Source organism: Nitratireductor sp. OM-1 (genome assembly GCF_003296175.1).
Lineage (GTDB): Bacteria > Pseudomonadota > Alphaproteobacteria > Rhizobiales > Rhizobiaceae > Nitratireductor > Nitratireductor aquimarinus.
Map to the genome: position 1 here is coordinate 462,501 of NZ_CP029208.1, position 56,067 is coordinate 518,567.

Here is a 56,067-nt window from a genome sequence, read left to right on the forward strand (position 1 = left end):
GCCGCATTGACGAACTGCTTCAGGAAAACGACGAGACCCCGCTTTCCGTTGCTGCATCGGGCAGCTGAGTCATTTGCTGTCAGGCAGGATTGCCTGACAGCCAGCTTCACAGGAATCAAAAAGTTGCGAGCGGCCTGCCATTTCCCTGAAACGGCAGACCGGCAATATCCATCGGGCAGTGCCGGATGGTTGCGGAAAGCTTAATCCACGAACTCCACCGAAACGCCGCGCTTCACGCGCTTGGCCAGTTCCTCTGCATCCCAGTTGGTCAACCGGATGCAGCCATGGGAGGCCGTCTTGCCAATCTTCGAGGGATTGGGCGTTCCATGAATGCCGTAGGTCGGCTTTGACAGCGCGATCCAGACCGTTCCGACGGGGCCATTGGGGCCAGGCGGGATGGTCAGAACCTTGTCATTGTTGCCCTGTTTGAAATTGACCTTCGGATTGTAGGTGTATTCGGGGTTGAGCGCGATGCGCGTGACCGTATGTGTGCCGCTCGGCGACGGCGTGCTCGCCGAACCGATGGTGGCCGGATAGGCGGCGACCAGCTTTCCGTCGGCGCTGTAACCGCGCACCTGGCGCGCGCCCTTGTCGGCAACGATCCGCACGACTTCGGTTTTCTTCGGCTTGCCGGTGTTGATCACCTTGATGACCGTACCGGGCCGGTTGAAATTCGCATCCGGATTGAGCGCAACGAGATATTTCTCGTCCATATGGAAGCGCTCGGCCAGCGCCTCGACGACCGAGGTGTAGGACAGTGCGCCAAGCGCAGCCTTCTGGCTGTAATCGGCCGGAACCGACGCGATATAGGGACCGGCCACATCCTCGGCGGTGATGGTGTATTCCTTGAAGGCCGGGCCGCCGGTGCGTTCCAGTTCCGCCTTCACCCATTCATTGTCATAGGTTCTGAGCGTCTGGCCGGTGATATCGCGATAGGCGCGGATCGCCTTGTTCACATTGTCGCCGGTCCGGCCATCGATGACCCCCGGAGATGCCCCCGCGCGGTCGAGCAGAACCTGAAAGCGCGTGACATCCTCGCTCACGCCGCGCGGCAGAACGACAGCCGCATCTCCCGGCAGGGTCGGCGTGCCGGATGCGTTGCCCGTTCCCGGTTCAAAGCGCGGCTCTTCGCCGGGGATGCCGGCCATGCTGTCATGGGAATTCGGGGGCTGCAGAGGTGCGCGGTCGATGGAACCGCGCCCGTAATTCGGCGCTTCCGGATAGATGTTGCGGTCGTTGTAGCGCGGCGCTTCACCATAGGAGCGGTCGTAATAGGGATCGGGCTGGCGTTCGACGGGAGCGCGGTTCGCCCTGCCCCGGTCGCGACGGTAACGGTCGACATCGCGCGGGTCGGAGAAGTCATAAACATCCCCGTCGAACTCGCGCGGACGCGCCGGACGGCGCGCAGGGCGCTGGTTGCCGCGCGCGGCAGGCCTGATCTCCACCACCTCGCCGGTATAGGCGTCGACGATGATTTCGCGACCATATTGATCGATATAGACGTCAAAGTCGTAATTCTGGGCGAGTTGTACCGGCGCCTGGGTCGCTGTCTCGGCCGTCATGCCCCAGCCAGCAGTCTGATCATTGCCCCGCTGCAACACGAAACCGTTTCGCCGGTCTTCGCTCTCCGGCATGGCGGCCATGGCTGCCGTCGGCCCCATGGCCAGACATAATGCGGTCAGCAATTGCAGTTTCACGTCTTTAGCCCCTCGTCTGGTCCCACACGGATAGGCTGATCACCCGCCAGCGATTCGCCCATTTGACGAACTATTTACCATAGGAGATGAACCGGACGTGAAAATGGCCAGTCTTTGAACTTTTCGCGTCGCCAATCAGGTGGCGCAGAGGCCCAGTTCGCGCTGCAGCCTGCGCGTCAGACCCGATGCGACGATCCGGTGGCTTTCGGCCAGATAGTCCTCAAGGGCGGCGTCATCCATGCTTTCTGCGCTCTGGCGCTGGATCCACTTCATGCCGCGCGAAGCGAGATAGGGGGCGGGCCGCAGGCCCGGCTGCTCCTTCAATATGTCGAAGGCCATCTCGGAGCATTTGAAAGAGACGGCAACATCTCCGCCGTCAGCCGCGCTGCCGATGGCGAAAACCTTGCCGCCCACCTTCCAGACATGCGCACCACCCCATTGAACAACGTGGGTGGCGTGTGGAAGGGCGGAACAAACTGCGTTGTAGTGATCGAGCTGCATCCGCCCTCCCCTCGTGTTTTGGAATCAGGCCGCTTTTTCGGCCTGATCTGCATTCGTTGCCCGGCTCGGCCGGAAGTTCAGCCTGTCAGAGCCGGCCGTGATCTTGACCGTGGAGTTGTCAAAGATCTCACCCTGGAGGATCTTCTCCGCCAGCGGGTCCTGCAACTCCTTCTGCATCACCCGTTTCAGCGGGCGCGCGCCATAGGCCGGGTCGTAACCCTTCTCGGCCAGCCACTCGACCGCATCCTTATCGAGGTCGAGCGTGATCTTGCGATCGGCAAGCAGACGCTCAAGCCGCTGAAGCTGGATTTCGACGATCTTGCCCATGTCCTGCCGGCGCAGCCGGTGGAACAGGATAACCTCGTCGATCCGGTTCAGGAACTCGGGCCGGAACGATGCTTTCACGACATCCATCACCTCGGTGCGAACTTTGTCGACATCCTCGTTCTCGCCAAGGTTCACGAGATACTCGGCGCCCAGGTTCGACGTCATGATGATCAGCGTGTTGCGGAAGTCGACCGTGCGGCCCTGACCGTCCGTCAGGCGTCCGTCATCGAGAACCTGAAGGAGCACGTTGAACACGTCCGGATGCGCCTTCTCGACCTCGTCGAACAGGATAACCTGATAGGGCCGGCGGCGAACCGCTTCGGTCAGAACACCACCTTCTTCATAGCCGACATAGCCGGGAGGCGCGCCGATGAGCCGGGCCACGGAGTGCTTCTCCATGAATTCCGACATGTCGATGCGCACCATCGCCTGCTCATCATCGAACAGGAAGCTGGCGAGCGCCTTGGTCAGCTCCGTCTTGCCGACGCCCGTCGGGCCGAGGAACATGAAGGAACCAATCGGCCGGTTGGGGTCCTGAAGACCGGCGCGCGCACGGCGCACGGCCTTGGAGACGGACTGAACCGCCTCGCCCTGGCCGACGACCCGTTTGGCGATCTCGTCCTCCATGCGCAGCAGCTTCTCACGCTCGCCTTCCAGCATCTTGTCGACCGGAATGCCGGTCCAGCGCGAGACGATATGGGCCACGTGATCCGGTTTGACGGTCTCTTCGACCATGCCGGAAGCGCTTTCCTCTTCGCTCTGGGCCTCTGCTTCGGCCAGCTTTTTCTCAAGCTCGGGGATCTGGCCATAGGCCAGTTCGCCGGCGCGCTGGAACTCACCCTTGCGCTGGGCAATGGCCAGTTCGTTGCGGGCTTCATCAAGCTGCTTCTTCAGATCGGCGGCCAGGCCGAGCTTGTCCTTCTCGGCAGCCCAACGGCTGGTGAGGCGCGCCGATTCTTCCTCGAGATCGGTCAGTTCTTTCTCGAGCTTGACCAGACGGTCTCTGGAAGCCTCGTCCTTCTCGGCCTTCAGCGCCTCGCGCTCGATCTTGAGCTGCATGACGCGGCGGTCGATCTCGTCCAGCTCCTCGGGCTTTGAGTCCACCTGCATGCGCAGGCGCGAGGATGCCTCGTCCACCAGATCGATGGCCTTGTCGGGCAGGAAGCGGTCGGTGATGTACCGGTTGGAGAGCGTCGCAGCGGCCACCAGCGCCGAGTCGGAGACCCGCACCTTGTGATGCTGCTCATACTTCTCCTTCAGACCGCGCAGGATCGAAACCGTGTCCTCGACGGTCGGCTCGCTGACGAAAACCGGCTGGAAACGACGCGCCAGAGCGGCGTCCTTCTCCACGTGCTTGCGGTATTCATCAAGCGTCGTCGCGCCAACGCAGTGCAGTTCGCCACGGGCCAGAGCCGGCTTCAGAAGGTTGGACGCGTCCATCGCGCCATCCGCCTTGCCCGCGCCCACCAGCGTGTGCATCTCATCGATGAACAGGATGATGTTGCCGTTGGCAGCCGTCACTTCGGACAGCACCGCCTTCAGACGCTCCTCGAACTCGCCGCGATATTTCGCGCCGGCGATCAGAGAGCCCATGTCGAGCGCCATGAGCTGCTTGTCTTTCAGCGATTCAGGCACGTCGCCATTGACGATGCGCAGGGCAAGGCCCTCGGCGATGGCCGTCTTGCCGACGCCGGGCTCGCCGATCAGAACCGGGTTGTTCTTGGTGCGGCGCGACAGGACCTGGATCGTGCGGCGAATCTCGTCGTCACGCCCGATCACGGGGTCGAGCTTGCCGGCACGCGCATCGGCCGTCAGGTCGCGCGCATATTTCTTGAGCGCATCGTAACCCTGCTCGGCGCTGGCCGAGTCAGCCGTGCGGCCCTTGCGGATATCGTTGATGGCCTGATTGAGCGCGGTCGGCGTTACGCCGGCCTTGGACAGGATGTCGGCGGTCTTGGCCGACTTCTCGACCGCAAGCGCGGTGAGCAGTCGCTCCACGGTGACGAAGCTGTCGCCAGCCTTCTTGGCCAGTTCCTCGGCGGTCGAGAAGACCTTGGCCAACGGCTGCGCCATGTAAAGCTGGCCATTGCCGCCTTCCACCTGCGGCATTGCCTTGAGCGCGGCCTCGACACCGAGGCGCACATCCTTGGCACGCCCGCCGGCGCGCTCGATCAGGGAAGCAGCCAGGCCTTCCTCATCGTCAACAAGCACCTTGAGCAGGTGCTCGGGCGTGAACTGCTGATGATTGCTGCTGAGCGCCTGGGTCTGGGCGGACTGAATGAAACCGCGGACGCGCTCGGAATATTTGTCAAAGTTCATAAGTGTCTCCATTTCCCTGCCAGCCTGCTTTGCAGCGCTGACAACGACCAATGCGACGGGCTCCCATAAACCGTGATGAAATCAGATTATCACGGTCTCGTGTGGCAAGCCCAACTGTTTGGGATATGGGAACATATCCCTATAGGAACAAGATGGGGACATACGAAAAACGGCGGGGAAACCCCGCCGTTCAAAATGCTCTGGAATGTCAGGCCGTTCAGCCCTGCGCGGCAACCTCTTCGGCCGCTGCAACGGGGGCTGCGGCTTCACTGCCTTCGCCACCCTCGGCGTCATCGGTCTTGCGGGCGCGCGTCCGGCGCGGACGCTTGACCGGCTTTTCGCCTTCCTCACCCTCGGGCGTCGCTGCCTCGTCCTGCGTCTTTGCTGCGGCAGGCTTGCGGGTGCGGCGGACAGGTTTCGGCTTTTCTTCCTCTGCGCCCGGCTCGGCAGCTTCGGCCTCATGGCCGTTTGCACCTTCGCCGCCGTTCAGCGCGAGTTCTGCGGGAACACCCTTGATTTCCGGCTGCGGGCCGGAACCATCGTCCACGCGCTTCTGGCGCTGCGGCTTCTGGTTGCCATTGCTCGCTTCGGCAACATCCTGCTCGTCATCACCATCAGCATCGTCGCGGTTGTCACGCGCCTGCTGCTGTTGCTGCTGCGCCTGGGCGGCAGCGATGATGCGGTTGTAATGCTCGGCATGCTGCAGATAGTTTTCGGCCATCACACGATCACCGGAGCTCTGCGCGTCGCGCGCCAGCGTGGTGTATTTGTCCGCCACCTGTTGCGCGGTTCCACGGATCTTCACGTCCGGACCGTTGCTCTCATAGCTGCGCGCCAGCGGATTGGGACCCTTGCGGTTGTTGTTTCCGCGGCCGCGCATGCGCCTGTTCTGCTGTTGTGGCCTCATTCGACTCTCTTGGTTTTCGAGACTGCTTGTTCGAGACAGGTTGTGTGAAACAATACTCTTTTCAGATCGCGGACGATGGCGGGAAGCCAGCAGTCTCACATCTCCCCTTGGCCTATGTCACACCGCTTGTCGCGGGCGCCAATGCCATACTGTTCCGCTTCTTGTCAGTTGCCGGACAAACCCCATAATGAAGCAGAGGCGCTAAAACGCCCTTAATGACAGCGGTCCTGGGAACCGAATCGATAACGGTGCTGTCTGCTTCGTCCTATCCGGTGTCCGGAACCTAGCGGCATTCTTTTGCGATGCCAAGTTTTTTTTCAAGTTTGTTCACGTGCTGTTTCGGCGACAAAAACAAGCACCCGGTCATGCCCGGCAAGATCGCGGCCCGCCTTGTGAAGGCGGAATCCCTGATCGACGAACAGCCCGGTAACGCTTTCCTTCTGGTCATATCCGATCTCGACGGCGACCATGCCGCCTGTCGCCAGATGGGCGCCGCTTTGCGCCGCCAGCAAACGATAGGCATCAAGACCATCGTCCCCGGCAACCAGCGCCCTGCGCGGATCGTGATCACGAACCTCGACTGCAAGCGCACGCCAGATCTCTTCTCGAATATAGGGCGGGTTGGAGACAATGAAATCGAAACGTCCGTCGATTTTCTCAAACCAGTCAGACTGACAGGTCTCAAACCGGCCACCGTAACCATTCATATCGGCATTGATGCGCGCCGTTGCAAGCGCATCGGCCGAAATATCGACACCGACCGCATGGGCCGCAGGCAACACGCTCAACAGCGCGAGAGCTATTGCCCCGGTGCCGGTTCCAAGATCGATGATCCGCCACGGGCGATCTTCACCGCCAAGACGACGCGCTTCCGCCACGACCATGTCGACCAGCGTTTCGGTGTCCGGCCGTGGCTCCAGCGTTTCCGGTGAAAGCCTGAGGTCCAGCCCGTAGAATTCACGATGGCCGATAATGCGGTGTACGGGCCGGCCTGCAATGCGCTGCGTGACGGCCTCTTCCACGGCCATGCGCTCAGTATCGGAAACAGGCCGCTCAGGTCTCGACATGGCGTCGAGCCGCGTCGTCTGCGTGAAATGTTCAACGAGAAGCCGCGCGTCGAGCGCCCCTTCTGCAATGCCCGCCTGTTTCAGCCGGTCCTGCGCCCGGGAAAGCAGGGCGCCGAGGGTCTTCGCCTCAGCCATCCGCCCCGGTTTCCGAAAGCAGTTTTGCCTGATGATCGGAGATCAGCGCGTCGATAATCTCGTCCAGATCGCCTTCGATCACGCGGTCCAGCTTGTAAAGCGTGAGGTTGATCCGGTGATCGGTCACACGCCCCTGCGGGAAATTGTAGGTGCGGATGCGTTCCGAACGGTCGCCGGAACCGACCTGCAGACGACGCGCCTCGGAGCGTTCGTCCGCGGCCTTCATGCGCTGCATGTCGAACAGGCGCGCCCGCAGGATCTGCATGGCGCGCGCACGGTTCTGGTGCTGGGACTTTTCGGCCTGCAAGACCACGATGCCCGTTGGAATATGCGTGATTCGCACCGCCGAATCGGTGGTGTTGACGTGCTGGCCACCCGCACCCGAAGCGCGCATCGTGTCGATGCGGATGTCTTCATTGCGAATTTCGACGTCGACGTCCTCGGCCTCGGGCAGAACGGCAACCGTGGCGGCGGAAGTATGAATGCGCCCCTGCGCCTCCGTAGCCGGCACGCGCTGAACGCGATGCACGCCCGATTCGAATTTCAGCCGCGAGAACACGCCGCGCCCGGAAACGGTGGCGATGATTTCCTTGTAGCCGCCGGCCTCGCCCTCGCTTGTCGACGCGACCTCGACACGCCAGCCCCGTTCGGATGCATAGCGCTCATACATGCGAAACAGGTCGCCGGCGAACAGGGCCGCCTCGTCGCCGCCGGTGCCGGCGCGAATTTCGAGGATGGCATTCTTCTCGTCCGCTTCGTCCTTGGGCAGAAGCAGGATCTGCATTTCCTCGCCCAGCGTCTCGATGCGGCTCTCCACCTCTTCGAGGTCGGCCTCGGCCAGCTCGCGCATTTCCGTGTCGGTCGCCGGGTCGTCCAGCATGGACTTCAAATCTTCCAGCTCACCTTCGACCTGACGCAGTTCGCGGATCTTGGCCGCCACTTCCTGCAATTCGGAGTATTCGGAAGCAAGCTTCACATAGACGTCCGGCTCCGGGCCAGCCGCCATCTGCGCTTCGATAAGCTCGAAACGTTTGAGAACCTGATCCATACGGTCGCGCGGCAAGTCGGTCATCGACGGGAAAGCCTGTCAGTTCTAGAGGGCAATATTGTGCTTCTGGGCGAAGTCGCGAAGCAGCGCGCGAATATCGGTGGATGCGCTATGGTTGGCAAGTGCCTCATCCATAACAACCGAAAGATCCGACAGCGGAAGCTCGCACAGCATGGCCTTGACCGGGCCGATGGCCGCCGGCGCCATGGAAATGGAGCGGAAGCCGATGCCGAGCAGCGCCATGGCGGAAATCGGCCGCCCCGCCAGCTCTCCGCACAGCGTGACCGGCGTTCCATACTGGTCGCCGGCGCGCACGATCTGGCGCAGAATGCGCAGGAACGGCACGCTCAGCGGATCGAAACGGTCGGCAATGCGGGTGTTGCCCCGGTCTGTCGCAGTGACGAACTGGAACAGATCGTTCGAACCGACGGAGACGAAATCCACGGCCTGCATCAGCTCTTCAAGCTGCCAGAGGAGTGCGGGCACTTCGATCATCGCGCCAAGTTTCAGGCGCGTGGGCAGGAGATAGCCAAAGCGCGACAGATGCCGCACCTCGCGGTCGATGATCTCGCGCGCCTGCCGCACCTCGCTCACCTCGGTGACCATCGGGAGCATCATGCGCAGTTCGCGACCGCCGGCGGCCTTCAAAAGCGCGCGGATCTGCGTGCGCAGCAGGCCCGGGCGGTCGAGCGTCAGGCGAATCGCCCGCCAGCCAAGCGCCGGGTTTTCCTCGTGCTGCGCGCCCTTGAAGTAGGGCAACACCTTGTCGCCGCCGATATCGATGGTGCGGAACGTAACCGGCTTGCCGTCGGCGGCGTCGAGCACTTCGCTATAAAGCCGCTCCTGCGCCTCGACGCGCGGGAAGGCGGCTGCGACCATGAACTGGAGCTCGGTGCGGAACAGGCCGATGCCCGCCGCACCCGACTGCGCCAGCTGCGGCAGATCGACGGCCAGACCTGCATTCATCATGAGATCGACGGGAACACCGTCCCTGGTCTCGGTCGGGCGGTCGCGCAGTTCCTGATAGAGTTTCTGCCGGCGGGCGCGGAAGCGCACCTTCTCGGCATAGGCTTCCTCGACATCGGCCTGCGGGCGCAGATGCACCTGGCCGTCCTCGCCATCGACGATGATCGCGTCGCCATTCTCCGACATGGAGACGGCGCCCTTCACCTGCCCCACCGTCGGCAGACCGATGGCCCGCGCCACGATGACGATATGGCTTGTCGGCGCTCCCTCTTCCAGAACCAGACCGCGCAGTTTCTGGCGCGGATAGTCCAGAAGCTCGGCAGCGCCCATGGAACGGGCGACGATGATCGCATCCTTGGGCAGAATTTCCGCCAGCGCATCCGGCCCGCGGCCCATCAGCTGGCGCAGAAGCCGGTTGGCGAGATCGTCGAAATCGCTCATCCGCTCGCGCAGATAGGGGTCCGTCATGTGCATCATGCGCGCGCGCATGTCGCTCTGCACCTTCTCGACCGCCGCTTCAGCCGTCAGACCGTTGTTGATCGCTTCCTGCAGGCGGCGCACCCAGCCCCGGTCATTGGCGAACATGCGATAGGCTTCGAGCACCGCGCGATGTTCGCCCTCAAACGCCACATCGCGGCGCGAGAGCATGTCGTCGATGGAAAGGCGCAGCGAATCGAGCGCCGTTTCAAGGCGCACCAGCTCCTCGTCGCTATCCTCGTTGAACAGCGCCGTCACCACGATGCGCGGCTCATGAAGGATCACATGGCCAAGCCCGACGCCCTCGTTGAAGGGCAGGCCCGTCATGCTGACGGGGCGGCTCAGATCAAGCTCGATGCCAGGACGGGTCAGCCGCGCCAGATCGCCGGTGGCGATCATCTCGGCGATGACCATGGCCACCGTTTCCAGCGCCTCGACCTCATCCTCGCGGTAATGGCGCATGGTGCGGTTCTGAACGACCAGAACGCCGAGCGTGCGACCGGCCCGCAGCACCGGCACGCCGAGGAAGGAATGATAAATCTCTTCGCCCGTCTCCGGCAGATAGGCAAAAGCGGGGTGTTTTTGGGCGTCGGAGAGATTGAGCGGGCGGGCGCTGGCGGCAATCGTGCCGACGAGGCCCTGCCCCAGACGAAGCTGCGCCAGATGCACCGCATCCGGGTTCAGACCCTCGGTGGCGTAAAGCTCCAGCATGGAATCGGCGCGCAGCACATAGAGCGAGCAAACCTCGGCCACCATGTTCTGGGCGATTTCACGAACGATCTTGTCGAGACGCTTCTGCGGGTCAAGCGCATCGGCCATCAGCTCGCGCAAACGCCTTAACAGCACTCTTGGACCGCCGGCAGTATCTCGCATCGAACCCCTCTCCATTGGCCTATGCTAGCCGCATGAGAGAGCAGAGCAAAAGCCAGATTTCGGGTTATTGTTTGTCTACTGCTTATCGAGACCGTAGACAGAATGCAAAGTGCGAACCGCCAATTCGGCATAGGGGCCGTCGATCAGGATCGAAATCTTGATCTCTGAAGTGGTGATCGCGCGGATGTTGATCCCCTTCTCGGCCAGGGCCTTGAAGGCGATTGCGGCAACGCCGGCATGGCTTCGCATGCCAATGCCGATGACCGAAACCTTGACCAGTCCGGCTTCAGACTGGATGGCGTCGAAGCCGATCGTGTCACGCACATTCTCCAGCACCGTGACGGCCTTTTGCAGGTCGCCGGACGGCACGGTGAAGGTCATGTCCGTGCGCGAACCATCTTCGGAGATGTTCTGCACGATCATGTCGACATTGATGTTGGCCTCGGCCAGCGGACCGAAAATGCCTGCGGACACGCCCGGACGGTCGGAGACGCGACGAAGCGATATCTGCGCCTCGTCCTTGGCGTAGGCGATGCCGGTGACGACTTGCTGTTCCACGATTTCATCCTCATCGCAAATGAGCGTACCGGGCGGGTTTTCGAAATTCCCCATGCCCGGCGCATCCGGATCTTCGAAAGACGATCTTACGAAGGTTCTGACCTTGTGCACCATCGCCAGTTCGACGGAGCGCACCTGCAGCACCTTGGCGCCAAGCGACGCCATTTCGAGCATTTCCTCGAACGAGATCTTCGGCAGGCGGCGCGCCTTGGGCTCAATGCGCGGGTCGGTCGTGTAGACGCCGTCGACATCGGTGTAGATGTCGCAACGGTCGGCCTTCACCGCAGCGGCCACGGCGACCGCGCTGGTGTCGGAACCGCCGCGCCCCAGCGTGGCGATGCGATTGTCAGGGCCTATGCCCTGGAAGCCGGCGACAACGGCCACCTGGCCCATGCCCATGCGGCGCACCATCTCGCTGCCGTCGATATCGACGATGCGGGCGGCGGCGTGAGCGTTGTCGGTGCGGATCGGGATCTGCCAGCCCTGCCAGGAGCGCGCATCGACGCCCATGGACTGTAGCGCGATGGCCAGAAGCCCGCTGGTGATCTGCTCACCGGAGGCGACGATGGCGTCGTATTCGCGCGCGTCATAGAAGGGCGATTCAGCACCCGTGGCCTTCGGCATGGACTGCGCCCAGCCGACCAGTTCATTGGTCTTGCCGGCCATGGCCGAAACCACGACGGCGACCTCATGCCCCGCATCGGCCTCACGTTTGACGTGACGCGCCACATTATGGATGCGTTCGATATCGGCGACGGAGGTTCCGCCGAACTTCATCACGATGCGCGCCATGGGAACGGAGTGCCTTTGCTCGGAAATTCCTGCTGCCCGGACGGGCAGCGCCAACATTACGCAGCAACGGCAACCCGCCCTGCGCCGCGGTCTCCATACCCAAAAGATCGCTTATCTGCAAGCAATGTGACGGTGAATGGAACCCGGTCGTTGCGCCGGGCAGGTTTTGCCCCTGAGACAATTCCCGCCTTGACAATCAGGCCCGTCAGCCCGACTTCATGGGCCAAGGTTCCAAGCAACACCCAGTGAGGGGTTTTCCATGTCCGAAGCGCGGCAAACGACCATCGACACGCGTGAAATCGAGCATTTTTCCGCACTGGCGGCGGAATGGTGGAATCCCGCCGGAAAAATGGGCGTTCTGCACAAGTTCAACCCGGTGCGCCTTGCCTATATCCGCGACCATGTGGCCGCGCATTTCGGTCGCGAGCCCCATGAAGCCAAACCTTTTGCCGGCCTGCGCATGCTCGACATCGGCTGCGGCGGCGGCCTTCTGTGCGAACCCATGTCGCGGCTTGGCGCGCAGGTGGTTGGCGCGGACGCTTCGGAAACCAACATCGAAGTGGCCAAGATCCACGCGGCGCAGGGCAAGCTCGACATCGACTATCGCGCCACCACGGCAGAGGCGCTTGCCGACGCCGGCGAGACATTCGACATCATCCTCAACATGGAAGTGATCGAGCATGTCGCCGATGTGGACCTGTTCCTTTCCAAATGCGGCGCAATGCTGAAACCCGGCGGCCTGATGTTCGTGGCAACGATCAACCGCACGCTCAAGGCGTGGGGCCTGGCGATCATCGGCGCGGAATATGTGCTTGGATGGCTGCCGCGCGGCACGCACCAGTATGAAAAGCTCGTGCGCCCGAGCGAACTGGAAGAGGGCCTCGCCTCGGCGGGCATCCGGATCATCGATCGCAGCGGCGTCGTCTACAATCCGCTCGGCGACCGCTGGCAGCGCTCACGCGACATGGATGTCAACTACATGGTGGCGGCCACGAAGCCGGCTGCCTGAGCCTTCAGGGAAAACGCCGGCGAGCGCGGCTCTTGCGATCAGAATGCAGTCAGGCGCTCGCGCCTGACCGCCCGATTTTCTGGCCGGTCTCATTTCTGGCCGGTCTCAGTTCTGCTCGTCGGGAAACACCGGCAGGGGCAGGAACTCGACGCCTTCATCGACCAGCGCCTTGGCCTCGTCGGTCGTCGCCTCGCCATAGATGCCGCGCGCTTCGGTCTCGCCGAAATGGATTTTTCGCGCTTCCTCGGCGAATTTGTCGCCGACATAGTCCGCATTCTCGCGCACCTTTTTGGAAAGCTCCTTGAGCTGCGCCAGCGCCTGTTTCTGCTTCTCCCCCATGGCCAGTGCGATCTGGTCACGCTTCTTGCCGGTCGAGACCGCCGGCGCCATCAGGGCCTTTTCAACCTTGGTCGAGCCGCATTGCGGGCAGGAAACGAGATCGCGCTTCTTCTGCTCGTCAAAGTCCGCATTGTTGCGGAACCACGCCTCGAAAGCGTGGTCGTGCTCGCAGATCAGGTTGAAACTGATCATGAAGCTTTCCTCTCCGCCGCCCCGCCGCCGGAAACGCGTGCAACAGAGAAATCGCGCGCGTTCTTGAGGTTCGGAATCTTGCCGCGAGCGGCAGCGACCGCATCAAGGTCGAGTTCGGCCATGGCGATGCCCGGCTCGTTTCCATCGACCTCGGCCAGCACACGGCCCCACGGATCGACGATCAGCGAATGACCATAGGTCTCACGCCCGTCCTCGTGCAGGCCGCCCTGACCGGCAGCGATCATGAATGCGCCATTCTCGATGGCGCGGGCGCGCAGAAGAACATGCCAGTGCGCTTCGCCCGTCTGCCGGGTGAAGGCGGCCGGTGCTGTCAGCACCTGTGCCTCGGCAAGCGCCTGCGCACGGAAAAGCTGCGGGAAGCGCATGTCATAGCAGATGGCGAAGCCCAGACGGCCAAACGGCAGATCGGCAACAACTGCCCGCTCGCCGGCGGCATAGGTGGCCGATTCGCGCCAGCTTTCGCCATTGTCGAGATCGACGTCGAACATGTGCAGCTTGTCATAGGTGGTCACAAGCGCGCCACCGGGCGCGAACAGAAAGGCGCGGTTCGCCACCCGTCCGTCATCGAGCGCAACGGCCGTGGACCCTAAGTGAACAAAGATCGAAAGCTCATCGGCCAGCGCACGGGCGCGGTCGATGACCAGCGCGCCGCGCTCTCCGGTGATGCGCTCGAGCAGGTCTTCGCGGCTGCGCACCATCACGCCGGTCATTTCCGGGCTCTGAACATACTGCGCGCCCTTGCCCGCAGCCTCACGCACCAGCGCTTCAAAAGCGTCGGCATTGGCTTCCGGCTCGGTGCCGGAACGCATCTGCAGGGCAGCGGCGATCAGTTTGCTCATGCCGGGATCTCCTTCAACATCGCATCCAGTTTGCCTTCGCGCTCGAGAGCGTGAAGCTCATCGCAACCGCCCACATGGACGTCGCCAATGAAAATCTGCGGAAAGGTCGAGCGGCCATTGGCCCGCTGGATCATCTCCTGGCGCAGCTCGTTGGAAAAGCTTGCATCGTGTTCCGTGTAGGAAACGCCCTTGCCGTCGAGCAGGCGCTTGGCGGCGCTGCAGAAGCCGCACATCATCCGTGTGTAGATCGTTACGTCAGACATTTTCGGTCCCATGCTTTGTCGGGGTTTATATAGGCTCTTGGAGGTCCGCCCGAAAGTCCCCCGGCAAAACGCGCGCAAATGTCAGAACATCCACCTCGCGCGCGCCGGCACGCTTGAGAACCCGTGAGGCGGCGGCAACCGTCGCGCCGGTGGTGTATACATCGTCCACCAGAACGACGCGCCGCGCCCTGATCGCCGGGCGGTGGGCGTCCGGCACGACAAATGCGCCGCGCACATTGGCCTCGCGCTCGCTCGCCCGCAGTCCCACCTGCTGGCGCGTGCGCCGCGTCCGCACCAGAGCCTCCGGCATGTAATCAACGCAAGCCAGACGCGCCACAGCCCGCGCAAGCTCCGCCGATTGGTTGAAGCGCCTTGAAAAGAAACGGCTGCGATGCAGCGGAACCGGCACCACCAGATCCGCCTCGGGCAGGATTTCTCCGCCGGCCCGAAGCATCCAGCGCGCCATCCACGGCGCGAGATCGGTGCGGTCGCGGAATTTCAGCCCCTGAACCAGCCGCCGGGCGACGCCGCCATAGGCGACCGCCGAGCGCGCCCGCGCAAAGGGCGGCGGCGATGCAATCGCCTCCGCAGAGAGCATGCTGTCGCCAAGGTCCAGAGAGAAAGGCGTGCCCATGACCGGACACCATGGCCGCTCCAGAAAGCGCAGCCGCACCCAGCAGGAAGCGCAGAGCGTTCCGGGTTCCGTGACAAGGCTGGAACAGCCGAGACACACCGGCGGGAAGAGGATGCGCTGCATCCACCCGCTCATCACCCCGGTCAATCGCAATACGCCCTCCACGAAACGCCCCTCCCCCAAAAGGCATTGCCTCTTTGCCAGCATAGTCTTTTTGTGCGATGGCGCATCCAGAAACAAAGGATGACGCATGGAACAGCTCTTCGACGCCGATCTGGCCCTTCTGCACAAGAAGCGCGCCCTGAAGCAGGGCGATCCGGGAGCCCGCTTTCTGATGCAGCGGGCCGCTGCCGATCTGGAAGAGCGGCTGGCCACCGTCGAGCGGCGCTTTGAAAACGCCGCAGCGCTCTTCTGCCTCACCTCCGACGCGGCCATGGCCATGCGCGAAAGCGGCAAGGTCGACCAGGTGACCCGCATCGAGGCCGACGCCGCCCTTCTTGGCGATGACGGCATCGTCGCGGCAACGGAAACCCTGCCTTCCGAACCCGGCAGCCACGATCTCATCGTTTCGCTTCTCAGCCTGCATGAGGCAAATGACGTTCCGGGCATGCTCGCCCAGATCCGCCGTGCGCTGAAGCCCGACGGCCTGTTTCTCGGCGCGATGGCCGGCGCCGGCACGCTTCAGGAACTCAGGGAAGCCCTGCTTGCCGCAGAGACCGAGATTTCAGAGGGTGCTGCCCCGCGCGTGAGCCCCTTTGCCGATGTGCGCGATGTGGGCGGACTGCTCCAGCGTGCGGGTTTTGCGCTGCCGGTCACCGATCTCGAGAACCTGACCGTGCGTTACGACACCATGTTCGACCTGATGCGGGATCTGCGCTTCATGGGCGCGACCAGCGCGCTTGTCGCGCGCTCGCGCAAACCGGCCACGCGCGCACTCTTCATGCGCGCCGCACAGATCTATGCCGAGCGCTTCTCCGATCCGGACGGGCGTATCAGGGCAAGTTTCAACATTATCTGGATGTCTGGCTGGGCCCCGCACGAATCCCAGCAAAAGCCGCTCGCACCGGGCAGCGCGAAGATGTCACTGAAAGAGGCTTTGGAGAAAAACAGGGGCGAATAGGCCCCTTAAGGCAATGGCTATGGCAATGACTGCGGCTTCCCTACTGGTTGGCCGTGGTCACTTTGCTCGCGACGTCCCCATAGCTGGCTTTGAGCTGCTGTCCCGTCTGCGCCGCACCGACCACGATCGCCAGAGCGATCAGGCCTGCAATTAACGCATATTCGATTGCGGTCGCGCCGCACCGATCCTTGAGAAAATGCCTGCCCATTTGCCCGGCTCCCCCTGTCTGGAAGGCAATTCTGGGCGAAAAGCCTTAAGAAAAGCTGAGAGCCGATTAACGAGATCAGCAGTCGCCGCTGCGTCGTCCATCCTGATGGATGATGCATGTGGCGTTGCGCGAGGGCTGCAAAACACTGCGCCGGATCGTGTAACTGCGGTCCTGCCGCTTCGTGGAAGACGTGGTGATGGGGTCGATCCCGAACGGCGCGCCAACCTGCGCGATCTTGGAGCGGGTGCTTTTTTCAACAACCGGCGTCAGAAACAGCGCGAGCGCGACAGCTGCGGTTCCAAAAAGCAGGGCGATCCTGAGTGCCCCGATGCCCACATTGCCGGCCCGCGTGGACCAGCCCGCGCGTTCCGTATCCCCAAATTCGCCAGAAACCATACCAACCTCTCGCCAGATGGTTAAACCCTGCCGCGAAAACGGCCCGTCCCCGCAATCAACTTGTCACTGTTGCGTAAACGAAGGATTAACTCTGTTCGAGCGGCCCGGCTTTGTGCCGACAGGCGCTTTACAGCAGGTCGATGAGGTGCGGGATAAGCGGCGCATCGGCCGGCGGCATGGGGTAATCGCGCATGTCGCGCGGGCGCACCCATTTGAGTTCCTGCCCTTCCTGCGGACGCGGCGTGCCCCAGAAGCGGCGGCAGACATAGAGCGGCATCAGCAGGTGAAAATCATCATAGGTGTGGCTGGCGAAAGTCAGCGGCGCAAGGCACGCCGTCTTCGTCTCGACGGCGATTTCCTCGACAAGCTCGCGCACAATGGTGTTTTCCGGCGTCTCGCCGTTCTCCACCTTGCCCCCGGGAAACTCCCAGAGCCCCGCCAGCGCCTTGCCTTCGGGGCGTTTGGCGAGCAGCACCCGCCCATCCGCATCAACCAGCGCACAGGCTGCGACCAGCAGGATCGGCTTGGCCGGCTGGGAAAGATCGTTCATTCGGCGTGCTCCGTGCCGACCGCTTCCTGCGGCTGGCGGTAATGATAGGAATAGATTTCGCGGAAGCCCATCGCCTTGTAGAGGCCTACGGCGACCTCGTTATCGGCCTCCACCTGCAGCCAGGCCCGCTCCGCCCCGTGTGACTGGGCCCATTTGAGCGCAGACAGGAGAACACGGCGGCCATAGCCCTTGCCGCGCCATGAAGGGCGCGTCGCGATTTCAAAGAGCCCCGCCAGATCGCTGTCATGCACGCAGATGGCGGTCGCCACCGGCTCTTCGCCCTCTTCGAGGACGAACAGGCCGGTTTCCGGGCGAATCGCGCCAATGACACGCGAAAGACCCGCGCGGTGCAGCTCCTCATAGCCATGCACCTTGAGCGTGGCATTGACGAAGCGTCGCCGGTCCTTGAGCGGTATCTGGTCCATCGCCTCGGTCAGATCCGCCTCGCGCAAATCGAGCGCCATGACAAGCGAACGGCCAAGCGTCGACCAGCCCTGCTCGTCGAGATAGGTGGAGATTTCAGGCGCGGCGAGCGGCGACAGCCGGAAGGTGAGCGGCCGCCCATAGGCCTTGAACTGCTCGGCAGCGCGCGCGATGCGCTCTTCAAGGTTTCGATGATCGCCCGGATCAAGCGGATTGATGGAATTCAGGCGCTTTGCAGGGTGACCGGCGGTCAGCCGCAGCACCCAGGTGCCGTCATAGGCCACCGTTTCGGCAGGCCAAGCGCGCAACCCCGCCGCCTCAAAGCGGCGGATGATGGCGAAATCCTGTTTTACGTCCTGCCTCACTTGGCCTGGCACACCCTAGCTCCGATAGTCGCCATTGATGGCGACATATTCCTTGGTCAGGTCGCAGGTCCAAACCGTGGCCTTGCCGCGCCCGAGTCCGAGATCCACGCGCAGCGTGATCTCATCCTTCTTCATATAGGCGGAGGTTTCTTCTTCGGAATAGGCCGGATCGCGTTCCCCCTCATGGGCAACGCGAATATCGCCGAACCAGATCGACAGAAGATCGCGCTCGGCCGGCTCGCCCGCCTTGCCGACAGCCATGACGACGCGGCCCCAGTTTGCGTCTTCGCCGGCAACCGCCGTCTTCACCAGCGGCGAATTGGCGATGGACATCGCAATCTTTTTTGCCGAACGGGAAGACTTTGCGCCCGTCACCGTGATTTCGAGCTGTTTGCGCGCGCCTTCGCCATCGCGGACGATCTGCAGCGCGAGATTCTTGAGGATGCGGTTGAGCGCCCGGCGGAAGCCTGCGAGCCGGGGATCCTTCAGATCGTTGATCGGCGTGACACCGCGCTTTGCGGCAGCGCCCGTTGCAAACATCATCAGCGTGTCGCTGGTGGAGGTGTCGCTGTCGACCGTCACCGCGTTGAAGGTCTTGCCGGTTCCACGCGACAGAAGATCCTGCAGAACGGGCGCGGCAATCGGCGCATCCGTCGCCACGAAGGAAAGCATGGTGGCCATGTCGGGCGCGATCATGCCCGCGCCCTTGGCAATGCCGTTGATGACCACATCATGTTCGCCAAGGCGCACGGTCGCCGTCGCCACCTTGGGATAGGTGTCGGTGGTCATGATGGCTCTGGCGGCCTCAAGCCAGCCGCCCGGCGCTGCCTTTGCGGCCATGCCTTCCAGAAAACCGGTAATGCGCTCCGCCGGCAGCGGCTCGCCGATCACACCGGTGGACGCCATGAAAACCGTGCTCTTGTCCGCCTTGACCGCAGCCGCGGCAGCTTCGCCCACGGCAGAAGTGGTCGCGCGTCCCTTCTTGCCGGTGAACGCGTTGGCGTTTCCGGAATTCACGACGAGAATGCGCGCCTCGCCGCCGGCCAGATTTTCGCGGCAGAGTTCCACCGGAGCCGATGGGCACTTGGATTGGGTGAAAACGCCGGCAGCCGTGGTGCCCTCATCGAACACCATGGTCAGGAGATCGGTTCGCCCCTTGTATTTCACACCGGCTTCAGCGGTTGCGATGCGCACACCGTCAATGGCGGGCATATCGGGATAGGTCTTGGGAGCAAGAGGAGAGACTGCAACAGACATGGGGCAAACTTACTCGGGTTGGAAGCTTTGGATTCCTGCCGGTCTGCCCGAGTTTTTTTTCCGACGCAAGCTGAAACAGCTCGGATACCCGGCGGCGCGTCAGCCGACCCACAGTGCACACAGCACCGTCTGACAAAACAAAAACGGCGGACGCCAGGCGCCCGCCGTTTCCAATTGAACCTGCGCTTCAGCGCTTATTCGCTTTTGGTCTCTTCGCCTTCACCGGCTGCTTCAGCCCCGGAAGCGGCTTCTTCCTGCTGCTTCTCGGCTGCGTCGATGAATTCCTTGAGAGCCGGGTCCTTGACGTCGACTTCAGCGGTGTCACGCAGCGCCGAAACCTGTTCGACATAGCGCTCACGCACCAGAAGGGAGCGTACGCGATCCTTCACGGCGTCGAATGCCGGCGGCTGCTTGGCGCGCTTGTCTTCAACCTTGATCACATGGAAACCGAACTGGGTTTCGACGGGCTCCTTGGAGAATTCGCCCGGATTGATGGCAAATGCAGCCTTTTCGAATTCGGGCACCATCTGGCCGGAAGCGAAATAGCCGAGGTCGCCGCCATTGGCTGCCGCACCGTCAGTGGATTTCTCCTTGGCGATCTCTTCAAAATTGCCGCCCTCTTCGAGCTGCTTGATGATCGCTTCGGCTTCTTCCTTGGTCTTCACCAGAATGTGACGGGCGCGCACCTCGTTGACGGCAGGCGCATCAGCGATCTGCTTGTCGTAGCTGGCGCGGACATCTTCCTCGGTCACGGCGTCGTTGACGATCTTCTCGATGAAGGCCGCATGAAGCGCCTGATTGCGCAGGAATGCCAGGCGCTTTTCAAAGGCTTCACCCTCGGCAAGGCCCTTTTCTTCGGCCTCGGAGGCCAGCAGGCGGATCTCGATCAGCGCCGAAAGAAGTGCTGCGCGGCGCTGCGGATCGGGCAGATTACCGAACTGCGCGCCATACTCCGCGCTGGCGATAGCCAAATCGCCCTCCGTAATCTCCATGCCATTCACAGTGGCGACGACATCGGCATCGGCAGCATGAGCAGGCATGAAGCCTACAGCGGCCAGCGTCAGACCGGCCCCAACCTGAATGGCCAGGAAACGGCGAAACGATTTCAGCATGAAACTCTCCGTTGGTGATTCCGTTTTAGCCCAAACCGCTTATCAATATGGCGGAATTTTGCGCAAGAGCGCATGTTTAACGCGGCGTTGACATCACTCTTGGCCCCTCTTATCTGTCCTGATGTCCTGCGTCCAGAACGCATTTCAGGACACGAATTGTTATATAATTGCTCTCGCTCGGCGCGAGCAGGGTGTTTACCCCGCTCTTGAATGCCGTCTGTCAGAAAGTGAAAGGACCACTGGATGGTCAGTCTCGGCGGTCTCGCCCGCAAAGTTTTCGGCTCCTCGAACGATCGTCGCGTGAAGGGTTTCCGCCCGCGCGTCGCCGCGATCAACGCGCTTGAAGACGAAATGAAGGCGCTGTCCGACGAGGCATTGCGCGGAAAAACAGAAGAGTTCCGCAAGGAGCTCGCGAACGGAAAGTCGCTCGACGACATTCTCGTTCCCGCCTTCGCCGTGGCGCGCGAGGCATCCCGCCGCGCGCTGGGCATGCGCCCCTTTGACGTGCAGCTGATCGGCGGCATGGTTCTTCACGAAGGCTCCATCGCCGAGATGAAGACGGGTGAAGGCAAGACGCTGGTTGCGACGCTTCCCGTTTACCTCAACGCCTTGTCCGGCAAGGGCGTGCACGTGGTCACGGTCAATGACTACCTGGCCAAGCGCGACTCCGAGTGGATGGCCCGCCTCTACGGCTTCCTCGGTCTTTCGACCGGCGTCATCGTGCATGGCATGTCGGATGACGAGCGCCGCGCGGCCTATGCCTGCGACGTGACCTACGCCACCAACAACGAGCTCGGCTTCGACTATCTGCGCGACAACATGAAGTATGAGCGCGACCAGATGGTCCAGCGCGGACACTTCTACGCCATCGTCGATGAGGTGGACTCCATCCTGATCGATGAGGCGCGCACGCCGCTCATCATTTCCGGCCCGCTGGACGACCGCTCCGAGCTTTACAACAAGATCGACACCTTCATTCCGCATCTCGTGGAAGACGATTACGAAATCGACGAGAAGCAGCGCACCGCGACCTTCACGGAAGAAGGCACGGAGAAGATGGAGAACATGCTCCGCGAAGCGGATCTGTTCAAAGGCGATTCGCTTTACGACATCGAGAATGTCGCCATCGTGCACCACCTGAACAATGCGCTGAAGGCGCACAAACTGTTCCAGCGCGACAAGGATTATATCGTCCGCAATGGCGAAATCGTCATCATTGACGAATTCACCGGCCGCATGATGCCGGGCCGCCGCTTCTCGGAAGGCCTGCACCAGTCGCTTGAGGCCAAGGAGCACGTGGCGATCCAGCCGGAGAACCAGACGCTCGCCTCGATCACCTTCCAGAATTACTTCCGCATGTACGACAAGCTGGGCGGCATGACCGGTACGGCTTCGACGGAAGCGGAAGAATTCGGCAACATTTACGGGCTCGAAGTCATCGAGATCCCGACCAACCTGCCGATCCAGCGTCTTGATGAGGACGACGAGGTCTACCGGACCGTCGAAGAGAAGTTCAAGGCGATTGTCCGCGAGATCAAGGAAGCCGCCGCCAAGGGGCAGCCGATCCTGGTCGGCACGACGTCCATCGAGAAATCGGAATTCCTGGCCGAGCGTCTTCGTCAGGAAGGCTTGCAGGGCTTTGAGGTCCTGAACGCGCGCCATCACGAGCGCGAGGCCTTCATCGTGGCGCAGGCCGGCAAGCCGGGCGCTGTCACCATCGCCACCAACATGGCCGGTCGCGGCACCGACATTCAGCTCGGCGGCAACCCGGAAATGCGGATTGCCGAAGAGCTTGGCGACATGGAAGCCGGCCCCGAGCGCGATGCGAAGGAACAGGCCATCCGCGAGGACGTGAAGCGCCTCAAGGAGCAGGCGCTGGCCGCCGGCGGTCTTTTCGTTCTGGCCACCGAGCGCCATGAAAGCCGCCGCATCGACAACCAGCTCCGTGGCCGTTCCGGCCGTCAGGGCGATCCGGGCCGCTCCAAGTTCTATCTGTCGCTCCAGGACGACCTGATGCGCATCTTCGGTTCCGACCGAATGGACAGCATGCTGCAAAAGCTCGGCCTCAAGGAAGACGAGGCCATCGTCCATCCCTGGATCAACAAGGCGCTTGAAAAGGCGCAGAAAAAGGTCGAGGCGCGCAACTTCGACATCCGCAAGAACCTGCTCAAGTTCGACGACGTGATGAACGACCAGCGCAAGGTGGTCTTCGAGCAGCGCATTGAGCTGATGGACGGTGAGAACCTCTCCGAGACCGTCGCCGAGATGCGTCAGGACACGGTCGACGATCTGGTCGCGCGCCACATCCCCGAAAAGGCCTATGCCGAGCAGTGGCAGACCAGGGAACTGCGCGAAGCGGTGCAGAATTCGCTGAACCTGGACCTTCCCATCGAGGAATGGGCGCAGGAAGAAGGCATCGCCGAAGACGATATCCGCGAGCGCATCAGCGAGGCCGCCGAGGCTGCCGCCAAGGACCGCGCCGAGCGTTTCGGCCCCGACATCATGAACTATGTCGAGAAGTCGATCCTGCTGCAGACGCTCGATCATCTGTGGCGCGAGCATCTGGTAAATCTCGACCATCTGCGCTCCGTCGTCGGCTTCCGCGGCTACGCCCAGCGCGATCCGCTGAACGAGTACAAGACCGAGGCATTCGAGCTCTTCCAGTCGATGCTCAGCAATCTGCGCCAGGTGGTGACGTCGCAGCTCATGCGCGTCGAGCTGGTGCGCGAGGCCGCCGACGCACCGCCGCCGGAAGCACCGGAAATGCAGGCGCATCATATCGACGGTTCGACGGGCGAAGACGAGTTCGCGGACGGCGAGACGATGACGCTCGCCCGCGCCGAAGGCAGCGTGGTCGCCGCAGAGGACCGCGACCCGAACGACCCCGCAACCTGGGGCAAGGTCGGCCGCAACGAAGCCTGCCCCTGCGGCTCGGGCAAGAAATACAAGCACTGCCACGGCGCTTTCGCCTAAGCTGTCCGGCGCTCGCGCGTCTCTCAACAGATAACGAAAAGGCCGGGTTTTCATCCGGCCTTTTTCTTTGCCGGAACAAAGAAGCGACCGCCCGGCCCGCCCTTTCTTTTTCTTAAGCAGTTTGCGCTAAACCGCAGGTCGAGTGACTTGAGAGGAGTGGGGCGGGTGCGCTTTTCAGCGACGGGGACCGGTGAACGCTTGCTGCCGGAGCAGCTGGCCGCGCGCGCGCGTCCCTGGCTTGCGAAGCTCGACACCCTCATTTCTGCACGCGATGCGCGTGGCGAGGCCGGTCGCAACGCACTGCTTGCCTTCGCGATCCGCATCGTCAACGCAGTCATCGCGTTTTTCAGCCAGGTCTTTCTGGCCCGCTGGATGGGCAGTTTCGAATACGGCATCTATGTGCTGGTCTGGGTGACGATGATCATCCTCGGCAACATTTCGTGCCTCGGCTTTCACACGGCGATCATCCGTTTCATTCCCGAATACCGCACCAAGGGTGCTTTTGCGGAGCTGCGCGGCGTCAACATTGCCGGCCGGTTCTTCGTGCTGGGCACCTCGACACTGTTCATGCTCGCGGGCCTGGCGGGCCTGCGCTTTCTGGAACCCTATATCGAATCCTATTACGTGGTTCCGTTCTATCTGGGGCTCATCTGCCTGCCCATGCTGGCGCTGAGCGACCTTCTGCAGGGCGTCTCGCGGGCAAATGCATGGGTGGTCTGGGCCCTGCTTCCCGCCTATTTCATCCGCCCCATACTGATCCTGCTCTTCATGGCGGGAGCGGTTCTTTCCGGCTACGCGCCCGACGCAAAGACGGCCATCATCACGGCCATTCTGGCCACCTATGCCACCACGCTCCTGCAATTCGTCAGCATCACGACGCGGGTGAAGCGCAGCACGCCACCCGGCAAACCCCGCTTCCTGATGAAGCACTGGGTCGGCATTTCGCTGCCGATCTTTCTGGTCGAGAGCTTCTATTTCCTGCTCACCAATGCCGACGTGCTGATGGTCGGTCGCTACATGACGCCCACGGATGTGGCCATCTACTTCGCCACCGTGAAAACGCTGGCGCTGGTGCATTTCGTCTATTTCGCGGTGAAGGCCAGCGTTGCGCAGCGCTATTCGGCCTACATGCATGGCGGCGACAGGGAAGGCCTTGCAGCCTTCGCGGCGGAGACGGTCACCTGGACCTTCTGGCCGTCGCTGGCCATGGGCGTTGTCGTGCTCATCATCGGCAGGCCCATGCTCATGCTGTTCGGCAGCGGCTTCACGGCCGGCTATCCGCTTCTCTTCCTTCTGGTTTCCTGCGTGGTTGCCCGCGCGGCCGTGGGGCCTGCGGAGAGCCTTCTCACCATGAGCGGCTACCAGAAAGTGTGCGCCGGCATCTACGCCATCACGCTCGGCATCAATATCGGGCTCAACATGGTTCTGATCCCGATCTACGGCCTGTGGGGCGCAGCCATCGCCACCGGGCTCGCCATTCTGTTCGAAGCAGCATCCCTCTCATTCACCGCCTGGCGGAAGCTTGGAATCCGCATGCTGGTGTTCCTCCCGCGCGCCAGAAAGGAGGCTTCCTCTTGAGCATCCCCCCTCTCCTCGAAGAATCGAGCAGCGGCGCATCGGGCGCGGCAAGCGATCACCTGACCGATATCGCGCAGAAAACCGACACCAGACATCTGGCGCTGCTTGCAGCCGAGCAGAGCGAACGCAAGCTCGCCATCTATCCGGCGTCCGCCGGCTTCGAGCTGGTGGACGAGCTCGACTATCTGGCCGCGCGTTCCATCGAGACCAACATCTTCTTCAATCCGCGTTTTCTGGCGCCGGCCATGCCGCGCCTTGAAGACCGCGAAGTGCGGCTTGCGGTCATCCGCGACGGCACGGAGGAGCGGAGCCGCCTGCGGCTTCTCGTTCCCTTCACCATCGAGCGCCCGCTTCTGCCTTTCAGCGTTCCGGTTCTGCGCACCTGGTCGAACCCGTTTGGCCCTCTGGGCACGCCACTGGTCGACTATGACGATCCGGCCGGCGTGATCGAGGATTTCTTCGCCATGCTGGCGCGGCCCCATCTCGACCACCCGAAAGTGTTCGTTCTGCCGGATGTGGGACTGGACGGCGCATTTGCGGCGATCCTGCGCACGGTGGTGGATGCCCGGAACCTGCCCTTCCAGATCACCAACCGCATCGAGCGCCCGACGCTCGAAAGCGCGCTTGATGGCGACACCTATCTGCGCGATTCGCTGCGCGCCCATCACTATCGCGAGTTCCGCCGCCTCAAGCGCCGGCTGGGCGAAATGGGCAAGCTGGACTACAGGATCGCCCGCCACCCCGACGAGGTGCGTCACGGCATCGAAGCGTTTCTGACGCTTGAGGCTTCGGGCTGGAAGGGCCGCGAACGCTCGGCCATGGCCATCGACCGCTACCGCGCCGCCTTCGCCCGCGAAGCCGTGCACCGGCTGTGCGAGCGCGACATGTGCCGCATTCACATGCTGACGCTCGATGATGCGGTGATCGCGTGCCTCATCGTGTTCATCGAAAACGGCACCGCCTACACGTGGAAGACGGCCTATGACGAGGGCTTCGCCGCCTATTCGCCCGGCACGCTTCTCATGATCGAGGTCACCAAGACGCATCTGGACGATCCCAACATCATCATGACGGATTCCTGCGCGGTGCCGGATCATCCCGTGATGAGCCGCCTGTGGAGCGAGCGGAGGCCGCTCGGCACCATGGTTGTGGGGCTCACGCCCGATTCGGACCGGCATGTCCGCAAGGCGGCGGCGCAGCTCAGCCTGACACGGCGTGTGCGAAACCGGCTCCGGATTGCCCGAAACCGCCTGCGCAGCGCGCTCGGGTAAAGCTTCCACGTTCGGGAACAAACCCGGGCCGTCCGTCGTTCGCCTATAACGTGCAAGCCTGATATATTGGCGCAACATCGGAGGCTGGCCATGCGTTTGAAGACTTTCCGCCGCGACCATGTTTCGAAGCCCATCTTCAACTGGGCGCGAAAGATCATGCCGCCGATTTCGGAAACGGAACGCGAGGCGATCGACGCAGGCACGGTCTGGTGGGATGGCGAGCTGTTCACCGGCGATCCCGACTGGGAGCAGCTTGTGGCAATGCCGCCGGCGCGTCTTTCGGACGAGGAACAGGCCTTCATGGACGGGCCGGTGCGCGAACTCTGCGCCATGGTCGACGACTGGACGCTGAACTGGCGTGACCGCGACCTGTCGCCCGCCGTCTGGGACTTCATGCGCAGGAACAAATTCTTCGGCATGATCATCCCGAAGGAATTCGGCGGGCTCGGCTTTTCCAACACCGCGCATTCGGAAGTGGTGCGCACGCTCTCTTCCGCCAGCATCGTGGCGGGCGTCACGGTGATGGTGCCCAATTCGCTCGGCCCCGGCGAACTGCTCATGCATTTCGGCACAGAGGCGCAGCGCAAATACTGGCTGCCGCGGCTGGCCGACGGCCGCGAAGTGCCCTGTTTCGGCCTCACCTCGCCCCATGCGGGCTCCGACGCCGCCGCCATGACTGACACGGGCGTGGTGGAATACGGCACGTGGAAGGGCAAGAAGGTGCTCGGCCTGCGTCTCAACTTCCACAAGCGCTACATCACGCTTGGCCCCATCGCCACGGTGATGGGCCTCGCCTTCAAGATGCACGACCCGGAAAACCATCTTGGCCGGGGCGAGGATCTGGGCATCACCGTCGCCCTTTTGCCCACCGACACGAAGGGCGTGCGCCACGGCGACCGGCACATTCCGCAATACACCTTCTTCCAGAACGGACCGCTCTACGGCGAGGACGTGTTCGTGCCGCTTGATCACATTCTCGGCGGCGAGGAACAGATCGGCCAGGGCTGGACCATGCTGATGACGGCGCTCGCCGCCGGTCGCAGCATTTCGCTTCCCTCTCAGTCGGCCGCATCCGCCGCCATGTGCGCGCGCGCCACCGGGGCCTATGCGCGGGTGCGCACGCAGTTCAACGTGCCCATCGGCATGTTCGAGGGCATTCAGGAGCCGCTCGCCGAACTGTGCGGCAACGCTTATCTGATCGATGCCGCGCGGCGCGTCACGCTGGCGGCGCTGGATGAAGGGCACAAGCCCTCGGTCGTCTCGGCAATCATGAAATACCACGCCACCGAGCGCATGCGCCGCTCCGTGGAGCACGCCATGGACATTCATGGCGGCAAGGCCGTCATCGACGGGCCGAACAACTATATGGGCGCGATGTATCGCGCCGTTCCCGTCGGCATCACGGTCGAAGGCGCGAACATCCTCACCCGCAATCTGATGATCTACGGACAGGGTGCAATCCGCTCCCACCCTTATATGCTGGAAGAGCTTCTGGCGCTTTCAAGCGACAACAGGGAAGAAGGGCTCGATCATTTCGACGACACGTTCTGGAAGCATGTCGGCCACGCCCTCAAGACTGCGGGACGCGCTTTCGTTCGCGGCTGGAGCGGCGGCTTCCTCGGGCCCGCGCCCGAAAGTGCGGCGATGCCGCATCACTGGAAGAAGCTGTCGCGCTATTCGGCGGCCTTCGCCCTGCTCTCGGATTTCGCCCTGCTGACGCTTGGCGGCTCCCTCAAGCGCAGGGAGATGATCTCCGCGCGGCTGGGCGACATTCTGGCCGAACTCTACCTCCTCGGTGCAGTGCTCAAACGCTATGAGAGCGAGGGGCGGTTTGCCGAAGACAAGCCCATCGTCGACTATCTGATGCTTGAGGGCGAAGCACGCCTCGGCGTTGCCTTCCGTGGCGTTCTGGACAATCTGCCGGCACGGCCCGCCGCCTGGCTGGTGCGCCTGATCGCCTTCCCCCTTGGCGTGCCCAAACCGGCGCCGTCCGACAGGCTTTCCTCGCAGCTTGCCGAAATTCTCATGAAACCGTCAGAGCAGCGGGACCGGCTGACGCCGGATCTCTATCTGGGTCAGGGGCATGACCACCATCCGCTGAAGGATCTGGAACGCGCCTTCCGGCTCGTCATCGACGCAGCGCCCATCGAGAAGAAGATGCGCGCCAGCAAGGTCAGCGACCCGCAGGAAGCACACGACATGGACCTCATCACCGATGGCGAGTTCACGCAGCTTCGCGAAGCGCAGGAGGCGGTCGCGCGGGTGATCGCGGTGGATGCCTTTCCGATGGAAGACATCTCCGCCACCGCAGACCAACATAAAAAGAAGAAGCCTGCCGCGCGGCGAAAGACACCGCGGCGACAGGCTGCCGAATAGCGCCGGTCAGAGCCGGCAAAAGCAGTCAGGTTATACACCTGACCGCGATTATTCTAGCGCGTCGGCACCGGCGTTTCGCCGCGATAATCGTAGAAGCCGCGACCGGTCTTGCGGCCAAGCCAGCCTGCCTCGACATATTTCACGAGAAGCGGACATGGGCGGTACTTGGAGTCTGCTAAGCCCTCATAGAGCACCTGCATGATCGACAGGCAGGTGTCGAGGCCGATGAAGTCGGCAAGCTGCAGCGGGCCCATCGGATGGTTCGCGCCAAGCTTCATGGCGGTGTCGATGGCCTCGACCGTGCCGACGCCCTCGTAAAGCGTGTAGATCGCCTCGTTGATCATCGGCAGCAGGATGCGGTTGACGATGAAGGCCGGGAAGTCTTCGGCAACCGTGATGGTCTTATCAAGGCTGTCGACGAAACCGCGCGCCTTCTCGAACGTGTCATCTTCCGTGGCGATGCCACGCACCAGCTCGACCAGCTTCATCACCGGAACCGGGTTCATGAAGTGAATGCCGATGAAGCGCTCGGGGCGATCCGTCTGTGCCGCAAGGCGCGTGATCGAGATGGACGAGGTGTTGGTTGCGACGATGGCCTCGGGGTTCAGGACCGGGCAGAGCTGGGCGAAGATCTTGCGCTTGACCGTCTCATCCTCGGTGGCCGCCTCGATGACCAGATCCATGTCAGCCAGCGCTTCCATGGTGGTCGCGGGCGCGATGCGGGCCAGCGCATCCTGGCGCACCTTGTCTTCCAGCTTGCCCGAAGAGACCTGGCGCGCCATGTTGCCGGAGATGGTTGCGATGCCGGCCTCGATCCGCTCCGAGGAAAGGTCGTAGAGTTTCACGTCAAAACCTGCCAGCGCCGCCACATGGGCAATGCCGCTGCCCATCTGACCCGCACCGATCACACCCACTTTTTCAATCTTTCCAGTCATGTCGAAAACCCCGTGAAGTGCGGTCCGCACCCTTCGTCGCTGTTGTTGCAGTGCAAACTAGATGGGCCGCGCAATGGCGTCTACCCCCGCTTACAAAATCCTTGGCCAGCTCTGCCGCGAACGGTGGCGCTGGCGGAGCCGTGAACGCCGCATAAAAAAAGCCCCGCTCGAAAGCGGGGCTGTTGCCTGAGATTCCGGTGTTCTGATTATTGGCTTAAAGCGCCTTTTCGAGCTCCGGCAGCACGTCGAAAAGGTCTGCAACCAGGCCGTAATCGGCGACCTGGAAGATCGGGGCTTCCTCGTCCTTGTTGATCGCGACGATCACCTTGGAGTCCTTCATGCCCGCCAGGTGCTGAATCGCGCCGGAAATGCCGCAGGCAATGTAGAGTTCGGGTGCAACGACCTTGCCGGTCTGGCCCACCTGCCAGTCGTTCGGGGCATAACCCGCATCGACGGCAGCGCGCGAAGCGCCAACGGCAGCGCCCAGCTTGTCGGCCACCGGCAGGATGACCTCGTTGAACTTCTCTTCCGAACCGAGCGCGCGGCCACCGGAAATGATGACCCGTGCCGACGTCAGTTCGGGACGGTCGCTCTCGGCGATGCGGTTTTCAACGAAGCTCGACAGATCGGAAGCGGCAGGCGCGTCGATGGTCTCGACAGCGGCCGAACCACCCTCGGCGGCAGCATGGAAAGTGGCCGTGCGAACGGTGATGACGCGCTTGTCGTCGGTCGATTCGACCGTCTGGATCGCGTTGCCGGCGTAGATCGGACGCTTGAAGGTCTTGGCGTCGACCACTTCGACGATGTCGGACACCTGCATCACGTCGAGCAGCGCTGCAACGCGCGGCATGACGTTCTTGCCGGTGGTGGTGGCGGGCGCGACGAAGGTGTCGTAATCGCCAGCCAGCGAGACGACCAGATCGGCCAGCGGCTCGGCGAGACGCTCGGCAAGCGCGTCGCTCTCGGCAAGCAGAACCTTGCGCACGCCGGCAAGCTTCGCTGCGGCATCGGCAGCAGCCTTTGCGCCCTTGCCGGCAACCAGCACATCAACGTCGGAGCCGATCTGGCTCGCGGCGGACAGCGCCTTGGCGGTCTGGTCGGAAAGGGTTTCGTTGTCGTGTTCGGCAACCAGAAGAATAGCCATCTTTTTTCCCTTCCCCTTAAAGCACGCCGGCTTCGTTCTTGAGCTTGTCGACCAGTTCGGCGACGGAGCCCACCTTGATGCCTGCCTTGCGGCCAGCCGGTTCCTCGGTTTTCAGCACGTTGAGACGCGCCTTGACCTCGACCCCGTAGTCACCCGGCGTCTTGGCGTCGAGCGGCTTCTTCTTGGCCTTCATGATGTTGGGCAGAGACGCGTAGCGCGGCTCGTTCAGGCGCAGATCCGTGGTCACGATGGCCGGCAGCTTGAGCTCGACCACCTGAAGACCACCATCCACCTCACGGGTGACCTTGGCCTTGCCGTCAGCAAGCTCCACATCCGATGCGAACGTGCCCTGGCTCCAGCCGAGCAGTGCTGCAAGCATCTGGCCGGTCTGGTTGGAATCATCGTCGATGGCCTGCTTGCCGAGGATCACGATCTCCGGCTTTTCTTCATCGGCCACGCCCTTGAGGATCTTGGCGACGTCGAGCGGCTCGACCGCATCGTCGGTCTTCACCAGGATTGCGCGGTCAGCGCCCATGGCGAGCGCGGTGCGCAGCGTTTCCTGGGCCTTGTCCGGGCCAATCGAAACGGCGACGATTTCTTCGACCTTGCCGGCTTCCTTCATGCGGATCGCTTCTTCGACCGCGATTTCACAGAACGGGTTCATCGCCATCTTGACGTTCGTCAGCTCGACACCCGAGCCATCCGCCTTCACGCGGGGCTTCACATTGGCGTCGATGACCCGCTTTACCGGAACAAGGACTTTCATGCGCATTCACCTTCCATGGTGGACTTCGGTTCTGATGCTGAATAACAGCAGGGTTCTGATGCTGAATAACAGCAGACGGATTAGCCGGTTAGCCGAATGCCGACATGTGCGGGGAAATTCAGAACACGCCTCCTCCCCCCTTCATGCGGCTCGCCGCCGGAGTTGGCGGGACCGTAGAGAGGCCTAACGTTCACGTCAATATGTCGAAACGCCCTATTGTCGTCCCCAGCGGGGCTGCCCGCTTTCAAGCGGCCGCGCCATGTCGGGTTTCTCCAGCTCCACCGCCCGCGGTTTTTCAATGCTGCGGTCGAACAGCGGCACATCCCGGCGCTTGAGGATAAACACCAGTACGGCGCCCGCCAGAATGCCGCCGGCATGGGCCGCCCAGGAGATCTGGTTTTCCGTGTCGATCACCAGCATCAGGAACTGAAAGCCGATCCACAGCGCCAGAAGAACGAAAGCCGGAATGCGCAACGGAATGCGGGCAAAAGCCAGCACCCATACTTTCACCCGGGGATGCAGGATCAGATAGGCGGCGACAATGCCGGCAATCGAGCCAGAAGCGCCGATCAGCGGCGCATTGGAAGCCGGCGCAATGAAGCCATGCATATAAGCGCCGGCCACGCCGCAGAGCACATAGAAGACCAGAAAGCGGAAATGGCCGAGCGCATCTTCCACATTGTCGCCGAACACCCACAAAAACAGCATGTTGCCGCCCAGATGCATCAGGTCGCCATGCAGGAAAGTGTAGGTGATGTAGGTCAGCGGTTCCGGCACGAGATCAAGCTCGGGCGGAAGCACGGCGAGATCGTAGGCGACGGAGGGAATGTAACCCAGGCCAATCGCGGCGGCGAAAGCGAAATCAGTGCCGCCGACCGTCGTTATCAGATAGGCGATCACGTTGACCGCAATGATGGTCAGCGTGACATATTGCCGGTTGATATGCCGCAGGCTGTTTGCGTCGTGCAGCGGTATGAACATCGGAGCCCTCTTCGCGGGCCCCGATCCCGGCCCGACTTTCGTCAGCGATTTTGCCCAGGCACCCATAGCACGTCGAGCGCGCCATTGTCATTGACGGCCCGGGAGGCGACGAAGAGGAAATCCGACACGCGGTTGATGTAGCGCATGGCCTCGTCACTCACGATTTCGCCCTCAATGGTTCTGAGTTCCACCATGAGGCGCTCGGCCCGCCGCGAGACCGTGCGGGCAAGATGAAGCGCCGCCGCCGCCGGTTTGCCTCCGGGCAGAACGAAGGAGCGCAGCGGCGCAAGCTCGGCATTCAGCGCATCGATATCCGCCTCCAGCCGGTCCACCTGGCTCTGGACGATGCGCAGGGGCTCATATTCCAGCACCTCGCCCGTGTCGGGCGTCGCAAGATCTGCACCCAGGTCGAAAAGATCGTTCTGGATGCGCACAAGCATCGCGTCGATTGCCGGCGCGGTCTCGGCCAGATGAATGCGGGCCATGCCGATGCAGGCATTGGCCTCGTCCACCGTGCCGTAGGAGGCGACCCGCAAATCGCTCTTCAGGCGGCGCTCGCGCGAGCCAAGCCCCGTCGTCCCGTCATCGCCCGTGCGGGTGTAGATCTTGTTCAGCTTGACCATGAAGCGCCTCAGCCGCCCTTCGAGCGCGCGTAATAGAGCGCGAGAACGACGAAGACGATGGCGATTGCCTGAAGGATGACGCGCGCCTGCATCAGCTTGTTGGACGTGTTGGCGGACCCGCCGCGCATCATGTTCATGAGGCCGCGAATGAGGACGATCACGACCGCCATCATCACGAGGATGGAGAGGATATTGAAGAGTGTTTCCATGGCGGTTTTCTTCTCGGATTCAACCCTGATTCGACAGGAAGCTGTAGAGCATGCGCGCAGGCAGGAGACGTTTCAATGCGACACCGATGCGCGCCGGTGTGGTTACCACATAGTGCGGCTTCGGGCGTGGGGAAAGAAGCGCGTGGGCGAGCTGAACATAGACGGCATCCGGCTCAAGCTTGAAGCGTGATTTCACGCCGCCCTGCCGCAACCGCGCCAGCTGCGCCTCATAGGCCTCGCGGTGAACGGAGTTTTCATGGTCGATGAAACGCTCGAACCATGGCAGGCCATTGCTGGCCATTTTCGAGGCAATCGGCCCCGGCTCGATCAGCGAAACATGAATGCCCGATCCTTCCAGTTCCGCCCGCTGGCAGAGCATCAGCCCTTCCAGCGCATGTTTGGACGCGGCATAGGCCCCGCGAAACCTGATCGGCACGAGACCGAGGATCGACGAGCAGTGGACGATGCGGCCATGCCCCTGCCGGCGCATGACGGGTACGATGCGCCGGGTGAGATCGTGCCAGCCGAAGACATTCACCTCGAACTGATGACGCAGCGCCTCCACCGGCAGATCCTCGACCGCGCCGGCCTGCGCATAAGCGCCATTGTTGAAAAGCGCATCAAGCGTGCCGCCGGTGCGTTGCAGCACCTCTTCGACAAGGGCGGCAATTGATTCGGGCTCGGCGTAATCCAGATAAAGCGGCTCGATCCCCTGCGCCTCCAGCGTCGCGCGATCCTCCGGGCGGCGCACCGTTGCGAAGACCCGCCAGCCATCTTTTTGCAGGGCACTGGCGCACCAGGCCCCGATGCCCGATGATGCTCCGGTGATCAGAATTGTCCGGCCCTGGCCCATGAAATTCCCGTCTGCACTTGTTTATAAGTGCCTCGGTTTCACATATTGACCGGTGCGAAACAATAAAAAGCAGTCTTGGAATCGAACTGAAAGGAACAGCCGTGCGCGGACTGAACGCCACAAGACGCATCCTCGGCGATGCGCTCGGCCACTTCAACACCGATGACGGCTGGGCAATGGCCAGTCACGTGGCGATCTCTGCGCTGATGGCGCTGTTTCCGTTCCTGATCTTCGCAACGGCTCTCGCCAGCTTTCTGGGAGCCGACGCCTTTTCGCAGCAGGCGGTGGACCTTATCTTCGACACATGGCCCAAAGAGGTTGCAGAGCCGATCGCGCAGGAAGTGCACAATGTGCTTGGCGTGCGCCGCAGCGACGTCCTGACCTTCGGTGTCGTGCTTGCGGGCGTTTTCGCGTCCAATGGCGTGGAGGCGCTGCGCCTCTCGCTCAACCGCGCCTACCGGGTCAGCGAACAGCGTTCGATCTTTCGGCTGCGCGCGCAGAGCCTGATCTTCGTGCTGGTGGCGACCATCGGCTTTCTGGCGATCAGCCTGCTTCTCGTCATCGCGCCCGTGGCGCTGAACATCGCCGAAAGCAATTTCGAGTGGATCGCGCCTTATGTGGGCACCATCACATTCTGGCGCTACGTCATCGCGCTGACGGTTCTCATCCTGGCGCTGATCACCGTGCATCTGTGGCTGCCGGCGGGGCGTCGCAGCCTTCTGGATGTGTTGCCGGGCATTGCCTTCACCCTGCTCGGCTCCTTCGTCGGCTCGAGCGTCTTCGCGGCCTATCTCGGCCGTTTCAGCAGCTATGCCAGCACCTATGCCGGCCTCGCCTCGATCATGATCGCGGTGGTGTTCCTCTACATCATCTCGGCGATGTTCATTCTCGGCGGTGAGCTGAACGCCTCGATCAAGCGCTATCGCGAGGCGCGCATCGTGGCCGGAGCCGACTGACGCGGGCCGCGCCGCGTCGCCAGCGCCACCCCGAATGTGGTGATGGCCATGCCGACAAGCTGGATCGGGCTCAGCGTTTCGTCAAACAGCACCCACGCCATCAGGGCGGTCACGCCCGGCACGAGATAGAAGAGCGAGGCCACGCGGGCCACTTCCCCTTCGCGGATGAGGATCATCAGAAGGAAGATCGCGCCCAGCGACAGGACGAAGACCAGCCAGACCATGGCGAACACCAGTTCGCCGTTCAGCACGAAATCCCCGGTCTCAAACAGCATGGCGATCAGGAAGGCCACCGCCCAGCCGCCGACATATTGCCAGAGCGTCACCGTGACCAGATCGGCCGTCGCCACGAAACACTTCTGCCACACCGTGCCCACGCTCATGGCGATCACCGCGACGATGGCCGCGCCGAGCGTTGCAACCGTGACGCCGTCCGTGGCCGAGCCGAATTTCGGCGACAGCACGGTGGCGACGCCGACAAGCCCGACCACAAGGCCGAGCCAGTGCTTGCGCGTCACCGTCTCGCCAAGGAAAAGACCGGCGATCACGGCGGTCAGCATGGGCTGGAGCCCGACGATCAGGCCGGCAAAGCCCGCCGGAAGCCCCTGACGGACAGCCCAGAACACGCCTCCCAGATAAACACCATGCATCAGCACGCCGGCGATTGCCGCGTGCATGGCGTTCAACGGGCCAATCGCCTTCGCTTTCACCAGAGGGATGATCAGAAGCAGGACGCCGAAGGTGATGGCAAAGCGCACCCACAGAAAGGTGAAGGGCTCGGCCCAGGGCATGGCGTAACGCGCGCCGATGAAGCCCGTCGCCCAGAGGAGGACGAAGAGGGCCGGGATGGCCCGCGTAAGGTCTTGCATCGGTCTCTTGTCCCTGCGTCTGGAGCATCGGAAGGCCGGATTGCCCTTTGTTCGTCCCCATGGACGCACGGCAATCCATTGGCTGGCGGTCTGAGCGCGGCTTTATCAGCCACGCACCCCGCAAGGAAAGCGAAACATTTCCATCATACGATCAAGAAAGATGATCTGTTGCGCCACCGGGGGGATGCGCGAATGCTGATGAAACTGGACATGAGCTGGCTGTTGTTCGCGCTCGTTGCCGTGACAATGATCTCCTATATCCTCTCGCTCGGCCTCAGCGCCGCGCTGGGCGATGATGGATTCGGCACACTCGGCAACGCCACGATCATCACGCTCGCCTTCTTCGGCACCATTTATGTTTTCAACGAACGTGGCACGCGCTTCGGGAGCCTGCTCGACGCGGCGTTGGCGGGCCTCGGCGGCGCGTTTGGCGCGCTGCTCCTCCTCGTCATCATCAAGGCCATCATCAAAAGGATCGGCTAGAACCTCGGCCCGAAAAATGGAATCCGGTTTTCGGGTTGTTCCGATGCTCCAGGAATAGCTTGAAGCACCCTTTGTGCGTCGGTGCAGACCAACAGCGATCCAGGGTCAGGATACCGGAAAGCCGATCATGCGCCTGATGTCCTCCGGCGTTGCGCCGCTTGCCCTGAGGGCGTCGAGGCTCGTGTCACCCCGGCTCTTGGAAAGCTTGCGACCATCATCATCGAGGATCAGATCGTGATGGTGGTACTGCGGGACCGGCAGGCCCAGAAGCTCCTGAAGCAAGCGATGAACTGCCGTCGCGTAAAACAGGTCACGCCCACGCACCACATGGTTGACGCCCTGAAGCGCATCATCGACGACGACTGACAGGTGATAGCTTGCGGGGATTTCTTTACGCGCAATCACCACGTCACCCCAGGCTTCTGGATCGGCGGCAACGCTTCCCGTCTCGCCCTTCGGTCCCTGCCCTGTCTCGTCCCAGAAAAGCGGTTTGCCCACATGCGCAATCGCCGCACGCATGTCGAGACGCCACGCGAAGGCCGCCCCCTCGGCAATGCGCGCTTCGCGCTCTTCCGGCGTGAGGTACCTGTCGTCGCCCGGATAAACCGGCGCACCATCCGGATCACGCGGCCATGACGCGCCATCAGCCTCGTAACAGGCAATGCTCGCCCGCACCTCGCCCCGGCTCATGAAGGCGGGATAGACAAGATCCGCATCGACAAGCTGTTCCAGAGCCGCACGATAATCGTCGAAATGCTCCGACTGACGGCGCACCGGCTGCTCCCAGTTAAGCCCCAGCCAGGCCAGATCATGCAGCACACCACGCTCCAGCTCGGGCGTGCAGCGCGTCACGTCGATGTCTTCCATGCGCAGGAGAAACCGGCCATCGGCCTCGCGCGCCATCTGATGGTTCAAAAGCGCGGAATAGGCGTGGCCAAGATGAAGCTGGCCGTTCGGGCTCGGCGCGAACCGGAAAACCGGGCGTGTCATGGGTAAATCGTGAATCGGGTTGCGGTCGGCATTCGTCGATTGCTACGGCTTTCTTTCGTGCTCGGCAAGAAGAGGACACAGCGCCGCCATGCACCGCATAGACACGGATGCACACATTCTGGAGGCGCTGGACGCGCTTGTCAGGATCGATCCCCGCCTTGAAGCCGTGCGCGCGCGGGCGGGCGAGGTTCCGCTCCGGCGCACCGCACCCGGATTTGCGAGCCTCGTTTCCATCATCGTGTCCCAGCAGGTTTCCCGCGCCAGCGCCGACGCCATTGAAGGGCGGCTTGTCAGGCTGGTGAATCCGCTGACACCGGACGCAGTGCTTTCGGGCGGCGAAGAACCGCTGATCGCTGCCGGCCTCTCACGCGCCAAGCAGCGCACCGTTCTGGCGCTCTCCTGCGCGATCCGGGATGACGGGCTCGACCTTGAGGCGCTGTGTGCGCTTGACGCCGATCAGGCCATCGCCCGGCTCACCGCGCTGCCCGGCATCGGCCCATGGACCGCGCAGGTCTATCTGCTTGTCGCCGCCGGTCACCCGGATGTTTTTCCGGCCGGCGATGTCGCGCTTCAGGCTGCCGTTGCCGATGCCCTGGCCCTGTCCGAGCGCCCCAATCCCCGCGATCTGGCCTTGCTGGCCGAATCATGGACGCCGCTTCGCGCCGTCGCCGCACGCCTGTTCTGGGCCTATTATCGGGAGAGAAAAGGGCACGAAGCCGCTCCTTTGCCCTGATCGACGCAAAAAACAGCGAAAAACCAGCTGTTTGAAATGTCATAAAGCAAAATATGCGCTTCACAATCCTGTCACGGCGGGCTTACAGTATTTGCATCGATCGACTTGGTCAGTTGAAGGAGCTTCAAAGACGTGACGATCGCGGCCTCGCCAGACAGCATGCCTGCTCTGGTGCTGAATGCGGACTACAGACCGCTCAGTTATTATCCTTTGTCACTGTGGTCGTGGCAGGATGCCATCAAGGCAGTCTTCCTCGACCGGGTGAACATCGTTGCCGAGTACGACCAGCAGGTTTCCTCGCCATCCTTCGCGATGAAGCTGCCGAGCGTGATCTGCCTGAAAACCTATGTAAAGCCGTCGCGCTATCCAGCCTTCACACGTTTCAACGTGTTCCTGCGCGACCGCTTCCGGTGCCAGTATTGCGGCACCCATGAAGACCTCACCTTCGATCATGTCGTTCCCCGCCGCCTTGGCGGTGTCACATCCTGGGAAAACGTGGTCGCGGCCTGCTCGCCCTGCAATCTGAAGAAGGGCGGCGTCATGCCTTCACGGGCAAAGATGTGGCCGCAGCAAAAACCCTACCGCCCCACCGTTCAGGATCTGCACAACAACGGGCGGCTCTTCCCACCCAACTATCTGCACGAAAGCTGGATGGATTACCTTTACTGGGATGTTGAACTGCAGCCCTAGCCTGTTCGCTAGCGGCTTTCCTACCGCTTGAAGGCGGCGCGAAGGGCGATGACCGCCCAGAGTGCGCTTGCCAGAACGTTCCAGCCAGCAAATGACAGGCCGAGGAAACGACCGGCCGCCTCGCTACAGGACGGCGGGATCACGGCGTTGAGCTGATCGAGCAGATTGCCGCCGAAATCCTGGTTTGCGGCACCGGCTCCGCAATCGGCAGGGCCTTCCCACCAGCCCCATTCCACACCGGAATGATACGCACCGAGCCCCATGCCGTAGAGCATGAGCGCGCCACCGGCCAGAAGCAGGCCGCGCGTGACAATGGCGGGCGCTTTCAACCATGACGCCAGCAGCGCCAGAAGCATCAACGGCGCGCCAATGTAATAGGGCGTGCGCTGTTCGAGGCACAGCATGCAGGGAATGTAGCCGCCAATGTGCTCGAAGCCGAGGGCAATGCCGACGGTCGCCGCCATGCCAACGGCCAGCAGCGCAGCGCTCAATTTCTGGGTAGCGCCGGTGGGAGCGGTAAGGGACATGGAAGGCCTCTAGAAAATGTAGCGGATGGCGACAAAACCACCGACCAGCAAAACCATGAAAAGGGTGAAAAGAAGGCCAAGATTCTTTTCGATGAAGACGCGGATCGGCGGGCCGAACTTGTAGAGCAGCCACGACACCAGAAAGAAGCGCAGGCCGCGGCCGATGATCGACACCACCACGAAGGTAACGAGGTTGAGCCCCGTCGCGCCCGAAAAGATGGTGAGCACCTTGTAGGGGAACGGCGTTACCGCCGCGAAGAGCACACCCCAGCCGCCCCAGGTGTTGTACCAGCCGGCCACCTGATCGAAGGCATCTTCCTTGCCGTAGAAGGCGAGAATCGGCTGCCCGACCGCTTCGTAGAGAAACGCGCCGATGAAATAGCCCAGAAGCGCGCCGAGAACGGAGCTGACGGTGCAGATGAGCGCGTAGCGCAGCCATTTGGCGCGCTCCGATAACACCATCGGAATCAGCAGCACATCCGGCGGGATGGGAAACACGGAGCTTTCGATGAAAGACACGGAGGCCAGCGCTTTTTCGGCATGCCGTGTGGCTGCCAGCGACATGGTCCAGTCGTAGAGTTTGCGAAGCATGGATGGCCCTCGATGAGGCGCTTTGTCTAGCCGCTGCGGCGGCCATGTGCAACGCTGGCGACAAAAGACGCGAAACGCGGGGCGTTTTGTCTCGCAAAGTGTTGACGGAGCCCCGCTTCCCCGTATAGTCCGCTGCCTGTCCGGCCGTTCGCGGCGGGCCCCTGTGGCGGAATTGGTAGACGCGCTCGACTCAAAATCGAGTTCCGCAAGGAGTGCTGGTTCGAGTCCGGCCAGGGGCACCATTTCCCCAAGGGACACTGGTTCCTTAGAGGGACACTGGCTCCCGAGAGCATCAAGGCGACGGACAGGGGAGGACATGTCACGACGATGCTTGAACGGCGCGAAAGCTACAAAGCGCTTTATGACGGGTTCCGCTGGAACATCCCGCAGACGTTCAATATCGGTACAGCCATCTCCAATGACTGGGCGAAACGCGCGCCCGAACGCATCGCCCTTTTCGAATACAGGCCCGGCGAGACACCCGCCACGCTGACCTACGGCATGTTTGCCGCGCACTCCGATGCGCTGGCCGCAGGCCTTGCACGAGCCGGCATCAGGCGTGGCGACCGGGTTGCTCTGCTCCTGCCGCAATCCTTCGAGACCGCGATTGCGCATGCTGCGATCTACAAGCTTGGCGCAATCGCCGTGCCGCTCGCCCTCCTCTTCGGGGCCGAAGCGCTCGAATACCGGCTGTTCACGTCGGGCGCTGCGGCGGTGATCACCAATGATACCGGGCTCTCCAAGATTGCGCGCATCCGGGACAGGCTCCCCGCACTGAGGCTTTCGGTCTGTGTGGACGGGGCAAGTGGCGACACGCAGGATTTTCACCGCATCATCGCCGAGAATGCCGGCCCCTTCGAAGCGGCCGCCACGGGGCCGGACGATCCGGCCATGATGATTTTCACATCCGGCACCACCGGACCGCCCAAGGGCGCGCTGCACGGGCACCGGGTCTTGCTGGGGCACCTGCCGGGCGTTCAGTTCCACCATGAATTCCTGCCGCAGGAAGGCGATCTCCTGTGGACCCCGGCCGACTGGGCGTGGGCGGGCGGTCTGCTCAACGTGCTCCTGCCCGGCCTTTATCTCGGCACACCCGTCGTCGCGGGCCGGTTTGAGAAATTCGACCCCGAAACGGCGCTTGGCCTTATGGAGAAGATGAAGGTGCGCAACGCCTTCATCCCGCCCACGGCGCTGCGCATGCTGAAAGCCGTTCCCGATATCCGGAAGCGTTTCGACCTTTCCCTGCGCACCATCGGCTCCGGCGGCGAAGCGCTCGGGCGCGAAACATTCGAGTGGGCGCGCAATGCGCTTGGTCTGGAGATCAACGAGTTCTACGGACAGACCGAATGCAACCTCGTCCTTTCGTCCTGCCATGCGCTCAATGTGGGGCGGCCCGGCGCGATCGGCCTGCCGGTTCCCGGACACCGGGTTGCCGTCATCGACAGGGAGGGTCGCCCCCTGCCCGCCCATGAGGCTGGCGACATCGCCATTCTGAGGCCCGACCCGGTGATGTTTCTGGGTTACTGGGAGAACGAAGCCGCGACCGCCGAAAAATTCATCGGCGACTGGATGACGACCGGCGATCAGGGCGTTTGCGATGAAGACGGGTACATCCATTTCGTCGGACGCGACGATGACGTCATCACCTCGGCCGGCTATCGCATCGGGCCAACGGAGATCGAGGATTGCCTGACGGGCCATCCCGACGTGGCGCTCGCCGCCGCCGTGGGCAAACCCGATCCCGTGCGCACCGAAATCGTGAAGGCCTATATCGTCCTGCGCGAGGGAGCCGACCCCAGCGACGCGCTTGCCGAGGACATTCGATTATGGGTGCGTGAACGCCTTTCAGCCCACGAATATCCGCGCGAAATCGCTTTCGTGGAATCCATGCCCCTCACGACGACCGGCAAGGTCATACGGCGCATTTTCCGCGAGCGCGCGCGAAACGAACGTACAGAAGATTAAAGGCTTTCGGGATCAGGCCGCATAGCGGCGAAGCTTGTGCGCAGCCAGGAAGTCGGGAATTTCGGAGGCAGGGATCGGCTTGCTGAACAGATTGCCCTGCGCTTCATCGCAACCCATGGCGCGAATGATGCGCAACTGCTCTTCCATCTCGACACCTTCCACCACCGTGGTCATGCCCAGCGTGAAGGCCAGGTTCACGATGGTCTGAACAATCGCCGCCTGATCCGCGCTCTTGGTGATTTCCTTGATGAAAAGGCGGTCGATCTTCACCTTGTCGAAGGCGAATTTCTGCAGATAGCTGAGCGATGAATAGCCGGTGCCGAAATCGTCGAGCGAGATGCGGGTGCCCAGCTTGCGCAGCCGACGCAGATCCGTGTGCAGCTTGCGGCTGTCTTCCAGAAGCAGCGTTTCGGTGATCTCGAGTTCGAGGCGGTTTGCCGGCGTGTCGGTCTCGGAGAGAACACGCGCGACCGTCTCCACGATGTCATCCCGCTTGAACTGCATCGGCGAGAGGTTCGCTGCGATGCTGATATTGTCCGGCAACGACTTCATCTCAAGGCAGACGCGGCGCAGCACCCATTCGCCAATGGGCACGATCGCGCCCGTTTCCTCGGCAATGCGGATAAACTCGTCCGGCGAGATCGGTCCGTGCACCGGGTGTGTCCAGCGCAGCAGCGCCTCGAAAGTGGTGACCCGGTTGGTTCCAAGCCCGATGATCGGCTGGAAGACGAGATGGAACTGCTCGTCCAGATTGGCCGCGCGCAACTCCGCTTCCAGCGAGCGACGGCGCTGCAGGCGCTTGTTCATGCCGGCCTCATAGAAGCGGAACACACCGCGTCCATCGCCCTTGGCCTGATAGAGCGCTACGTCCGCCTGCATGAGAAGGTCACCGCCCTGTTCGTCGGCTTCGGCAATGGCGATGCCGACGCTTGCGCCGGTAAGCACCTGATGCCCCTCGATGATATAGGGTTCGTCCAGCGCCTCGATCAGCCGCTTGGCCAGGCTGCTCGCCTGCTCCGGCTTTTCGACATTGCCCTGAACAACCACAAATTCGTCGCCGCCAAGACGCGCCACCGCATCCGTCTCGCGCACCGTGTTGCGAATGCGCCCGGCAACAGCGCGCAGAAGGGCGTCGCCAACCGGGTGGCCGAGCGTGTCGTTGATGCTTTTGAAATTGTCGAGGTCGACACACATCACCGCCGTGGCGAGCCCCCGGTCGCTGCTGGAGGCAAGAATGTCCTCCAGCTGCTCACGCATCAAAATGCGATTGGGAAGATCGGTCAGCGTGTCGTGGCGGGCCATATAGGCAACCTGCGCCTGCGCCTTGTGCCGCTCGGTTATGTCTTCATAAGTCGCAACCCAGCCGCCGCCGCGCATCGGCTGGTGGGAAATCAGAATGGTGCGCCCATCGCGCAGTTCCTGTATCAGCGTATCGGACCGATCCTCTTCGATCAGCTTGCATTGCATCTGAGAGAGCTGTTCGGCCTCATATTCCGCGCAGGCGCCGGTCTCGACCATGTGCTGGATCAGCATGTCGAGCGACGTGCCCAGCCGGAGCTGCTCCTGGCTCAGACCGTAGATGTTCTCCATCTTCTGATTGCTGACGATCAGCTTGCCCTCTGCATCGAACATGCAAAGGCCGTGGGACATGTTGTTCAGCGCCGTGTTGAAGAGCAGGTTCTGGGTAATCAACTCTTCATTGGCGCGACGTGCGGCGGCAGCGCTTTCGCTGAGCTCCGCGCTCGTTCGCAACAGATCCTCATTGGTCGCTTTCAGCCGCTGCTGCACACTGATCTGCAGCCGGTGCTGCCATCGCAGCATAGCGATGAAGATGAAGCCCGACACGACGAGCGAAAGCGCAAGGGATGAGAATATCCAGTGCAGTGTGAGAAGCTGCCTCTGATCCTCCGCCTGCGCCGTCGCTCCATATTCATTCGCCTTGGAAGCGAGCGCGACCATCTTGCGTTCAAGCGGCGCTGTCAGGTCGAGCGCCTGCTGGGCCACTTCCGGATCGTCGATTTCGCCGATAAATCCGCCGATTTCGTCCAGCGCGCTTGCCAGTTCGTCGACCGTTTCCCGGTTTTCCGGCAATGCAGTGACGAAGTTCATGAACTCGCCCTGCTCGAACAGGCTCAGCCTGCTGAGCAGGATCTGGTAGCGCAGCTCCACATCCTGCTTGGTAACCTGCGGCGGATCAATGAGCGCCGCCGTCAGGGTCCGCCTGAAGCGCAGGAGCTCGTTCATGCCCTGGCTGGCGCTATAGGCGATGTTGTAGCGGAATATCTGCGTCAGTGCTTCCTGACGCTGGAACACCAGAACAGAAATATAAAGCGCCGCAACGGCCAATGCGATCATGCCGATGGAAAGAACCACCTGCACTACACGAGAGGCCGTGCGACGCTTCATATGTATTGTTTCCGGTCCCGCCATGAACAGAGCTTGTCAGACGCCTAGCGAACGGTAAAGCGTCGAATCTGCCAGACGGAACGAGAGTAGTATTTCTGCGTGTTCAGTTCAGGTGAGGAATCGTAAGGATAGATGATGAAGAGCGGCCCCTTGTCGCTGACCGGCATGTACTCTCCGTCGCGCTTGTAGGCGAGGATCGTGCCATGCGCGGCAAAATCGGCAATCGGCACCGGCGCCTGATAGTCGTTCAGCGCCGTGACAACCACTTCCTTGCCATCTGCCTGAACGAGCTTCATCAGCTCGGTCATCAGCGCCCCTTCGAACTCGACCTCATTGTCGAACCAGGGTGTGCTCGTCTTGATCTTTGCGGATTTCAGCTTCTCGAGCATGGCGATATCGAAATCGGCGACGCCTTCCCCATTGGTCGCACCGATATTGCCGTCAATCGTCAGGATGACATTGCCCTCGGGCTTTGGCAGTTCGGCATTCTGCGCAGCGGCCGGAGCCACAAACGAGAAAAGCAGCACCGCCAGTGCCGCAAACCAGCCTCCGCGGTTATTTTTATTGGTCATTCTTGAGCCTCTTTGCTGGCGTAAATTAAAACGCAGCCAAGGATAATGCCGGCTAACCAAACAACAGGTTAACGGCACGCCTCTTTTGGCACACTCGTCCCGGTAGATTGACAGGCATCAAAGCGGGTGCCAAACCTTTAAGCCAAAAGGATTATACAACAGATCGTCCGATCGACCTACGGCAGGCGTCGCTCAGCCTTGAGGAAAGGTAAAGCTTCCTCCGGAAGAAACGATCGTGAGTCCGAAAATCCATTTAAAGTCAGGGGATTAGGAAGTGGAAACGTACAAGGAATTTACATTCGAGGCCGCGCACAAGCTGGAGCCTTATTCCGGTCTGCACGGGCATTCCTTCAAGGTCTCCGTCCATCTCGTCGGCGAACCTGACCCGGTTTATGGCTGGGCGGCTAATCTCTATGAAGTCGAACAACAGATAGCCGTCGTCCACAAGACCCTCGACCACACCTATCTGAACGAGATCGACGGCCTGTCGGTCCCTTCGCTCGAAAATCTTGCCAAATGGATTTTCGACAAGCTTTCGGAGACAACGCTCACGGTTGATCGTGTTGAGGTCAAGCGTGGCCCTGACGGGCAGGCCGAAGGCTGCGTCTACAGCCCGCGCGCGGCTGCCTGAAAAGGCTTTCCGCTGCCGGAGCGATTTCGGGGAGCATGAAGCTCCCCGACAGGATCACTTCTGGTTCGCAACCACCGCGTCGATCAGACGCCCGGCATCCGGGCTCGCCCATTCGGCGGGTCCGTTCATATGCGCCATGAGGCAGCCTTCCCGATCGAGAAGCAGCGTCACCGGCAGGCCAAGCGCCAGCCCCTGACTTTTCAGATCGTTGAAAATCTTCATCGAACTGTCGCGGTAATAGCCCAGGGCCTCAATGCCCGTTTCTTCCAGGAACGCGGTCGGCTTTTCATCGTCGCCGCGATCCACATTGACCGCAACAACCTCGAAATCGTCGCCGCCTTTGGCAGATTGCAGCGCATCAAGCGCCGGCATTTCCTCACGGCAGGGCGTGCACCAGGTGGCCCAGAGATTGATCAGGATCGCACGGCCCGAAAAATCTCCGACCGACATCGCCTCGCCGTCAGGACCGGCAAAGGCCAGTGTTTTCAGCGAGCGCGGCGGATCGGCAGCCAGCATGGCCGCCACGTGACCGGTTGCCGCAGCGCCAATGGCGCGCGCCTGCTCCTGCTTCGCCTCACAGACCGCATTGTCTGCATCGACGGCAATCCGGGTCGCCGGCTTGTTGCCATCCAGCCCACCCTTCACGTATACCGCAATCGCACCCGCTATAGCGCCCGCGGCAACAGCCAGGACGACCAAGCGAAGTGCCGGGAATTTTTGTTTCTGCTTCGACATTCTTCTTTCCACACTAGCGCCCGGTTATCATGATGAGCGAAGACCAAGCCAGCAACCGCATGTGGGGCGGACGTTTTGCCTCAGGACCCGATGCCGTCATGGAAGCGATCAACGCATCCATCGGTTTCGACAAGAAGCTTTACGCCCAGGACATTCGCGGCAGCCTGGCCCACGCCGCCATGCTGGCAAAGACTGGCATAATTTCGGCTGACGACGAGAAAAAAATCGTTGAGGGCCTGAACACGATCCTGTCAGAGATCGAGGCTGGCTCCTTCACCTTTTCCACCAGGCTCGAAGACATTCACATGAATGTCGAGGCGCGTCTGGCCGAGCTTATCGGACCGGCCGCAGGACGCCTGCACACGGCGCGTTCGCGCAATGATCAGGTGGCGCTCGATTTCCGCCTCTGGGTCAAGGAAGAGCTGCAGCGCGTCGATGCCGCGCTTGGCGGCCTCATCGAGGCCTTTCTCACCCGCGCCGAGGAACACGCCGCGAGCGTCATGCCGGGCTTCACGCATCTGCAGTCGGCGCAGCCGGTCACGTTCGGCCACCATCTGATGGCCTATGTCGAAATGTTCGGCCGCGACCGTTCGCGCGTGCGCGACGCCATCGAGCGGCTGGACGAAAGCCCGATAGGCGTGGCCGCCCTTGCCGGCACGGGTTTCCCCGTCGACCGTCACATGACGGCCGAGGCGCTCGGTTTCCGTGAGCCCACCCGCAACTCCATCGACACCGTGTCGGACCGCGATTTCGCGCTGGAGTTCCTGTCGCTTTCGGCCATCTGCGCCATTCACCTTTCACGTCTGGCCGAGGAAATCGTCATCTGGTCGACGCCGCAGTTCGGCTTCGTGCGCCTGTCCGATTCCTTCTCCACCGGCTCCTCGATCATGCCGCAGAAGAAGAACCCGGACGCCGCTGAACTGATCCGCGCCAAGACCGGCCGCATCAATGGCGACCTGATCGCGTTGCTGACGGTGATGAAAGGCCTGCCGCTCGCCTATTCAAAGGACATGCAGGAAGACAAGGAAGCCGTCTTCGACGCTGCCGAGACGCTCGACCTGATGCTTGCCGCGATGACCGGCATGGTCGGCGACATGGAGGTCAACACGACCGCCATGAAGGAGGCCGCCGGAGCCGGTTTCTCCACCGCAACCGACCTGGCCGACTGGCTGGTGCGTGAAGCGGGCCTGCCTTTCCGCGAGGCGCATCACGTGACGGGCCGCGCCGTGGCGCTTGCCGAGGAAAAGAAGTGCGGGCTTGAAAAGCTTGCGCTGGAAGACCTGCAGGCGATCAACCCGGCCATTCACGATGGCGTTTTCTCGGTGCTGTCGGTCAGCAATTCCGTGAAAAGCCGCACCTCCTATGGCGGCACCGCGCCCTCCGAAGTGGCCCGCCAGATCAGCGCATGGAAGAAACGCCTGAAACGGGATGCAACGCCCGCCAAAAAGCGCTAAAACGCAGCCCACGCACTTTCGAGGAATGGAACGCTCATGACGGCCCGCCGCACGCTCACCCTTGTCATGCTCGGCCTCGCGCTCGGCCTTGCCGCCTGCGGGCGCAAGGCACCACTTGATTCGCCCTATGAGGCGGCAGTGGATGCGCGCAAGGAAGCTGAACGCAACGACCAGCCCGTCCCGCCGGCGCCGGAAAAACCGGTCGAAGATCGTCCGTTCATCCTCGACGGTCTGCTCTAGAGCATCGGACCGAATCGGACCGAAAAGGCTTGCGCCGCATGACGGCGCGAGCCAGACAATCAAACGCTCAGCCGAAAGCCTGCGCCGTGAATCATTTTGAATATCGTGACGGCGTGCTGCACGCCGAAGACGTGCCGGTGCCCGCCATTGCGGAAGCCGTCGGCACCCCGTTCTACTGCTATTCCACGGCAACGCTGACGCGCCATTACCGTGTCTTCTCGGAAGCTTTCGAGGGGCTGGACGCGCTCGTCTGCTACGCCATGAAGGCAAACTCCAACCAGGCCGTTCTGACCACGCTCGCCCGCCTCGGCGCCGGCATGGATGTGGTCTCGGAAGGCGAGCTGCGCCGTGCGCTGGCCGCCGGCGTGCCTGCGAACAAGATCCTGTTTTCCGGTGTCGGCAAGACCGCACGCGAAATGGACTTCGCGCTCCAGGCCGGCATTCTCTGCTTCAACGTCGAATCGATGCCCGAGCTTGAACAGCTCTCCGCCCGCGCCACCGCGCTGGGGCTGACAGCCAATGTATCGCTGCGCATCAATCCCGATGTCGACGCGAAAACGCACAAGAAGATCTCCACCGGCAAGGCGGAGAACAAGTTCGGCATCAGCTGGAAGGACGCCCGCGCCGCCTATGCGCGCGCCGCCGAGCTTCCGGGCCTGAAAGTGTCCGGCATCGACATGCATATCGGCAGCCAGATCACCGAACTGCAGCCCTTTGACGATGCTTTCGCATTGCTGACGGAGCTGACAGAAACCCTGCGCGCCGACGGCCACGCCATCGAGCATGTGGATCTCGGCGGCGGGCTTGGCGTTCCCTACGCGGAGGATGGTGACCAGCCGCCCCTGCCCGACGCCTATGCCGAAGTCGTGCGCAAGCACATGAAAAAGCTCGGCCTGAAGGTCATGCTCGAACCCGGCCGCCTGATCGCCGCCAATGCCGGCATCCTCGTGTCGGAAGTGGTTTATGTGAAGGAAGGCGAAGCGAAGAACTTCGTCATCGTGGACGCAGCGATGAACGATCTCATCCGCCCCACGCTTTACGAGGCGTTCCACGCCATTCGCCCGGTCGCCGAACCGGACGAGAATGCCGGCAGGCTCGTCGCCGATGTTGTCGGTCCGGTCTGCGAGACGGGCGACTATCTGGCGCTCGACCGCGAGCTGCCTGCGCTCAAAGCCGGTGACCTGATCGCCGTCGGCTCTGCCGGCGCCTATGGCGCGGTGCAGGCCTGCACCTACAATTCGCGCCCGCTTGTGCCGGAAGTTCTGGTGAATGGCGACCGGTTCCACGTGATTCGGCCCCGGCTGAGCGTTGAAGAGCTGATCGCGCTCGATTCGATGCCGGACTGGCTCGCCGAGTAAAACCACCTGCAGCGCGCGGATCACAATTTCGCGCGCCGCCTCGCCTTCGCCGCGTTTACTGCTATCCTTCATAGTGACAGGGCGTGCGATTCACGCGCGCTGCGGCAATGTGCAGAGAGCGCCTATGGCTGAAACACCGACAGGGCAAACGCACAGGAGCCGGTTCGCGCGCCTCGCGCGCACCCGGTTTGCCATCCGTTCCGTCATGGTGGTGGAACGCCTCTGGCCGCTTGTCCTGCCGCTCATTGTCCTTATCAGCCTGTTCCTGAGCATTTCCTGGCTTGGCCTCTTCAGGCTCATGCCCGACATGGTGCGGACCGCCGTTCTCGGTCTGCTCGGCCTTGCAGGCCTCGCCGCACTCTGGCGCCTGCGCGGTTTCCGCCGCCCGCAACCGGCTGAAATCGACCGGCGCATCGAGCGCGTCAATCAGCTTGAGCATGAACCCGTCGCAACACAGTCGGACCGGCTCGCCGGCAGCCAGAACGAATTTGCCGACGCCTTATGGCGCGAACACCAGAAGCGCATGGCCGGAAGGCTGAACAATCTGCGCGGCGACCTGCCGGAAACCGGCGTGCCGGAAAAAGACCCCTGGGGCCTGCGTGCCGCCGCTGCCTTGCTTCTGGTCATTGCGGCAGCCTTCTCCACCGGCCCCTATGGCGGCAGCATTCTGGACGGTTTTCGGGCCAATGGCGGGGCGGAAGTGGTTCCCCCGCGCATCGACGCCTGGGTGACGCCGCCCAACTACACCCGCCGCGCACCGCTCTATCTGACCGCAGAGGCCAATCGCGAAACCGACCACTTCACCGTGCCGCAGGGCAGCATGCTCGCGCTGCGGGTCACCGGCGGATCGGGCACGGAAACGCTTTCCTTCCTTGGCGTCGATGACGCGGAAACCCTGATCGAGCCGGAAGGCGCGTCGCAGAGCGAAACGCTATCCTCTGCCGCCACCGCTCGCCGTTTCGCCAGCACACTTGCCGGCGATGGCAAGCTCATCCTGAAGCGCGACGGTCAGGAGATCGAAAGCTGGCTCTTTTCGGTGACGCCGGACAATCCCCCCGCAATCCGCTTTGCCGAAGACCCCGGACGCGCCGTCAATGGAGCGCTGGAACTCGTCTACGAAATCGAGGACGATTACGGCGCAGCCGAAGCCCAGGCGCTGTTCAGGCAGGCCTGGCAGGCGACCGATGCACGGCCACTCTACGAAGCGCCCGACCTGGCGCTCACCCTGCCGCGACGCGATGGCAAGAGCATCGCCGCGAAGACCTCACGCGACCTCACCGAGCACCCGTGGGCCGGCAGTTCGGTGGCGATCACGCTGCGCGCGGTCGATGACGCAGGGCAGGAAGCGCTGAGCGAAGCGAAAATCGTGACCCTGCCGGAGCGCATTTTCACCAATCCGCTGGCCAAGGCGCTGGTGGAGCAGCGCCGCATTCTGGCGCTTGACGCCAATGGCAAGCAGCGCGTTCTCGACCTGATGGACGCGGTCATGACATGGCCGGAGAGAACGCTGAGCGATCTCGCCCATTTCCTCGGTGTTTCGGCGGCCCGCTCGCGGCTTGCAACGGCGCAGTCGGACGACCAATTGCGCAGCGTGGTCGATTATCTCTGGGAGATCGCACTCATCATCGAGGATGGCGACCTCACCGCTGCCGAGAAGCGTCTGCGGCAGGCCCAGGAAGCCCTGAGGCAGGCGCTTGAAGACGGCGCGAGCGACGAGGAAATCGCCCAGCTGATGGACGAATTGCGCAGCGCCATGCAGGAGTTCATGCGCGAACTCGCCGAGCGCGCGCAGCAGAACCCCGATCTGGCCCAGCAGATGCCGGAGAACAGCCAGATGCTCAACCAGAGCGATCTGGAGCGCATGCTCGACCAGATCGAGGAACTGGCCAAATCCGGCGCGCGCGATCAGGCGCAGGAACTTCTCTCCCAGCTTGAGAACATGATGAACAACCTGCAGGCCGGCCGCTCCCAGCAGGGGCAGCAGGGTGGCCAGCAGTCGGAAATGCGCCAGCAGATGGACGAGCTCGGCAATCTGATGCGCAAGCAGCAGGAGCTGATGAACGAGACCTTCCGCATGGACCAGATGGAACGCGGGCAGCGCGGGCAGTCCGGTCAGGAAGGCCAGCAGGGCGAGCGCGGTCAACAGGGGCAGGAAGGGCAGAATCAGCCCGGTCAGGGTCAGCAACCCGGACAGGGTCAGGGCATGACACCGGAAGAATTCGCTGACGCCATGCGCGGCCTGCAACAGGGTCAGGGCATGCTGCGGCAGGATCTGGAGAGCCTGATGGAGGGCCTTGAGGGGCTGGGCATCAAGCCCGGCGAAGGTTTCGGCGAAGCCGGCGAGGCCATGGGCGAAGCCGAAGGCGCGCTTGGCGAGGGCGAAGGCGAGCAGGCCGTGGGCGAACAGGGCCGTGCGCTCGAAGCCCTGCGGCGCGGCGCGCAGGACATGATGAACCAGATGCAGCAGGCCATGCAGGGTGAGCAGGGCGGCGGCGAACAGGGCTATCGGCAGGGCAATAATGGCCGCGATCCGCTTGGGCGTCCGCAGGCGACCACGGGGCCGGATTTCGGCGATTCGGTCGACGTTCCCGACGAGATCGACACTCAGCGCGCGCGCCGCATTCTGGACGCCATCCGCAAGCGCCTCGGCGATGCGCTGAGCCCTGCCCTCGAAAAGGAATATCTCGAACGGCTCCTCAACATGCAGTAACTGGCTGCCGGGGCCTTCGCCCACAGAACAACCCGGACCCGTCACGTTTCGGCATTTTGCGTATTTTCATTTCATGAAGCGGAGGGGTGCGATGAGTGATGCGATAAATCTGGCGGAAAAACTGTCTGCCTTTGACGAGAAATGGTCACCGCGAACCGTGGCCACCTTCAACGGCCATGACGTGATGGTCGTAAAGGTCGAGGGCGAATTCAAATGGCATTCTCACCCCGACACCGACGATTTCTTTCTCGTGCTAAAGGGGGAAATCGACATTCAGCTGCGCGACCGCACCGTCACGCTGAAACCGGGTGAGATGTTCGTGGTGCCGAAAGATGTCGAGCATTGCCCGGTGGCCCGCAAGGAAGCGCATCTCCTCTTGATCGAGCCAATGGGCACACCGAACACCGGCGACGCAGCCACGGCTGCGAAACGCACGGTCATCTGATCGCCCGCCCCCGCCCCCATCCGGAGGCATGGCGGGCAATCTGAACCATTGCAGAAGCGCCGGTCAGGCGGCGAGAACCTCGCCAACCCGCTGGCGCAGTTCGCTCAGCGTGAAGGGCTTGTTCACGACGCCCTTGACGGTGCCTTCAAGCTCCACGGCGCGTTCGCGCTGATCCGCATAGCCGGTCATCAGGAGAAGACGCAGGCCCGGAAAGGCGTTTGCCACGGCCCGCGCCATCTCGATGCCGTCCATGGCCGGCATACGAATGTCCGACAGGACCAGATCGTAATCGCCGGCCGTTTCATTGATTCGCTCAAGCCCTTCCAGCCCGTCACCCGCGGTTTCCACGGTGTGACCGGCAGCGCTCAGCGCGCGGGCGGTAAAATTACGTACGGAGTCGTCGTCTTCGACAATAAGAAGCTTAGCCATGACCTGTTTTCACCCGATCCGATTACCCTTCGGTAAATACGCCAGCCCCCACTTTTCTAAAAATCACTCCGTTCAGGCATCGCCCTTGACGATGCCGACGAAAGGCAACTCGCGAAACGCGTGCGCCACGTCCATTCCATAGCCCACGACAAAATAGTCGGGGCATTCAAAACCGACAAAATCGGCGTCGATTTCCGTCTGCCGCCGCGAATGCTTGTCGAGCAGCACCGCAACGGACACCGATTTTGCGCCGCGCGACATCATCAGTTCGCTCGTGTGCTTCAGTGTCTTGCCGGATTCCAGAATGTCATCGACCAGAAGGATGTCGCGCCCTTTCACATCGTTGTCGATGTCGCGCAACACCTTGATCTTGCCGCTCTCCGTGCCCGCCCCGTAGCTGGAGATCATGATGAACTCCACTTCCGGCGAGATGCCCACATCGTGCATCGCGCGGATCAGATCGGCTGCGAAAATAAACGATCCCTTGAGAACGGAGATCACCAGAAGGTCGTCATACTCGCGCGAAGCGATGTCCTTGGCGAGTTCCAGATTGCGCCTTGCGATGGTCGAGGCCGAGAACAAAACCTCGATTTCCTTGCCGCGTACAACAGGCATGGGGCGGCGAACTCCTGTAAGGGCGGCCCCGAAACGATCTGGTCCGGAACCGGGTATTCAGCAGATGATCTACGACGAACGAAACGTCACAGAAACGGACTTTACACCTTCACTAGGCGCGACCAGCCGACTGGAGAAGGGAAAGCGCGCGCCCGGTCCGAGGTGTTGTTCGTTTGTCCCCAAAAAATAACGCGTTGTCGAGCCGTTTTCGGAGGTAACGTTGATGGAGATTGATGGAATGGCGACAATCTTGCTGCCGCCGTTAAAGGCTGCGCCATCAACGATGAGAAGCGCCTGCGATCCCTGCCGCTCGACGCGGGATGTCACCTCCACCAGACGCAGGGCCTGCGACGGCGTCTCCCGCTGACCGAAATCCATCGCCTGCACCAGGCTGTGCCCGCCAGACACCCAGAACGCGCCGGCGATGAACAGCGCGCCCACCGCCCAGAACAGCGGGCCTGCCGGCCCGCGCTTCACGCGCCGGTGTGCTGCGCCCGGTTTCAGCATCTCGAGGCCCGAGACGGTTTCACCCGACGGCAGCGCCGCGCGCGGCTTGCGCGCTTCGGTGTTCTCGCCGGGCGCAAGCGTTTCGAAGCCCACATCGACCACATCGCGCCCGGCATCGCGCCCGGCATCGCTTTGACGATGCGATCCGCGCGAGCGGTCGGGCATCATGATTTCGCCCGAAAGAGGGCGTGCGCTGTCGGAGTGCCTCATAGCCGGCAGACTATCCTTTCGTGATCCGCCTTTCCGGGCTAAATGGAAATGGTTAATGCTTCGACCTCCCGCATATCAAGCAGGAGTTAACTTGCTATTAACCATGCGCATTGATGGTCTGACAGAATGCGTCCCGGCAACACCCGCCACCCAACGAACGCAGGTTCCTCGTGATTCGATTTGAAAATGTCGGCCATAGATACGGGATGGGTCCGGAGATCCTCCGCGATGTCTCGTTTCATTTGCCGGAGCGATCCTTCCAGTTTCTGAGCGGCCCTTCCGGCGCCGGCAAGACAACGCTCCTGCGCCTGCTTTTCATGTCGCTGAAGCCGACGCGCGGCCTGATCACGATTTTCGGCAAGGACCGCTCCAAGATCACCCGCACGGAGCTGCCGCTCCTGCGCCGCAATATCGGCGTGGTCTTTCAGGATTTCCGCCTGCTGGATCATCTCACCACCTATGAGAATGTGGCATTGCCGCTGCGCGTTCGCGGGCGGGATGAATCCACCTATCGCAGCGATGTGATCGAACTGCTGAAATGGGTGGGTTTAGGTGAGCGCATGCATGTGCTGCCGCCCATCCTGTCCGGCGGTGAAAAGCAGCGCGCCGCCATCGCCCGCGCCCTCATCGAGCAACCCCGCATCCTGCTTGCCGACGAACCGACCGGCAATGTGGACCCGCAACTCGCCCGCCGCCTGCTGCGGCTGCTTTTGGAGCTCAACCGGCTCGGCACCGCCGTCGTCATCGCCACCCACGACCTCGGCCTGATGGATCAGGTGGATGCGCGCCGCATGGTGCTTTCGGGCGGAAGGCTGGAAATCTATGACTGAGACGACCCGCCTCCTGAAGAATGTCGGCGCACGCCTGAGTTCGGGCGCGCGCGGCGCGGTGTCGCGCAAGCAGACACCCATCGTGCCGTCGGACAACATTGCCGGCCGCGCCATGGTGCTTGTCATCGCGATCATGACCTTTCTTTCGTGCCTCACCCTGGGCGCGGTGACGCTGGTGCGCGACACCGCCTCCACCTGGCAGACGCAGATCTCCCGCGAAGCGACCATCCAGATCAAACCCGATGAGGGGCTGGACATGGACGCCGCCCTCGCCCAGGCCCGCGACATCGCCGCCGGCTACAATGGCGTTCTCAACGCAAACATCGTCGACGCCGAGGCCACCGCACGCCTGCTCGAACCGTGGCTCGGAACCGGTCTCGACATTGAGAGCCTGCCCGTCCCCCGGCTCGTGATCGTCACCATCGACCCGACAGCGCGGCCCGATTTCGCGGCCATGCGCGCCGAACTTGCGCAAAACGTCGCCAATGCCACACTGGACGATCACCGCACCTGGGTCGACCGGCTCGTCGCCATGGCGCGCACCACCGTCACCATCGGCATGTCGGCGCTGGCGCTGATGCTCTCGGCCACGGCGCTCACCGTCATCTTCGCCACGCGTGGCGCGATGGCCGGCAATGGACACATCATCGAGGTGCTGCATTTCGTGGGAGCGGAAGCACCCTTCATCGCCTCGCAGTTTCGCCGGCACTTCCTGTTTGCCGGCATGAAGGGGGCTGCCGCCGGCGGCCTTGCCGCCATCCTCGTTTTCATCGGCTTCTACTGGTGGTCATCGCGCAACATGGCCACGCCCGAGGCAGATCAGGCCACGGCCCTGTTCGGCAACTTCGCCATCGGTCCATCCGGCTATATCGGCGTCGGCGCAATCGTGATCGTGATTGCCGTCCTGACGGCGGCAACCACCCATGTGACGGTGCTCTCCTATCTGAAGAACGTCGACACCGCCCATCCCGACACGATGTAGCCGCGATGATGTCCCAATTGACCTGTTCACCGGAT

At 62.3% G+C, this 56,067-nt stretch carries 55 protein-coding genes and 1 tRNA gene (1 of these 56 cut by a window edge); 21 read left to right on the forward strand and 35 right to left on the reverse strand.

From position 1 onward, the window contains the following. Positions 1-68, forward strand: the 3' portion of a protein-coding gene (locus DEJ54_RS02085; RefSeq protein ID WP_113153099.1) for a M23 family metallopeptidase. 1,870 nt of this gene lie to the left of the window's left edge; the window shows 68 of its 1,938 coding nt (coding positions 1,871-1,938); the start codon falls outside the window, past its left edge; the stop codon is at positions 66-68. 132 nt (positions 69-200) lie between these two features. On the opposite strand, the gene DEJ54_RS02090 is transcribed toward DEJ54_RS02085, so the two are convergent. The 8 genes from DEJ54_RS02090 to DEJ54_RS02125 all read right to left on the reverse strand — a co-directional run bounded on the left by DEJ54_RS02090 (position 201) and on the right by DEJ54_RS02125 (position 11,667). Continuing rightward, positions 201-1,697, reverse strand: a complete 1,497-nt coding sequence (locus tag DEJ54_RS02090) for a L,D-transpeptidase family protein (RefSeq protein WP_371685953.1) — start codon at positions 1,695-1,697, stop codon at positions 201-203. Between the two features lie 135 nt (positions 1,698-1,832). Beyond that, complete coding sequence (locus DEJ54_RS02095) at positions 1,833-2,198, reverse strand: MmcQ/YjbR family DNA-binding protein (protein ID WP_113153100.1); 366 nt, start codon at positions 2,196-2,198, stop codon at positions 1,833-1,835. A 24-nt stretch (positions 2,199-2,222) separates the two neighbouring features. Further along, complete coding sequence (gene clpB, locus DEJ54_RS02100) at positions 2,223-4,844, reverse strand: ATP-dependent chaperone ClpB (protein WP_113153101.1); 2,622 nt, start codon at positions 4,842-4,844, stop codon at positions 2,223-2,225. A gap of 217 nt (positions 4,845-5,061) precedes the next feature. Beyond that, positions 5,062-5,724, reverse strand: coding sequence for a DUF4167 domain-containing protein (locus DEJ54_RS02105; protein WP_245447670.1), 663 nt, complete (start codon positions 5,722-5,724; stop codon positions 5,062-5,064). Between the two features lie 344 nt (positions 5,725-6,068). Beyond that, positions 6,069-6,953 carry a peptide chain release factor N(5)-glutamine methyltransferase gene (gene prmC / locus DEJ54_RS02110; protein ID WP_113153103.1) on the reverse strand — a complete coding sequence of 295 codons (885 nt, stop codon included), beginning with the start codon at positions 6,951-6,953 and terminating at the stop codon, positions 6,069-6,071. Beyond that, positions 6,946-8,025: a peptide chain release factor 1 gene (gene prfA / locus DEJ54_RS02115; protein WP_113153104.1), complete on the reverse strand. Its 1,080-nt coding sequence runs from the start codon at positions 8,023-8,025 to the stop codon at positions 6,946-6,948. The genes prmC and prfA overlap by 8 nt, the downstream gene beginning before the upstream one ends. A gap of 21 nt (positions 8,026-8,046) precedes the next feature. After that, entirely contained in the window at positions 8,047-10,317 is a 2,271-nt protein-coding gene (gene ptsP / locus DEJ54_RS02120; RefSeq protein WP_113153105.1) for a phosphoenolpyruvate--protein phosphotransferase, read from the reverse strand. 75 nt (positions 10,318-10,392) lie between these two features. After that, positions 10,393-11,667, reverse strand: a complete 1,275-nt coding sequence (locus DEJ54_RS02125) for an aspartate kinase (RefSeq protein WP_113153106.1) — start codon at positions 11,665-11,667, stop codon at positions 10,393-10,395. 259 nt (positions 11,668-11,926) lie between these two features. Between DEJ54_RS02125 and ubiG the strand changes: the two genes are divergently transcribed. Then, on the forward strand, positions 11,927-12,676 hold the full coding sequence (gene ubiG, locus DEJ54_RS02130; RefSeq protein WP_113153107.1) for a bifunctional 2-polyprenyl-6-hydroxyphenol methylase/3-demethylubiquinol 3-O-methyltransferase UbiG: 750 nt from the start codon (positions 11,927-11,929) through the stop codon (positions 12,674-12,676). A gap of 105 nt (positions 12,677-12,781) precedes the next feature. On the opposite strand, the gene DEJ54_RS02135 is transcribed toward ubiG, so the two are convergent. From DEJ54_RS02135 to DEJ54_RS02150, 4 genes are read right to left on the reverse strand one after another with little or no spacing between them, the layout of a single operon-like run. Then, positions 12,782-13,207 (reverse strand): DUF1178 family protein, encoded by a 426-nt coding sequence (locus DEJ54_RS02135; protein WP_113153108.1) that lies wholly within the window; start codon positions 13,205-13,207, stop codon positions 12,782-12,784. Then, positions 13,204-14,067, reverse strand: coding sequence for a carbon-nitrogen hydrolase family protein (locus DEJ54_RS02140; RefSeq protein ID WP_113153109.1), 864 nt, complete (start codon positions 14,065-14,067; stop codon positions 13,204-13,206). The genes DEJ54_RS02135 and DEJ54_RS02140 overlap by 4 nt, the downstream gene beginning before the upstream one ends. Next, positions 14,064-14,330 carry a glutaredoxin 3 gene (gene grxC / locus DEJ54_RS02145; protein WP_113156026.1) on the reverse strand — a complete coding sequence of 89 codons (267 nt, stop codon included), beginning with the start codon at positions 14,328-14,330 and terminating at the stop codon, positions 14,064-14,066. Before grxC ends, DEJ54_RS02140 begins: the two co-directional genes overlap by 4 nt. 25 nt (positions 14,331-14,355) lie before the next feature. After that, entirely contained in the window at positions 14,356-15,099 is a 744-nt protein-coding gene (locus DEJ54_RS02150; RefSeq protein WP_113153110.1) for a ComF family protein, read from the reverse strand. A 115-nt stretch (positions 15,100-15,214) separates the two neighbouring features. Between DEJ54_RS02150 and DEJ54_RS02155 the strand changes: the two genes are divergently transcribed. Further along, on the forward strand, positions 15,215-16,084 hold the full coding sequence (locus DEJ54_RS02155; RefSeq protein WP_113153111.1) for a methyltransferase domain-containing protein: 870 nt from the start codon (positions 15,215-15,217) through the stop codon (positions 16,082-16,084). 40 nt (positions 16,085-16,124) lie between these two features. Here the strand turns inward: DEJ54_RS02155 and DEJ54_RS02160 are convergent, their stop codons facing one another. From DEJ54_RS02160 to DEJ54_RS02185, 6 genes are all read right to left on the reverse strand, one after another. Then, positions 16,125-16,292 (reverse strand): Flp family type IVb pilin, encoded by a 168-nt coding sequence (locus tag DEJ54_RS02160; protein ID WP_113153112.1) that lies wholly within the window; start codon positions 16,290-16,292, stop codon positions 16,125-16,127. 75 nt (positions 16,293-16,367) lie between these two features. Beyond that, on the reverse strand, positions 16,368-16,688 hold the full coding sequence (locus tag DEJ54_RS02165; RefSeq protein ID WP_113153113.1) for a hypothetical protein: 321 nt from the start codon (positions 16,686-16,688) through the stop codon (positions 16,368-16,370). A gap of 127 nt (positions 16,689-16,815) precedes the next feature. Further along, a complete protein-coding gene (locus DEJ54_RS02170; RefSeq protein WP_113153114.1) occupies positions 16,816-17,238 on the reverse strand; it encodes a (deoxy)nucleoside triphosphate pyrophosphohydrolase in 423 nt (140 codons plus the stop codon). Beyond that, positions 17,235-18,038, reverse strand: coding sequence for an N-acetyltransferase (locus tag DEJ54_RS02175; RefSeq protein WP_113153115.1), 804 nt, complete (start codon positions 18,036-18,038; stop codon positions 17,235-17,237). Before DEJ54_RS02175 ends, DEJ54_RS02170 begins: the two co-directional genes overlap by 4 nt. A gap of 3 nt (positions 18,039-18,041) precedes the next feature. Further along, entirely contained in the window at positions 18,042-19,283 is a 1,242-nt protein-coding gene (gene argJ, locus DEJ54_RS02180) for a bifunctional glutamate N-acetyltransferase/amino-acid acetyltransferase ArgJ (RefSeq protein WP_113153116.1), read from the reverse strand. A 194-nt stretch (positions 19,284-19,477) separates the two neighbouring features. Then, entirely contained in the window at positions 19,478-20,395 is a 918-nt protein-coding gene (locus DEJ54_RS02185; RefSeq protein WP_113153117.1) for a peptidylprolyl isomerase, read from the reverse strand. Positions 20,396-20,638: 243 nt separating this feature from the next. On the opposite strand from DEJ54_RS02185, the gene secA reads away from it, so the two are divergent. From secA to DEJ54_RS02205, 4 genes are all read left to right on the forward strand, one after another. Beyond that, positions 20,639-23,368 (forward strand): preprotein translocase subunit SecA, encoded by a 2,730-nt coding sequence (gene secA / locus DEJ54_RS02190; protein ID WP_113153118.1) that lies wholly within the window; start codon positions 20,639-20,641, stop codon positions 23,366-23,368. Between the two features lie 165 nt (positions 23,369-23,533). After that, complete coding sequence (locus DEJ54_RS02195; RefSeq protein ID WP_113153119.1) at positions 23,534-24,946, forward strand: lipopolysaccharide biosynthesis protein; 1,413 nt, start codon at positions 23,534-23,536, stop codon at positions 24,944-24,946. 68 nt (positions 24,947-25,014) lie between these two features. After that, positions 25,015-26,217 (forward strand): GNAT family N-acetyltransferase, encoded by a 1,203-nt coding sequence (locus tag DEJ54_RS02200; RefSeq protein ID WP_371685973.1) that lies wholly within the window; start codon positions 25,015-25,017, stop codon positions 26,215-26,217. Positions 26,218-26,307: 90 nt separating this feature from the next. Next, positions 26,308-28,593 (forward strand): acyl-CoA dehydrogenase, encoded by a 2,286-nt coding sequence (locus DEJ54_RS02205; RefSeq protein WP_113153121.1) that lies wholly within the window; start codon positions 26,308-26,310, stop codon positions 28,591-28,593. 53 nt (positions 28,594-28,646) lie between these two features. On the opposite strand, the gene DEJ54_RS02210 is transcribed toward DEJ54_RS02205, so the two are convergent. From DEJ54_RS02210 to DEJ54_RS02240, 7 genes are all read right to left on the reverse strand, one after another. Next, positions 28,647-29,528 carry a 3-hydroxybutyryl-CoA dehydrogenase gene (locus tag DEJ54_RS02210; protein ID WP_113153122.1) on the reverse strand — a complete coding sequence of 294 codons (882 nt, stop codon included), beginning with the start codon at positions 29,526-29,528 and terminating at the stop codon, positions 28,647-28,649. A gap of 214 nt (positions 29,529-29,742) precedes the next feature. Next, on the reverse strand, positions 29,743-30,672 hold the full coding sequence (locus tag DEJ54_RS02215; RefSeq protein WP_113153123.1) for an electron transfer flavoprotein subunit alpha/FixB family protein: 930 nt from the start codon (positions 30,670-30,672) through the stop codon (positions 29,743-29,745). Positions 30,673-30,688: 16 nt separating this feature from the next. Further along, positions 30,689-31,438, reverse strand: a complete 750-nt coding sequence (locus DEJ54_RS02220; RefSeq protein WP_113156027.1) for an electron transfer flavoprotein subunit beta/FixA family protein — start codon at positions 31,436-31,438, stop codon at positions 30,689-30,691. Positions 31,439-31,651: 213 nt separating this feature from the next. Further along, the gene (locus DEJ54_RS02225) at positions 31,652-32,419 is read right to left on the reverse strand and encodes a rhomboid family intramembrane serine protease (RefSeq protein WP_113153124.1); all 768 of its coding nucleotides are present in this window, start codon (positions 32,417-32,419) and stop codon (positions 31,652-31,654) included. Positions 32,420-32,460: 41 nt separating this feature from the next. Then, positions 32,461-33,042: a cob(I)yrinic acid a,c-diamide adenosyltransferase gene (locus DEJ54_RS02230; protein ID WP_113153125.1), complete on the reverse strand. Its 582-nt coding sequence runs from the start codon at positions 33,040-33,042 to the stop codon at positions 32,461-32,463. Between the two features lie 8 nt (positions 33,043-33,050). After that, positions 33,051-33,251 (reverse strand): twin transmembrane helix small protein, encoded by a 201-nt coding sequence (locus DEJ54_RS02235; protein ID WP_113153126.1) that lies wholly within the window; start codon positions 33,249-33,251, stop codon positions 33,051-33,053. A 19-nt stretch (positions 33,252-33,270) separates the two neighbouring features. Beyond that, positions 33,271-34,104, reverse strand: a complete 834-nt coding sequence (locus tag DEJ54_RS02240) for an SDR family oxidoreductase (protein WP_113153127.1) — start codon at positions 34,102-34,104, stop codon at positions 33,271-33,273. 101 nt (positions 34,105-34,205) lie between these two features. Between DEJ54_RS02240 and DEJ54_RS02245 the strand changes: the two genes are divergently transcribed. Next, on the forward strand, positions 34,206-35,060 hold the full coding sequence (locus tag DEJ54_RS02245; RefSeq protein ID WP_162742204.1) for a YihY/virulence factor BrkB family protein: 855 nt from the start codon (positions 34,206-34,208) through the stop codon (positions 35,058-35,060). Here the strand turns inward: DEJ54_RS02245 and DEJ54_RS02250 are convergent. After that, positions 35,024-35,929: a DMT family transporter gene (locus tag DEJ54_RS02250; RefSeq protein ID WP_113153128.1), complete on the reverse strand. Its 906-nt coding sequence runs from the start codon at positions 35,927-35,929 to the stop codon at positions 35,024-35,026. The two genes, DEJ54_RS02245 and DEJ54_RS02250, sit on opposite strands and share 37 nt — an antisense overlap. 192 nt (positions 35,930-36,121) lie before the next feature. Here DEJ54_RS02250 and DEJ54_RS02255 point away from each other — a divergent pair, with 192 nt between their 5' ends. Next, on the forward strand, positions 36,122-36,412 hold the full coding sequence (locus DEJ54_RS02255) for a hypothetical protein (protein WP_113153129.1): 291 nt from the start codon (positions 36,122-36,124) through the stop codon (positions 36,410-36,412). A gap of 105 nt (positions 36,413-36,517) precedes the next feature. Here the strand turns inward: DEJ54_RS02255 and gluQRS are convergent, their stop codons facing one another. Next, the gene (gluQRS, locus tag DEJ54_RS02260) at positions 36,518-37,402 is read right to left on the reverse strand and encodes a tRNA glutamyl-Q(34) synthetase GluQRS (RefSeq protein WP_113153130.1); all 885 of its coding nucleotides are present in this window, start codon (positions 37,400-37,402) and stop codon (positions 36,518-36,520) included. Positions 37,403-37,490: 88 nt separating this feature from the next. On the opposite strand from gluQRS, the gene DEJ54_RS02265 reads away from it, so the two are divergent. Together DEJ54_RS02265 and DEJ54_RS02270 are read left to right on the forward strand one after the other, a co-directional pair. After that, a complete protein-coding gene (locus DEJ54_RS02265) occupies positions 37,491-38,135 on the forward strand; it encodes a DNA-3-methyladenine glycosylase (RefSeq protein ID WP_113153131.1) in 645 nt (214 codons plus the stop codon). A 132-nt stretch (positions 38,136-38,267) separates the two neighbouring features. Next, positions 38,268-38,825: an HNH endonuclease gene (locus tag DEJ54_RS02270; protein WP_113153132.1), complete on the forward strand. Its 558-nt coding sequence runs from the start codon at positions 38,268-38,270 to the stop codon at positions 38,823-38,825. 20 nt (positions 38,826-38,845) lie between these two features. Here DEJ54_RS02270 and DEJ54_RS02275 read toward each other — a convergent pair whose 3' ends face one another. Continuing rightward, positions 38,846-39,352 (reverse strand): disulfide bond formation protein B, encoded by a 507-nt coding sequence (locus DEJ54_RS02275; protein ID WP_113153133.1) that lies wholly within the window; start codon positions 39,350-39,352, stop codon positions 38,846-38,848. A gap of 9 nt (positions 39,353-39,361) precedes the next feature. Then, on the reverse strand, positions 39,362-39,943 hold the full coding sequence (locus DEJ54_RS02280) for a YqaA family protein (protein ID WP_113153134.1): 582 nt from the start codon (positions 39,941-39,943) through the stop codon (positions 39,362-39,364). 157 nt (positions 39,944-40,100) lie between these two features. Here DEJ54_RS02280 and DEJ54_RS02285 point away from each other — a divergent pair. Continuing rightward, positions 40,101-40,185 (forward strand) — tRNA-Leu (locus DEJ54_RS02285). An 85-nt stretch (positions 40,186-40,270) separates the two neighbouring features. Further along, positions 40,271-41,908 (forward strand): AMP-binding protein, encoded by a 1,638-nt coding sequence (locus tag DEJ54_RS02290; protein ID WP_113153135.1) that lies wholly within the window; start codon positions 40,271-40,273, stop codon positions 41,906-41,908. Positions 41,909-41,920: 12 nt separating this feature from the next. On the opposite strand, the gene DEJ54_RS02295 is transcribed toward DEJ54_RS02290, so the two are convergent. Both DEJ54_RS02295 and DEJ54_RS02300 read right to left on the reverse strand, forming a co-directional pair. Then, complete coding sequence (locus tag DEJ54_RS02295; protein ID WP_245447672.1) at positions 41,921-44,314, reverse strand: bifunctional diguanylate cyclase/phosphodiesterase; 2,394 nt, start codon at positions 44,312-44,314, stop codon at positions 41,921-41,923. A gap of 44 nt (positions 44,315-44,358) precedes the next feature. Further along, positions 44,359-44,886, reverse strand: a complete 528-nt coding sequence (locus DEJ54_RS02300; protein ID WP_204360847.1) for a molybdopterin-dependent oxidoreductase — start codon at positions 44,884-44,886, stop codon at positions 44,359-44,361. 274 nt (positions 44,887-45,160) lie between these two features. On the opposite strand from DEJ54_RS02300, the gene DEJ54_RS02305 reads away from it, so the two are divergent. Then, positions 45,161-45,517, forward strand: coding sequence for a 6-carboxytetrahydropterin synthase (locus DEJ54_RS02305; RefSeq protein ID WP_113153137.1), 357 nt, complete (start codon positions 45,161-45,163; stop codon positions 45,515-45,517). 54 nt (positions 45,518-45,571) lie between these two features. On the opposite strand, the gene DEJ54_RS02310 is transcribed toward DEJ54_RS02305, so the two are convergent. Then, positions 45,572-46,252 (reverse strand): TlpA disulfide reductase family protein, encoded by a 681-nt coding sequence (locus DEJ54_RS02310; protein ID WP_113153138.1) that lies wholly within the window; start codon positions 46,250-46,252, stop codon positions 45,572-45,574. 32 nt (positions 46,253-46,284) lie between these two features. Here DEJ54_RS02310 and argH point away from each other — a divergent pair, with 32 nt between their 5' ends. The 5 genes from argH to DEJ54_RS02335 all read left to right on the forward strand — a co-directional run bounded on the left by argH (position 46,285) and on the right by DEJ54_RS02335 (position 52,459). Then, a complete protein-coding gene (gene argH / locus DEJ54_RS02315) occupies positions 46,285-47,706 on the forward strand; it encodes an argininosuccinate lyase (protein WP_113156030.1) in 1,422 nt (473 codons plus the stop codon). Positions 47,707-47,742: 36 nt separating this feature from the next. Continuing rightward, a complete protein-coding gene (locus tag DEJ54_RS02320; RefSeq protein WP_113153139.1) occupies positions 47,743-47,946 on the forward strand; it encodes a lipoprotein in 204 nt (67 codons plus the stop codon). 86 nt (positions 47,947-48,032) lie between these two features. Beyond that, positions 48,033-49,304: a diaminopimelate decarboxylase gene (lysA, locus tag DEJ54_RS02325; RefSeq protein ID WP_113153140.1), complete on the forward strand. Its 1,272-nt coding sequence runs from the start codon at positions 48,033-48,035 to the stop codon at positions 49,302-49,304. Between the two features lie 124 nt (positions 49,305-49,428). Beyond that, positions 49,429-52,014: a TIGR02302 family protein gene (locus DEJ54_RS02330; protein ID WP_113153141.1), complete on the forward strand. Its 2,586-nt coding sequence runs from the start codon at positions 49,429-49,431 to the stop codon at positions 52,012-52,014. 91 nt (positions 52,015-52,105) lie between these two features. Next, entirely contained in the window at positions 52,106-52,459 is a 354-nt protein-coding gene (locus DEJ54_RS02335; protein ID WP_113153142.1) for a cupin domain-containing protein, read from the forward strand. Between the two features lie 63 nt (positions 52,460-52,522). On the opposite strand, the gene DEJ54_RS02340 is transcribed toward DEJ54_RS02335, so the two are convergent. The 3 genes from DEJ54_RS02340 to DEJ54_RS02350 form a co-directional block, all read right to left on the reverse strand. Beyond that, entirely contained in the window at positions 52,523-52,888 is a 366-nt protein-coding gene (locus DEJ54_RS02340) for a response regulator (RefSeq protein ID WP_113153143.1), read from the reverse strand. Between the two features lie 72 nt (positions 52,889-52,960). Continuing rightward, on the reverse strand, positions 52,961-53,503 hold the full coding sequence (gene hpt / locus DEJ54_RS02345; protein ID WP_113153144.1) for a hypoxanthine phosphoribosyltransferase: 543 nt from the start codon (positions 53,501-53,503) through the stop codon (positions 52,961-52,963). A 69-nt stretch (positions 53,504-53,572) separates the two neighbouring features. Continuing rightward, the gene (locus DEJ54_RS02350; protein ID WP_113153145.1) at positions 53,573-54,220 is read right to left on the reverse strand and encodes a hypothetical protein; all 648 of its coding nucleotides are present in this window, start codon (positions 54,218-54,220) and stop codon (positions 53,573-53,575) included. Between the two features lie 170 nt (positions 54,221-54,390). Between DEJ54_RS02350 and ftsE the strand changes: the two genes are divergently transcribed. Together ftsE and DEJ54_RS02360 are read left to right on the forward strand one after the other, a co-directional pair. Further along, positions 54,391-55,050: a cell division ATP-binding protein FtsE gene (gene ftsE, locus DEJ54_RS02355; RefSeq protein ID WP_113153146.1), complete on the forward strand. Its 660-nt coding sequence runs from the start codon at positions 54,391-54,393 to the stop codon at positions 55,048-55,050. Continuing rightward, on the forward strand, positions 55,043-56,032 hold the full coding sequence (locus DEJ54_RS02360) for an ABC transporter permease (RefSeq protein ID WP_113153147.1): 990 nt from the start codon (positions 55,043-55,045) through the stop codon (positions 56,030-56,032). The genes ftsE and DEJ54_RS02360 overlap by 8 nt, the downstream gene beginning before the upstream one ends. Positions 56,033-56,067 lie beyond the last annotated feature (35 nt).

Coding starts and splice junctions, on each gene's coding strand:
- grxC (WP_113156026.1), bottom strand. CDS start 14,330: ATGTCTGACGTAACGATCTACACACGGATGATGTGCGGCTTCTGCAGC.
- prfA (WP_113153104.1), bottom strand. CDS start 8,025: ATGACCGACTTGCCGCGCGACCGTATGGATCAGGTTCTCAAACGTTTC.
- DEJ54_RS02300 (WP_204360847.1), bottom strand. CDS start 44,886: ATGACCAATAAAAATAACCGCGGAGGCTGGTTTGCGGCACTGGCGGTG.
- DEJ54_RS02340 (WP_113153143.1), bottom strand. CDS start 52,888: ATGGCTAAGCTTCTTATTGTCGAAGACGACGACTCCGTACGTAATTTT.
- DEJ54_RS02225 (WP_113153124.1), bottom strand. CDS start 32,419: ATGTTCATACCGCTGCACGACGCAAACAGCCTGCGGCATATCAACCGG.
- DEJ54_RS02215 (WP_113153123.1), bottom strand. CDS start 30,672: ATGGCTATTCTTCTGGTTGCCGAACACGACAACGAAACCCTTTCCGAC.
- ubiG (WP_113153107.1), top strand. CDS start 11,927: ATGTCCGAAGCGCGGCAAACGACCATCGACACGCGTGAAATCGAGCAT.
- DEJ54_RS02265 (WP_113153131.1), top strand. CDS start 37,491: ATGCACCGCATAGACACGGATGCACACATTCTGGAGGCGCTGGACGCG.
- DEJ54_RS02150 (WP_113153110.1), bottom strand. CDS start 15,099: ATGAGCGGGTGGATGCAGCGCATCCTCTTCCCGCCGGTGTGTCTCGGC.
- DEJ54_RS02140 (WP_113153109.1), bottom strand. CDS start 14,067: ATGAGCAAACTGATCGCCGCTGCCCTGCAGATGCGTTCCGGCACCGAG.
- DEJ54_RS02125 (WP_113153106.1), bottom strand. CDS start 11,667: ATGGCGCGCATCGTGATGAAGTTCGGCGGAACCTCCGTCGCCGATATC.
- DEJ54_RS02135 (WP_113153108.1), bottom strand. CDS start 13,207: ATGATCAGTTTCAACCTGATCTGCGAGCACGACCACGCTTTCGAGGCG.
- argJ (WP_113153116.1), bottom strand. CDS start 19,283: ATGTCTGTTGCAGTCTCTCCTCTTGCTCCCAAGACCTATCCCGATATG.
- DEJ54_RS02310 (WP_113153138.1), bottom strand. CDS start 46,252: ATGTCGAAGCAGAAACAAAAATTCCCGGCACTTCGCTTGGTCGTCCTG.
- DEJ54_RS02250 (WP_113153128.1), bottom strand. CDS start 35,929: ATGCAAGACCTTACGCGGGCCATCCCGGCCCTCTTCGTCCTCCTCTGG.
- clpB (WP_113153101.1), bottom strand. CDS start 4,844: ATGAACTTTGACAAATATTCCGAGCGCGTCCGCGGTTTCATTCAGTCC.
- DEJ54_RS02230 (WP_113153125.1), bottom strand. CDS start 33,042: ATGGTCAAGCTGAACAAGATCTACACCCGCACGGGCGATGACGGGACG.
- DEJ54_RS02330 (WP_113153141.1), top strand. CDS start 49,429: ATGGCTGAAACACCGACAGGGCAAACGCACAGGAGCCGGTTCGCGCGC.
- DEJ54_RS02295 (WP_245447672.1), bottom strand. CDS start 44,314: ATGAAGCGTCGCACGGCCTCTCGTGTAGTGCAGGTGGTTCTTTCCATC.
- DEJ54_RS02255 (WP_113153129.1), top strand. CDS start 36,122: ATGCTGATGAAACTGGACATGAGCTGGCTGTTGTTCGCGCTCGTTGCC.
- prmC (WP_113153103.1), bottom strand. CDS start 6,953: ATGGCTGAGGCGAAGACCCTCGGCGCCCTGCTTTCCCGGGCGCAGGAC.
- DEJ54_RS02275 (WP_113153133.1), bottom strand. CDS start 39,352: ATGTCCCTTACCGCTCCCACCGGCGCTACCCAGAAATTGAGCGCTGCG.
- DEJ54_RS02240 (WP_113153127.1), bottom strand. CDS start 34,104: ATGGGCCAGGGCCGGACAATTCTGATCACCGGAGCATCATCGGGCATC.
- DEJ54_RS02235 (WP_113153126.1), bottom strand. CDS start 33,251: ATGGAAACACTCTTCAATATCCTCTCCATCCTCGTGATGATGGCGGTC.
- secA (WP_113153118.1), top strand. CDS start 20,639: ATGGTCAGTCTCGGCGGTCTCGCCCGCAAAGTTTTCGGCTCCTCGAAC.
- DEJ54_RS02170 (WP_113153114.1), bottom strand. CDS start 17,238: ATGAACGATCTTTCCCAGCCGGCCAAGCCGATCCTGCTGGTCGCAGCC.
- DEJ54_RS02220 (WP_113156027.1), bottom strand. CDS start 31,438: ATGAAAGTCCTTGTTCCGGTAAAGCGGGTCATCGACGCCAATGTGAAG.
- DEJ54_RS02335 (WP_113153142.1), top strand. CDS start 52,106: ATGAGTGATGCGATAAATCTGGCGGAAAAACTGTCTGCCTTTGACGAG.
- DEJ54_RS02155 (WP_113153111.1), top strand. CDS start 15,215: ATGGAACAGCTCTTCGACGCCGATCTGGCCCTTCTGCACAAGAAGCGC.
- DEJ54_RS02210 (WP_113153122.1), bottom strand. CDS start 29,528: ATGACTGGAAAGATTGAAAAAGTGGGTGTGATCGGTGCGGGTCAGATG.
- DEJ54_RS02185 (WP_113153117.1), bottom strand. CDS start 20,395: ATGCTGAAATCGTTTCGCCGTTTCCTGGCCATTCAGGTTGGGGCCGGT.
- DEJ54_RS02105 (WP_245447670.1), bottom strand. CDS start 5,724: ATGCGCGGCCGCGGAAACAACAACCGCAAGGGTCCCAATCCGCTGGCG.
- DEJ54_RS02160 (WP_113153112.1), bottom strand. CDS start 16,292: ATGGGCAGGCATTTTCTCAAGGATCGGTGCGGCGCGACCGCAATCGAA.
- DEJ54_RS02165 (WP_113153113.1), bottom strand. CDS start 16,688: ATGGTTTCTGGCGAATTTGGGGATACGGAACGCGCGGGCTGGTCCACG.
- DEJ54_RS02320 (WP_113153139.1), top strand. CDS start 47,743: ATGACGGCCCGCCGCACGCTCACCCTTGTCATGCTCGGCCTCGCGCTC.
- DEJ54_RS02095 (WP_113153100.1), bottom strand. CDS start 2,198: ATGCAGCTCGATCACTACAACGCAGTTTGTTCCGCCCTTCCACACGCC.
- argH (WP_113156030.1), top strand. CDS start 46,285: ATGAGCGAAGACCAAGCCAGCAACCGCATGTGGGGCGGACGTTTTGCC.
- DEJ54_RS02290 (WP_113153135.1), top strand. CDS start 40,271: ATGCTTGAACGGCGCGAAAGCTACAAAGCGCTTTATGACGGGTTCCGC.
- DEJ54_RS02280 (WP_113153134.1), bottom strand. CDS start 39,943: ATGCTTCGCAAACTCTACGACTGGACCATGTCGCTGGCAGCCACACGG.
- hpt (WP_113153144.1), bottom strand. CDS start 53,503: ATGCCTGTTGTACGCGGCAAGGAAATCGAGGTTTTGTTCTCGGCCTCG.
- ptsP (WP_113153105.1), bottom strand. CDS start 10,317: ATGCGAGATACTGCCGGCGGTCCAAGAGTGCTGTTAAGGCGTTTGCGC.
- DEJ54_RS02360 (WP_113153147.1), top strand. CDS start 55,043: ATGACTGAGACGACCCGCCTCCTGAAGAATGTCGGCGCACGCCTGAGT.
- DEJ54_RS02205 (WP_113153121.1), top strand. CDS start 26,308: ATGCGTTTGAAGACTTTCCGCCGCGACCATGTTTCGAAGCCCATCTTC.
- DEJ54_RS02350 (WP_113153145.1), bottom strand. CDS start 54,220: ATGAGGCACTCCGACAGCGCACGCCCTCTTTCGGGCGAAATCATGATG.
- gluQRS (WP_113153130.1), bottom strand. CDS start 37,402: ATGACACGCCCGGTTTTCCGGTTCGCGCCGAGCCCGAACGGCCAGCTT.